51 protein-coding genes (1 of these 51 running past the window's edge) are annotated in these 57,671 nt (G+C 37.7%); 50 read left to right on the top strand and 1 reads right to left on the bottom strand.

Going from position 1 to position 57,671, the window contains the following annotated elements; translation table 11 throughout:
• Positions 1–24, bottom strand: the 5' portion of a protein-coding gene (locus ACFTQ7_RS00255; protein WP_386826776.1) for a hypothetical protein. Its footprint begins 132 nt before the window's first position; the window shows 24 of its 156 coding nt (coding positions 1–24); it begins with the start codon at positions 22–24; the stop codon falls past the left edge of the window.
• 719 nt (positions 25–743) lie between these two features.
• Here ACFTQ7_RS00255 and ACFTQ7_RS00250 point away from each other — a divergent pair.
• The 50 genes from ACFTQ7_RS00250 to ACFTQ7_RS00005 all read left to right on the top strand — a co-directional run bounded on the left by ACFTQ7_RS00250 (position 744) and on the right by ACFTQ7_RS00005 (position 57,401).
• Positions 744–1,007, top strand: a complete 264-nt coding sequence (locus tag ACFTQ7_RS00250) for a YlmC/YmxH family sporulation protein (protein ID WP_053594254.1) — start codon at positions 744–746, stop codon at positions 1,005–1,007.
• Positions 1,008–1,016: 9 nt separating this feature from the next.
• The gene (locus ACFTQ7_RS00245; RefSeq protein ID WP_349660896.1) at positions 1,017–1,796 is read left to right on the top strand and encodes a dipicolinate synthase; all 780 of its coding nucleotides are present in this window, start codon (positions 1,017–1,019) and stop codon (positions 1,794–1,796) included.
• Positions 1,790–2,380, top strand: coding sequence for a dipicolinate synthase subunit B (locus ACFTQ7_RS00240; protein ID WP_349660897.1), 591 nt, complete (start codon positions 1,790–1,792; stop codon positions 2,378–2,380). Before ACFTQ7_RS00245 ends, ACFTQ7_RS00240 begins: the two co-directional genes overlap by 7 nt.
• Positions 2,381–2,462: 82 nt before the next feature.
• Positions 2,463–3,500, top strand: a complete 1,038-nt coding sequence (locus ACFTQ7_RS00235) for an aspartate-semialdehyde dehydrogenase (protein WP_386826775.1) — start codon at positions 2,463–2,465, stop codon at positions 3,498–3,500.
• Between the two features lie 13 nt (positions 3,501–3,513).
• Positions 3,514–4,431, top strand: a complete 918-nt coding sequence (gene dapA, locus ACFTQ7_RS00230; protein WP_349660899.1) for a 4-hydroxy-tetrahydrodipicolinate synthase — start codon at positions 3,514–3,516, stop codon at positions 4,429–4,431.
• 523 nt (positions 4,432–4,954) lie between these two features.
• On the top strand, positions 4,955–6,622 hold the full coding sequence (locus ACFTQ7_RS00225; RefSeq protein ID WP_349660900.1) for a ribonuclease J: 1,668 nt from the start codon (positions 4,955–4,957) through the stop codon (positions 6,620–6,622).
• Positions 6,623–7,263: 641 nt separating this feature from the next.
• Positions 7,264–9,549, top strand: coding sequence for an FtsK/SpoIIIE family DNA translocase (locus tag ACFTQ7_RS00220; protein WP_386826774.1), 2,286 nt, complete (start codon positions 7,264–7,266; stop codon positions 9,547–9,549).
• Positions 9,550–9,735: 186 nt separating this feature from the next.
• Complete coding sequence (locus ACFTQ7_RS00215; protein ID WP_079560516.1) at positions 9,736–10,464, top strand: GntR family transcriptional regulator; 729 nt, start codon at positions 9,736–9,738, stop codon at positions 10,462–10,464.
• Between the two features lie 52 nt (positions 10,465–10,516).
• Complete coding sequence (locus ACFTQ7_RS00210; RefSeq protein ID WP_386826773.1) at positions 10,517–11,599, top strand: BMP family lipoprotein; 1,083 nt, start codon at positions 10,517–10,519, stop codon at positions 11,597–11,599.
• 614 nt (positions 11,600–12,213) lie between these two features.
• The gene (locus ACFTQ7_RS00205) at positions 12,214–13,761 is read left to right on the top strand and encodes an ABC transporter ATP-binding protein (RefSeq protein WP_386827014.1); all 1,548 of its coding nucleotides are present in this window, start codon (positions 12,214–12,216) and stop codon (positions 13,759–13,761) included.
• The gene (locus ACFTQ7_RS00200) at positions 13,761–14,807 is read left to right on the top strand and encodes an ABC transporter permease (RefSeq protein ID WP_349660904.1); all 1,047 of its coding nucleotides are present in this window, start codon (positions 13,761–13,763) and stop codon (positions 14,805–14,807) included. Before ACFTQ7_RS00205 ends, ACFTQ7_RS00200 begins: the two co-directional genes overlap by 1 nt.
• Position 14,808: 1 nt before the next feature.
• Positions 14,809–15,768, top strand: a complete 960-nt coding sequence (locus ACFTQ7_RS00195; RefSeq protein WP_349660905.1) for an ABC transporter permease — start codon at positions 14,809–14,811, stop codon at positions 15,766–15,768.
• A 254-nt stretch (positions 15,769–16,022) separates the two neighbouring features.
• Entirely contained in the window at positions 16,023–17,294 is a 1,272-nt protein-coding gene (yfmF, locus tag ACFTQ7_RS00190; RefSeq protein WP_386826772.1) for an EF-P 5-aminopentanol modification-associated protein YfmF, read from the top strand.
• The gene (gene yfmH / locus ACFTQ7_RS00185; protein ID WP_349660907.1) at positions 17,291–18,592 is read left to right on the top strand and encodes an EF-P 5-aminopentanol modification-associated protein YfmH; all 1,302 of its coding nucleotides are present in this window, start codon (positions 17,291–17,293) and stop codon (positions 18,590–18,592) included. The genes yfmF and yfmH overlap by 4 nt, the downstream gene beginning before the upstream one ends.
• On the top strand, positions 18,589–19,317 hold the full coding sequence (ymfI, locus tag ACFTQ7_RS00180; RefSeq protein WP_386826771.1) for an elongation factor P 5-aminopentanone reductase: 729 nt from the start codon (positions 18,589–18,591) through the stop codon (positions 19,315–19,317). Before yfmH ends, ymfI begins: the two co-directional genes overlap by 4 nt.
• Positions 19,318–19,362: 45 nt before the next feature.
• Entirely contained in the window at positions 19,363–19,620 is a 258-nt protein-coding gene (locus ACFTQ7_RS00175) for a DUF3243 domain-containing protein (RefSeq protein WP_079560524.1), read from the top strand.
• A 225-nt stretch (positions 19,621–19,845) separates the two neighbouring features.
• Positions 19,846–20,628 carry a DUF3388 domain-containing protein gene (locus tag ACFTQ7_RS00170; protein ID WP_197141989.1) on the top strand — a complete coding sequence of 261 codons (783 nt, stop codon included), beginning with the start codon at positions 19,846–19,848 and terminating at the stop codon, positions 20,626–20,628.
• A gap of 39 nt (positions 20,629–20,667) precedes the next feature.
• The gene (locus tag ACFTQ7_RS00165; RefSeq protein WP_386826770.1) at positions 20,668–21,567 is read left to right on the top strand and encodes a helix-turn-helix domain-containing protein; all 900 of its coding nucleotides are present in this window, start codon (positions 20,668–20,670) and stop codon (positions 21,565–21,567) included.
• A 50-nt stretch (positions 21,568–21,617) separates the two neighbouring features.
• A complete protein-coding gene (gene pgsA / locus ACFTQ7_RS00160) occupies positions 21,618–22,196 on the top strand; it encodes a CDP-diacylglycerol--glycerol-3-phosphate 3-phosphatidyltransferase (protein ID WP_386826769.1) in 579 nt (192 codons plus the stop codon).
• A gap of 17 nt (positions 22,197–22,213) precedes the next feature.
• Entirely contained in the window at positions 22,214–23,470 is a 1,257-nt protein-coding gene (locus tag ACFTQ7_RS00155; protein WP_386826768.1) for a competence/damage-inducible protein A, read from the top strand.
• Between the two features lie 317 nt (positions 23,471–23,787).
• The gene (gene recA / locus ACFTQ7_RS00150; protein ID WP_349659711.1) at positions 23,788–24,852 is read left to right on the top strand and encodes a recombinase RecA; all 1,065 of its coding nucleotides are present in this window, start codon (positions 23,788–23,790) and stop codon (positions 24,850–24,852) included.
• Between the two features lie 988 nt (positions 24,853–25,840).
• Positions 25,841–27,400, top strand: coding sequence for a ribonuclease Y (gene rny / locus ACFTQ7_RS00145; RefSeq protein ID WP_349659710.1), 1,560 nt, complete (start codon positions 25,841–25,843; stop codon positions 27,398–27,400).
• A gap of 371 nt (positions 27,401–27,771) precedes the next feature.
• Entirely contained in the window at positions 27,772–28,542 is a 771-nt protein-coding gene (locus ACFTQ7_RS00140) for a tyrosine-protein phosphatase (protein WP_386826767.1), read from the top strand.
• A 193-nt stretch (positions 28,543–28,735) separates the two neighbouring features.
• A complete protein-coding gene (locus ACFTQ7_RS00135) occupies positions 28,736–29,746 on the top strand; it encodes an O-antigen ligase family protein (protein WP_386826766.1) in 1,011 nt (336 codons plus the stop codon).
• A 61-nt stretch (positions 29,747–29,807) separates the two neighbouring features.
• Positions 29,808–30,716, top strand: coding sequence for a hypothetical protein (locus ACFTQ7_RS00130; protein ID WP_386826765.1), 909 nt, complete (start codon positions 29,808–29,810; stop codon positions 30,714–30,716).
• Between the two features lie 54 nt (positions 30,717–30,770).
• Entirely contained in the window at positions 30,771–31,523 is a 753-nt protein-coding gene (locus ACFTQ7_RS00125; protein WP_386826764.1) for a glycosyltransferase family 32 protein, read from the top strand.
• Between the two features lie 42 nt (positions 31,524–31,565).
• A complete protein-coding gene (locus ACFTQ7_RS00120; protein ID WP_386826763.1) occupies positions 31,566–33,110 on the top strand; it encodes an oligosaccharide flippase family protein in 1,545 nt (514 codons plus the stop codon).
• Complete coding sequence (locus tag ACFTQ7_RS00115; protein WP_386826762.1) at positions 33,089–34,111, top strand: glycosyltransferase family 2 protein; 1,023 nt, start codon at positions 33,089–33,091, stop codon at positions 34,109–34,111. The genes ACFTQ7_RS00120 and ACFTQ7_RS00115 overlap by 22 nt, the downstream gene beginning before the upstream one ends.
• A gap of 153 nt (positions 34,112–34,264) precedes the next feature.
• Positions 34,265–34,978, top strand: a complete 714-nt coding sequence (locus ACFTQ7_RS00110; RefSeq protein WP_386826761.1) for a YveK family protein — start codon at positions 34,265–34,267, stop codon at positions 34,976–34,978.
• Between the two features lie 11 nt (positions 34,979–34,989).
• Positions 34,990–35,703, top strand: coding sequence for a CpsD/CapB family tyrosine-protein kinase (locus ACFTQ7_RS00105; RefSeq protein WP_386826760.1), 714 nt, complete (start codon positions 34,990–34,992; stop codon positions 35,701–35,703).
• Positions 35,704–35,904: 201 nt separating this feature from the next.
• A complete protein-coding gene (locus ACFTQ7_RS00100; protein ID WP_386826759.1) occupies positions 35,905–36,702 on the top strand; it encodes a TIGR00282 family metallophosphoesterase in 798 nt (265 codons plus the stop codon).
• 943 nt (positions 36,703–37,645) lie between these two features.
• Entirely contained in the window at positions 37,646–37,912 is a 267-nt protein-coding gene (locus ACFTQ7_RS00095; RefSeq protein WP_008178903.1) for a stage V sporulation protein S, read from the top strand.
• Positions 37,913–38,220: 308 nt separating this feature from the next.
• Positions 38,221–39,960 carry a 2-oxoacid:acceptor oxidoreductase subunit alpha gene (locus ACFTQ7_RS00090; protein ID WP_386826758.1) on the top strand — a complete coding sequence of 580 codons (1,740 nt, stop codon included), beginning with the start codon at positions 38,221–38,223 and terminating at the stop codon, positions 39,958–39,960.
• Positions 39,960–40,826: a 2-oxoacid:ferredoxin oxidoreductase subunit beta gene (locus ACFTQ7_RS00085; protein WP_386826757.1), complete on the top strand. Its 867-nt coding sequence runs from the start codon at positions 39,960–39,962 to the stop codon at positions 40,824–40,826. The genes ACFTQ7_RS00090 and ACFTQ7_RS00085 overlap by 1 nt, the downstream gene beginning before the upstream one ends.
• Positions 40,827–41,592: 766 nt before the next feature.
• The gene (locus ACFTQ7_RS00080) at positions 41,593–42,300 is read left to right on the top strand and encodes a lantibiotic protection ABC transporter ATP-binding protein (RefSeq protein ID WP_386826756.1); all 708 of its coding nucleotides are present in this window, start codon (positions 41,593–41,595) and stop codon (positions 42,298–42,300) included.
• A gap of 1 nt (position 42,301) precedes the next feature.
• The gene (locus ACFTQ7_RS00075) at positions 42,302–43,030 is read left to right on the top strand and encodes a lantibiotic immunity ABC transporter MutE/EpiE family permease subunit (protein WP_386826755.1); all 729 of its coding nucleotides are present in this window, start codon (positions 42,302–42,304) and stop codon (positions 43,028–43,030) included.
• A gap of 3 nt (positions 43,031–43,033) precedes the next feature.
• Positions 43,034–43,789 carry a lantibiotic immunity ABC transporter MutG family permease subunit gene (locus ACFTQ7_RS00070; RefSeq protein WP_386826754.1) on the top strand — a complete coding sequence of 252 codons (756 nt, stop codon included), beginning with the start codon at positions 43,034–43,036 and terminating at the stop codon, positions 43,787–43,789.
• Between the two features lie 28 nt (positions 43,790–43,817).
• Positions 43,818–44,480: a response regulator transcription factor gene (locus tag ACFTQ7_RS00065; RefSeq protein ID WP_386826753.1), complete on the top strand. Its 663-nt coding sequence runs from the start codon at positions 43,818–43,820 to the stop codon at positions 44,478–44,480.
• Positions 44,468–45,847: a sensor histidine kinase gene (locus ACFTQ7_RS00060; RefSeq protein ID WP_386826752.1), complete on the top strand. Its 1,380-nt coding sequence runs from the start codon at positions 44,468–44,470 to the stop codon at positions 45,845–45,847. Before ACFTQ7_RS00065 ends, ACFTQ7_RS00060 begins: the two co-directional genes overlap by 13 nt.
• Before the next feature lie 541 nt (positions 45,848–46,388).
• Positions 46,389–46,760: a 2-oxoglutarate ferredoxin oxidoreductase subunit beta gene (locus tag ACFTQ7_RS00055; RefSeq protein WP_386826751.1), complete on the top strand. Its 372-nt coding sequence runs from the start codon at positions 46,389–46,391 to the stop codon at positions 46,758–46,760.
• A gap of 249 nt (positions 46,761–47,009) precedes the next feature.
• Positions 47,010–48,098, top strand: a complete 1,089-nt coding sequence (locus ACFTQ7_RS00050; RefSeq protein WP_386826750.1) for an ABC transporter substrate-binding protein — start codon at positions 47,010–47,012, stop codon at positions 48,096–48,098.
• Complete coding sequence (locus tag ACFTQ7_RS00045; RefSeq protein WP_386826749.1) at positions 48,088–48,924, top strand: alkaline phosphatase family protein; 837 nt, start codon at positions 48,088–48,090, stop codon at positions 48,922–48,924. Before ACFTQ7_RS00050 ends, ACFTQ7_RS00045 begins: the two co-directional genes overlap by 11 nt.
• 418 nt (positions 48,925–49,342) lie before the next feature.
• Positions 49,343–50,185 (top strand): ABC transporter permease, encoded by an 843-nt coding sequence (locus tag ACFTQ7_RS00040; RefSeq protein ID WP_386826748.1) that lies wholly within the window; start codon positions 49,343–49,345, stop codon positions 50,183–50,185.
• On the top strand, positions 50,185–50,970 hold the full coding sequence (locus ACFTQ7_RS00035; protein ID WP_386826747.1) for an ABC transporter permease: 786 nt from the start codon (positions 50,185–50,187) through the stop codon (positions 50,968–50,970). Before ACFTQ7_RS00040 ends, ACFTQ7_RS00035 begins: the two co-directional genes overlap by 1 nt.
• Complete coding sequence (locus ACFTQ7_RS00030) at positions 50,967–51,968, top strand: ABC transporter ATP-binding protein (RefSeq protein WP_386826746.1); 1,002 nt, start codon at positions 50,967–50,969, stop codon at positions 51,966–51,968. The genes ACFTQ7_RS00035 and ACFTQ7_RS00030 overlap by 4 nt, the downstream gene beginning before the upstream one ends.
• Complete coding sequence (locus ACFTQ7_RS00025; protein WP_386826745.1) at positions 51,965–52,750, top strand: DeoR/GlpR family DNA-binding transcription regulator; 786 nt, start codon at positions 51,965–51,967, stop codon at positions 52,748–52,750. Before ACFTQ7_RS00030 ends, ACFTQ7_RS00025 begins: the two co-directional genes overlap by 4 nt.
• Positions 52,747–53,754 carry a histidinol phosphate phosphatase domain-containing protein gene (locus ACFTQ7_RS00020; protein WP_386826744.1) on the top strand — a complete coding sequence of 336 codons (1,008 nt, stop codon included), beginning with the start codon at positions 52,747–52,749 and terminating at the stop codon, positions 53,752–53,754. The genes ACFTQ7_RS00025 and ACFTQ7_RS00020 overlap by 4 nt, the downstream gene beginning before the upstream one ends.
• A gap of 186 nt (positions 53,755–53,940) precedes the next feature.
• Positions 53,941–55,197, top strand: coding sequence for a carboxylate--amine ligase (locus tag ACFTQ7_RS00015; protein WP_386826743.1), 1,257 nt, complete (start codon positions 53,941–53,943; stop codon positions 55,195–55,197).
• 221 nt (positions 55,198–55,418) lie between these two features.
• Complete coding sequence (miaB, locus tag ACFTQ7_RS00010) at positions 55,419–56,963, top strand: tRNA (N6-isopentenyl adenosine(37)-C2)-methylthiotransferase MiaB (protein ID WP_386826742.1); 1,545 nt, start codon at positions 55,419–55,421, stop codon at positions 56,961–56,963.
• Positions 56,964–57,401 carry a YlbF/YmcA family competence regulator gene (locus ACFTQ7_RS00005; RefSeq protein ID WP_386826741.1) on the top strand — a complete coding sequence of 146 codons (438 nt, stop codon included), beginning with the start codon at positions 56,964–56,966 and terminating at the stop codon, positions 57,399–57,401.
• Positions 57,402–57,671: the final 270 nt, after the last annotated feature.

Raw genomic sequence — 57,671 nt, 5'->3', positions numbered from 1 at the left:
ATTACTTCCTTTAAATAGTGCCAATCACTATCCCATATTTTAAAACCTTTTTCCATAGTCTTGTCGAGTTACGTCGCATTGAGCGTTTCAAGTATATGAAAATCGTCAAAAACTACACCGATGTCGTTTTTAATCGATATTTCATGTTCGACAACATCCTTGCCGAATAGCAAAATTTCGCAGTCGACTCCTCGGTCCAGTAAAACCAATGATAACCTCGGTACTGAATTAAGAGAAAACCATTCATGCCTTAATGTAAATCATGAAGTTCAATAGTATTCATAATGTAAATAACTCCTGTACTTCCTCTTTTGCTAGCCAGCAGTTAAGACCGTTCAAACCACTTGCTGCATATACTTTTAAAAATGACGCAATAATTCCTCGCGTAGAAAATCTTGATTTCTTTCTGTAACAAAGCTTCCTTTTCCAGTTACCGTTTCGATAAATCCACCTCGCTTAAAACAACATAAGCCCACCACTTTGTCATATCGCGAAAAGCAAGTGCACTAATAGATGGTAGTGTGTCACCTGCCATTAATTTTTTAGTTAGTGCACTCCCTTAAAATGGTAAAACGCTTGTGGTTGCTCAAATGGATTTGCACAAATTCCTCACTTCACACATTTGTATATATACACTATTTACAAATGTGCTAGTAAATGCACATTTCAGACTTTGGGTAAGGGTCACGAATTGCAAAAACTCGGCATATATTGAGGTAACGGTTCAAGGAGGGAGATGAGGCATGCTACTATCAGAGATGGTGGATAAAGAGTTAATTCAAGTTGAGGGTGGCGTACACTTTGGCATATTGGCACATACGGAATGTTTATTAGATGTGCAAACAGGAAAAATTCATGGTTTTGAGATTGTGAAAGATAAATTGCCATTTCAGAAAAAGAAAGTGAAAGTAAGTGAAATGATACCTTGGCACGAAATTATACTAATAGGCGAAGATCGAATTTTATTTAACAAAACAACGACAGTACAGTCAGAATTTTTACAGTGAGGTGAGCTTTTGGAAAATGAAAAATGGCTTGTTATCGGTGAGGATCTAAGGTTAAAGGAATTAGCTACCATGCTAAGAAGCCCATCGAGAACTGTATTTTATAAAAGAACATCAGTTTGGAATGAAGAGTTGAATAAGCTTGTATTAGAATTCCAACCAAATAGAATTATTCTTCCTATTCTTCCACTAAAAATTGAAGTGGAACAGCTTTATGGGATATCTCAAGTTAAGTTTTATACAGGGCGTTTAACGATGCATTGGAAGCAATTGCTTGAGAAAAATGAAACAAATTGCTATTTACAACAAGAATCATTTATTTGGCAAAATGCAAGATTAACAGCAGAGGGATTTATCGCCACGTTTTATGGACTCGAGCAAAAATGTATTTACGGACAAAACTTTACTATCGCAGGATTTGGGCGCACTGCCAAAATGCTCGCATCTTTACTCGTCAAGATGGGCGCTAATGTCCATATAGTAGCGCGTTCAGTTGTACAAGTGAGTGAAGCAAAGGCATATGGTTATAAAGCTACGGATTTAGATGACCGCCAATGGTCAATTAATGATGGGATTTTTGTCAATACGATTCCTGCTAAGTGGATTACTGAATCATTCCAAGATCATGTCCCGGCTGTACTATATGATTTGGCTTCGGAGCCTGGCTGTTTAGATATAGACGTTGAACAATTACAAACGTATGTGCTATTGCCATCATTACCTGGGAAATACTTTGCGCATGATGCTGCGACAATATTGTGCAAGGCAATAGAGGAGGAAGAAAATTGCTAACGGGGAAACGAATTGGTTTAGGTATTACGGCCTCCCACTGTACGTATGCGGACGTAGTACCTAAAATCCAAAACTTTATAGATGCAGGAGCAACAGTTGTTCCAATCATTACACACTCCGTTTTACATGCGGCTACGCGTTTTGGCACTGGTGAGGAATGGATTGCCAAAATAGAGGAATTAACGGGAGAAAAGGTTGTTTCTTCTATTAAAGAGGCAGAACCATTTGGGCCATCCAATCCATTGGATGCGATGGTTATAGCTCCGATGACTGGAAATAGTATTAGTAAATTTGCAAATGCAGCAACAGACAGTCCTGTATTGATGGCTGCGAAGGCAACATTGCGTAACGGTTCGCCTGTTGTTCTAGGTATATCAACGAATGATGCACTTGGCTTAAATGGTATAAATATAATGAGGCTGTTAAATGCTAAAAACATTTATTTTATTCCATTTGGGCAGGACTCGCCACATTCAAAACCAAATTCCTTGATTGCTGATTTTGATCAAATGGTCGAAACTGTTTATGAAGCGATTACTGAGAAAAAGCAATTACAGCCACTGTTGGTACAATATTTAAAATAATTCTCAAATTACACACAATTTTCAGTATTTTTGTGATACAATAGCACACATTATGTAACTTGGATTCAAGGAGAGATGACAGATGACAAAGCAGTTAACAGTTGCGGTAGTAGGAGCAACAGGAGCAGTAGGCACAAAAATGATGGAACAACTGATTAAACGGAATTTTCCAATCGGAGATATAAAGTTTTTAGCTTCAGCACGTTCAGCAGGAAAACCAATCGAATTTAATGGGAAGACATATACAATTGAAGAAGCGACACCTGAAGCTTTTGATGGCGTCAATGTCGCTTTATTCTCAGCTGGTGGTTCGGTATCAGCAGTGCTAGCGCCAGAAGCGGCAAAACGCGGTGCAGTAGTGATCGATAACACGAGTCATTTCCGCATGGATCCAGACGTACCATTAGTTGTTCCAGAAGTAAATCGAGGTGATCTTGCTAAGCATAAAGGGATTATTGCAAATCCAAACTGCTCTACGATTCAAATGATGGCTGCACTTGAACCTATTCGTCAAGCATTTGGCTTAACAAAAATTATTGTATCAACATATCAAGCAGTTTCAGGTGCAGGTGTTTCTGCTATTCAGGAATTAAAGGCACAAAGTGCAAATTGGGATGCAGGTAAGGATGTAGAAGCAAATATTTTACCTTCTGGTAGCGACAAACGTCATTATCCAATCGCTCGTAATGTCATTCCACAAATTGATAAATTTACAGACAATGGCTTTACATACGAAGAAATGAAAATGATTAATGAAACGAAGAAAATTATGCATGCACCAGAGTTAAAAGTAGCCGCAACTTGCGTTCGCGTGCCAGTCGTTTCGGGACACTCTGAATCTGTTTATCTTGAAGTAGAAAAAGAAGCAACAATACAGGAAATTTTTGAAGTATTACGCAATGCGCCTGGTGTCGTATTACAAGATGATATCGCAACACAGACTTACCCAATGCCTATTTATGCAGAAGGGGAAGACGCTACTTTTGTAGGGCGTATCCGTCAAGATTTAGACAATAAAAAAGGATTCCACTTATGGATCGTTTCCGACAATCTTTTGAAAGGCGCGGCATTAAACTCTATTCAAATTGCTGAAGCAATGCTAGAGGATAACTTACTATAAGAGGGGTGTAAGGATGAATTTAGGTCGAATTGGAACGGCGATGATTACGCCGTTCAAAGAAGATGGCACGATTAATTATCCAGAACTAGAACGTATTATTAATCATTTGATTGATAATGGTACAGATTGTATTGTCGCATGTGGCACAACCTCTGAAAACCCAACTATGTCCACAGAAGAAAAAATTGAAGTTGTACGTTTTACAGTAGAGAAAGTGGCAGGTCGTGTACCGGTTATTGCAGGTACAGGAGATAACGAAACGGCTTACTCTATAGCAATGACGCACAAGGCTGAAGAAAATGGCGCAGATGGTATCATGCTTGTAGCACCATATTATAATAAGCCAAATCAACGCGGTATTTTCGCGCATTTTGAAACGATTGCAAAAGAAACAAGTTTACCTGTCATGCTTTATAACGTGCCAGGACGTACAGGCGTCAATGTTGCCTATGAAACTTCTGTTGCTTTAAGTAAAATTTCTAATATTGCCTGGATAAAAGAAGCGAGTGGCAATTTAGATCAAATGGGCGATATTATTGAGAATGTTGATTCAGATGATAATTTCTTAGTGTATAGTGGTGATGATGGTTTAACACTCCCACTACTAGCAATCGGTGGAGCAGGAATTATTTCAGTTGCTGCCCATGTTGTAGGGAATGATATGCAATTAATGATTAAAGCGTTTGAAGAAGGAAATCACGAGCTAGCAGCCAAAATTCACCGAGCATTATTACCACTTGTACGTGCGCTGTTCGCACAGCCAAACCCATCGCCTGTAAAATACGCGATGACCAAATTAGGCTTTGATACACTTAATGTTCGTTTACCAATGATGGAAATGACAGAAGAAGAAAAAGCAAACTTTGACCGAATTTGGGATACGTATCAAGAAAAAGCGAGAAGCTTTAGAGAAGTAAGTACCTTTAGTTAATTTGTAATTAAAGCTAAATAGTAAATCCTCAGACCGTAGACAAACTCGAATTTTTTTAGTTTGTTTACGGTCTTTTTTCTTTGGATATTTCGTAGACAGGTGAGACACTTTCCCGAAAAAATATAGAGTATCGTCCCAATGAGGATAACTGCTCAGGGATGACTGATATTCTCTCAGGTAGGAATCCAGAATCTATCAAGGTATTTAGATCTATTTTTATAGTCAATTGTTTTTATCTTTTAATCATCGATTTATTTATATGGAAGAAGAAAAAACATTACTGAAAATGGCTTTAACCGCACTATATCCCAATCTCCAAAAGCTCGCTTCGCTTTTTTTTATAAAATTAAACCTTTCGCGATGCTACATCCTCCGCCTACTTTCCATCTATTAGAAATAAAATTAGCAATAAATTTCTGTTTCTATCATGAAAGCTGCATTTTTAATTTGTGCAAAAGCTTTGCAAACCTTATAATAAATCTTAAGTGGTTGCTGTTCGGGATATTTTTTAGGAGGAAATAAATTGACAAAAAAGAAAAATGAATTAATTCGCATCATCCCACTTGGTGGCGTTGGCGAAATTGGAAAAGCAATGTACGTAGTAGAAATCGACGAAGAGCTATTTGTAGTGGATAGCGGATTGATGTTCCCAGAAGACGAAATGCTGGGCATTGATATCGTAATTCCAGATATTACGTATTTAGAAGAAAATAAAGAGCGTGTGAAAGGGATTTTCTTAACACATGGTCATGAAGATGCAATTGGCTCAATTGCTTATGTATTACAAAAAGTGAAAGCGCCAGTGTACGGATCAAAATTAACAATTGCACTTGCAAAGGAACATTTAAAGGAATTGCCTGCACCACATCAGGTGAAATTCTTTGAGGTTACGAACCGTAGTCGTATGAATTTTAACTCAACGTATGTGACATTCTTCCATACAACACATAGTATTCCCGATTCGTTAGGGGTAGTGTTCCATACATCTGAAGGAGCAATTGTTCATACAGGTGAGTTTAAATTCGATCAATCCGCGACAGGTAAGTTTAAGCCTGATTTAGCAAAAATGGCTCAGCTAGGAGAAGAAGGCGTATTTATGCTGCTATCTGAGTCGAGTGAAGCTGAGCGACCAGGTTATACGACATCTGAGATTGTGATTGAAGAGCAATTATCAAAAACATTCCATTCAGCACCAGGTCGTATTTTAGTTGCTGTTTATGCATCGAATTTTATTCGTATACAGCAAGTATTAACACAAGCTCAAAAGTCGTTCCGCAAAGTAGTTATTGTAGGGAAACCTTTAGAAAAAGCTGTGGATTTAGGTGCAAATCTAGGTTACTTAACAGTAGAAGAAGATACAATCATCCCTATCTCAGAAATGCAAAAGTATCAAGATGATGAGATTATTATTATCGCTACAGGTAATAAAGGGGAGCCACTTGATGCATTAGAGAAAATTGTCCGCAAACATCACCGAGACATTAAAATTAAAAAGAACGATACAGTATTAATAACATTTACACCGTCTCCTAGTATGGAAGTACAGATGGCTAATACGATGAACTCGATCGCAAAAGCAGGTGCTGAAATTCTCACATCTAGCAAAAATGTACATGTATCGGGTCACGGTAGCCAAGAAGATTTAAAGTTAATGCTAAACTTAATGCAACCAAAGTATTTTATCCCTGTGCAAGGTGAGTATCGCATGCTTATTGCTCACTCTAAGCTTGCTCAACAGCTAGGTATGCAAAAATCACAAATTTTTATCGCCGATAAAGGGGATATTGTAGAATATAAAAATGGTAAAATGCGAATGAGTGGCCGTGTACAAGCTGGTAATGTTTTAATAGACGGTATCGGTGTAGGTGATGTAGGGAACATAGTACTTCGCGATCGTAAGTTATTATCGCAGGATGGTATTTTCATTGTTGTCGTTACATTAAACCGTGCTCAAAAGAAAATTGCATCTGGTCCAGAAATTTTATCGCGTGGTTTCGTATATGTACGCGAATCAGAAGAATTAATGGTGGAAGCTTCTGATATTGCTAAAAATGTTATTGAAAAATACGTTGGTAAAGATACTTTTGAATGGACAAACATTAAACAAGAAATTCGAGATACACTGAATACGTATTTATTCCAAAAAACGAAGCGCCGCCCAATGATTATCCCAATCATTATGGAATATTAACTTCTTTCAGCAGAAGTCTCCCCCTCTATAGGTGGTGAAATGAATGCGAATGTAAGCTATTTTTCAGCGGGTGTCCAAACGCCCGCTGAAAGAAGTTAAAGCCTCCGGCGGATGTCATGGAATCGGCTTTGTGCAAGCACAAAGCCGATTCCAGACGCAATTATGCCAAGGCACAATTGATAAATGAAAGATCATCGTTGAACGAAAAAGGATTTTCTAACCGAATGTAAACGGTGGAAAATCCTTTTTTTCCTCAATCCAGAAAGTTTGAGATGATATTTGTTATAATATATGCCATTTATAATAAGTTGATCTTCGTTACGATTGGGCAACTCCTTGGGGATTAGCGGCTCATCGGACGCCCTCAGGAAGCTCTTCTCTGCGCGAAAGCGAAGCGCCAGCGGCAAATGTTTTAACTGCGCGAAAGCGAAGCGGCAGCAACAAATGTTTTAACTGTGCGAAAGCGAAGCGGCAGCAACAAATGTTTTAACTGTGCGAAAGCGAAGCGGCAGCAACAAAGCGTCCAGCTGGAACGGAAATCAACACCACGTTACGGTGATGAGTTTTTTTGGAATAATCAAGTTCTACATGTTATTATTTGCTACATATTAAAGAATGGATTGCAAAAGAAGGTGAAATAGATGGCGACTAGTAAAAAAAGAAAAGTCACGAAAGGAAAAGCGACGACAGAGAAAAAAGAAATGCATCCGCTTATGTATGAAATTTTAGGTCTTATCTTAATTGCATTTGCGGTTATTATGATTTTTGAATATGGCATGATTGGCCGAGTTTTACAAACAATTACGATGTTCCTTTTTGGGAATTTACATTTTGCTGTGCCTTTTATGCTTATTTTCGTTGCGGTGTTACTGATGATTGGGCGTAAAAAAATAAGCATTTATGATCGTGTCATATTAGGTATGCTTCTAATTGTTATGAGTTTAACAATTTTTAGTCATGGCATTTTATTTGAACAATTATCAAAATCTGGTGGATTATTATCAGACTCTGTTTTGCGAGAATCTTGGCGAATTTTAATTAATTCTGAGGGTATCATCAATCGAAGTAATGCGCTTGGTGGCGGAATGGTGGGTGCACTGTTATTTAGTGCTCTACATGTTTTATTTGAGGCGGCAGGTGCGAAAGTCGTTGCATGGGTTATTTTCTTTATCGGATTAATTTTAGTAACAGGAAAGGCGCTTGTTCCATATTTAGCGAAAAAAATGCCCGACCTTTTTGGCAAGTGGCAGAAGAAACATCGTGATAAGAAAAAGAATATGCCGAAAAAACCTTCTAATCGCCGTTCAAAAGTAGAAAGCAAGGATGAAATTGCGGCCGTTGATCAGGAGCCTGAAGTACAAGAGGAAGAGATTTCTCATGAACCAATCATCTCTGCTTTTACTCAAAATGTGTCTCATGAACGAGAGTCATTTGCAATGGCCGAAAATGAAGACATTGAACATGGTGAGATTATTGATGATGTTCATATTGAAGGTGCAGATGCTGTGGAGAATGCAGACTACCAACTTCCGTCTTATAATTTATTACAATTACCGCCACAACATGACCAAAGTGGCGAATATTCGGTCATACAGGCAAATGCGAAAAAGCTAGAGCAAACTTTGCAAAGCTTTGGGGTAAAGGCAAAAGTTACACAGGTTCATTTAGGTCCGGCTGTAACAAAGTACGAAATATTACCAGACGTAGGTGTGAAAGTAAGTAAAATTGTAAACTTACAGGATGACCTTGCTTTAGCACTTGCTGCGAAGGATATTCGTATGGAAGCACCTATTCCTGGGAAGTCAGCGATTGGCATTGAAGTACCAAATAGTGAGGTAGCTATTGTTACACTCCGGGAAGTGTTAGAGACTAAGGACGGCGCAAAGCCAGAAGCATTATTGCAAGTTGCATTTGGTCGTGATATTACTGGACAAGCAGTACTTGCTGAGCTCAATAAAATGCCACATTTACTTGTTGCGGGTTCGACGGGTAGTGGGAAAAGTGTGTGTATAAATGGTATTGTCGTATCAATCCTAATGCGTACAAAACCACATGAGGTTAAGCTGATGATGATTGACCCGAAAATGGTGGAGTTAAATGTTTATAATGGTATTCCACATCTACTGGCACCAGTTGTTACGGATGCACGTAAAGCGTCTCAGGCGTTGAAGAAAGTTGTGGCAGAAATGGAACGCCGCTACGATCTATTTTCACATACAGGTACCCGTAATATCGAAGGTTACAATAGTCATGTACAAAAAGTAAATGAGCAAACAGATGAAAAACACCCTAAATTACCTTATATTGTAGTAATTGTAGATGAGTTAGCAGACTTAATGATGGTTGCCTCAAGTGATGTAGAGGATTCTATTACACGTTTAGCACAAATGGCACGTGCAGCGGGTATTCATTTAATAATTGCAACTCAACGACCAAGTGTAGATGTATTGACAGGTGTTATTAAAGCAAATATTCCTTCGCGCATTGCCTTTGCAGTGTCGTCTGCAATCGATTCTAGAACGATTTTAGATATGGGTGGAGCCGAGCGTTTACTCGGTCGAGGAGATATGCTGTTTTTACCAGCGGGTGCATCTAAACCAAAACGTGTGCAAGGTGCTTTTTTATCAGATCAAGAAGTTGAGTCAGTTGTTAACTTTGTTATAGAACAGCAAAAGGCGCAATATCAGGAGGAAATGATTCCGACCGAAGAAGAGACAGTTTTAGAGGAAACGGATGAATTATTTGATGAGGCTGTACAGTTAGTTGTTAGTATGCAGACTGCCTCTGTTTCGATGTTGCAACGCCGCTTCCGTATCGGTTATTCGAGAGCTGCTCGCATTGTCGATCAAATGGAACAACGCGGTATTGTCGGGCCTTCAGAGGGTAGTAAACCTCGACAAGTGCTCATTCATCAATACGATAATTAGTACCAAAATAAAATTAAAAAATTGAACAATGTTGTATACATCGAGTAGGCCCAAGTTCATTTAAAAATTCGAAAGCAATTACATTAAGTGTAATTGCTTTCAGTCTATAAAAATGTTATATTTATGAACGATTAGTAGGAATGTTGTACATCAGATGTCTGATCTCTGATTTTGGTGGTGATATATGTGACTATAAAAGCAGATCATCGTCATCTCTATCTTCAAGTAATTGATCGTTTAAAGTCTGACATTGAAAAAGGCGTTTTTAAAGAAAATGAAAAACTGCCTTCAGAATTTGAATTATCGAAATCACTAGGAGTCAGTCGAGCAACGCTTAGAGAAGCGCTACGACTGTTGGAAGAGGAAAATGTGATTGTGCGTCGACATGGGGTGGGCACATTTGTAAACCCTAAGCCGTTGTTTACATCAGGCATCGAGCATTTATCGAGCATTTCTTCCATGATCGAGGCAGCGGGTATGGAACCCGGTTCCCGCTTTTTAAAGGCGACGGAAAGCATACCTGCTGAGGAAGATTTAAAACGCTTCCAGTGTGATGGCGAGGATAAAATACTCACAATTGAACGTGTCAGAACAGCGGATGGCGAGCCGGTAGTTTATTGCATAGACAGATTACCAGCAAGCTTCCTGCCAACTGACTTTGTAGAAAAAAAAGAAGTTTCACTTTTCTCTGCACTTGAACAATCCGGTAAAATTCATGTTGCCTATGCGGTTACATATATTGATCCTATCGGGTATCATGAGCAAGCTTCACCGATTTTAAATTGCGGACGTGAAACAGCTCTTTTAGTATTAAAGCAGTTACATTACGATGATCATGATCAAGTAGTGCTGTATTCAAAAAATTATTTCCGAGCTGATAAATTCAGCTTCCATGTAGTTCGTAAACGGGTGTAGAACATTTCTAATTTTTTCCTGCTAATTACAATACCTTTGGGGGGTTAATCAAATGAAAAAACGTAAATTTGGCTTAGTATTATCATCAGTTTTAGCTGCAAGTGCAATCTTAGGTGCATGTGGTACGAAAGAGGAAGAAAAAACTAAGAATGAAAATGAAAACGCTTCATCAGGCAACCAAGAAGATGCGTTCTCAGTAGCAATGGTAACTGACGTAGGTGGCGTTGATGATAAATCATTCAACCAATCTGCTTGGGAAGGTGTTCAAGCTTTCGGTAAAGAACATAACCTGAAAAAAGGTGATGGCGGCTTCGACTACTTACAATCAAAATCAGATGCAGACTATGATTCAAATTTAAACGCGTTATTACGTCGTGACTTTAACTTAATCTATGGTATTGGTTTCATGATGGAAGATTCTATTTCTGCAATCGCTGAAGAAAATCCAGATAACCATTTCGCAATCATTGACGCTGAAGTAAAAGCGGACAATGTAGTATCAGTATTGTTCAAAGAGCAAGAAGGTGCTTTCTTAGCGGGTGTAGCTGCAGCGAAAATGTCTAAATCGGGTAAAATCGGTTTCGTAGGTGGCGTAGATATTCCAGTTATCAACCGCTTCGAAGCTGGATTTTTTGAAGGTGCAAAAGCTGTAAATCCAGATATCGAAATTACATCAAAATATACTGCTGCATTCGATAAAGCTGACCTTGGTAAAGTTACTGCAAACAGCATGTACTCTTCAGGTGTAGATGTAATCTTCCACGCTGCAGGTGCTACTGGTAACGGTGTATTCTCTGAGGCAAAAGAACGTAAGAAAAAAGATCCTAATGCAAACATTTGGGTAATCGGAGTAGACGCTGACCAATATGAAGAAGGTAAAGTAGACGGTAAAACAAATGTTACTTTAACTTCTATGTTAAAAGGTGTAAACACAGCAGTTGTAGATATTTCTAATAAAGCGAAAAAAGGTGAATTCCCAGGTGGCAAAACGCTTACTTATGGTTTAGCTGAAGACGGCGTGAAGCTTGCGGATTCTCGTGGCGCAATCCCAGAAGATGTACTAAAGGTTATTGATGAATATAAAGAAAAAATTGCTAAGGGTGAAATTAAAGTTCCAGAAAAAGTGAAAAAATAATTCACCTTTGATCATCATAAGGGACTTTTTATGAAGGCCCTTATGATGATTTTTCAATCTATCGTTATATTTTGACTATTCGTAACATTCTATTTAACTATACTGGTCATTATCGTAGAGGTAGAATTTTATATGAGCTTATCGCAAGAATAGTAATGATGGTAACAAGTTAATAGAAGAAAGGTTTCTAACGATGACCTTTCCTGTATTAATTTATCTTCATTTAGAAGACTGTCTACCTCTATTAGTAGGACAAGATAGGCATGGGATTTTTTGTGCATAGGGTACATAATGCCCAATGAACGAAGAGTTAATCTCTGGCTGAATTCATTGTTGTGCGATGTGATAAACGCTGAGCAACAGGGATTATGGCAAGTATTTGCATTAGTTTTAAGCGGTGAACAATGTTTTCTGTGCAAAAGTGCAGTGCAATGTTGCGACAGCAACAAATGTTTTCTGTGCGAAAGCGCAGTGCAACGAAGCGGCAGCAACAAATGTTTTCTGTGCGAAAGCGCAGTGCAACGAAGCGACAGCAACAAAATGTTTTCTGTGGCGACAGCCACAATTACGTCAAGGCGAAATTGATAAAAGTGCCTATTAAGGGAGTGACAAAATTGGAATATGTGATTGAAATGCTAGGAATCCGAAAAGAGTTCGGTAATTTCGTGGCGAATAATAACATCACCCTCCAGCTGAAAAAAGGCGAAATCCATGCACTGCTAGGCGAAAATGGTGCAGGTAAATCGACTTTAATGAACGTCCTTTTTGGTTTGTATCAACCAGAGGGTGGCGAAATTCGAGTTCGTGGGAAAGCTGTTAAAATTACAAACCCGAATGTGGCCAATGATTTAGGGATTGGTATGGTTCATCAACATTTTATGTTAGTGGAAAATTTCACAGTAACAGAGAACATTATTTTAGGTTCTGAACCAACGAAAATGGGTATTGTTAACATTAAAGATGCGGCGAAGAAAGTACAAGCACTTTCTGAAAAATATGGCTTAGATGTTGATCCATATGCCAAAATCGAGGATATTACTGTGGGGATGCAACAGCGTGTTGAAATTTTAAAAACACTATACCGCGGTGCAGAAATTTTAATTTTTGATGAACCAACTGCATCTTTAACACCACAGGAGATTACAGAGCTTATTCAAATAATGCGTCGCTTAATTGCAGAGGGCAAATCTATTATTCTAATTACCCATAAACTAAAAGAAATTATGGAAGTCTCTGATCGTGTGACAATTATTCGCAAAGGTGAGGGGATTGGAACGGTTAGCACTGCTGAAACAAATCCTAACCAATTAGCTGAAATGATGGTTGGTCGCCAAGTCGAATTTAAAACCGAAAAAACAGAGGCAAACCCAACTGATGAAGTACTTTCAATCGATAATTTGGTTGTTACAGACTACCGTAATATCGATAAGGTTAAAAGCTTAAACTTAAAAGTACGTCAAGGTGAAATTGTTGGTATTGCAGGTATCGATGGTAACGGACAATCTGAGTTAATCGAAGCCATTACTGGTCTACGTAAAATAAAGAGTGGTACTGTTAAATTAAATGGCAAAGATATTACAAATATGAAGCCTCGGAAAATTACTGAGGAAGGCGTTGGGCATATTCCACAAGATCGCCATAAGCATGGTTTAGTCTTAGATTTCCCAATAGGTCATAATATTGCACTACAAACATATTATCAGTCTCCGATCGCTAAGGGCTTTGTTATGGACTATAAGAAAGTGTCTGAAAAAGCACGCCAAATCATTGAAGAATATGATGTGCGTACAGGGAATGGTGAAATGACACCAGCACGTGCCCTTTCAGGTGGTAACCAACAAAAAGCGATTATCGGTCGTGAAGTTGATCGTAATCCAGACTTATTGATTGCTGCACTACCAACACGTGGTCTTGACGTAGGGGCAATTGAGTTTATTCACTCTCGCCTTATTGAGCAACGTGATAAAGGAAAAGCGGTACTGTTAATTTCATTTGAATTAGATGAAGTCATGAATGTTTCAGACCGAATTGCTGTTATTTATGACGGTCAAATTGTTGATGAGTTAAATCCAACTGAAACGACAGAACAAGAGCTAGGTCTATTAATGGCAGGACAAAAAAGTGAAAATAAAAAGAATGGTGCGAAGGAGGGGAATGACTAATGTCAAATCGTGTCATTAATATTCTCGTTCCTATCATCTCTATCATTATCGGTTTAATTGTTGGGGCTATCGTGATGGTAGTTAGCGGCTATGACCCAGTACAAGGTTATATCGCACTTTGGACAGGTATTTTTGGAGATTCATATTCTATTGGGAACACAATCCGTCAAATAACACCGTATTTATTGGCGGGTCTAGCGGTAGCATTTGCTTTCCGTACAGGTTTATTTAACATTGGTGTTGAAGGTCAGTTAATTTTAGGTTGGCTAGCAGCAGCTTGGGTAGGCTATGCGTTTGATCTACCTAAAATTATTCACTTACCATTAGCATTACTTGCGGCAGCAGCTGCAGGTGCATTTTGGGCCTTTATTGCAGGTTTCTTAAAAGCGAAATTTAAAGTTCACGAAGTTATAGCGACAATTATGTTAAACTACACTGCACTTTATATTGCGAATGCAGTGATTAAAAAATTGTCTGACGGTGGCTTTAAAACAGAACGCGTTCATGAATCAGCTTCTTTACGTTCTCCGTTTTTAAGAGAGCTAACAGACAATTCAAGTCTTCACTATGGCATCATTGTTGCACTGTTAATGGTCATGGTTATGTGGTTCATTTTAGAAAAAACAACACGTGGATATGAGCTTAAAGCGGTAGGCTTTAATAAACATGCTGCAGACTATGCAGGTATGAGCGTCAACAAAAACATTATTTTAGCTATGACGATTTCAGGTATGTTTGCGGGTCTTGGAGGTGCTATGGAGGCATTAGGTACTTTCCAAAACGCTTCTATTAAACCAGGCTTTACAGGTATAGGTTTCGATGGTATCGCCGTTGCCTTACTTGGTGCCAATACGCCACTAGGGGTTGTATTCGGGGCTTCATTATTCGGCTCACTTAAATACGGGGCATTAAATATGCCAAATGCTGCGGGTATTCCCGAGGAAATCGTATCTATTATTATTGCGTTAATTATTTTCTTCGTAGCATCAGGTTATATTATTCGAGTAGCATTACAAAAGTTGAGCAAAAAAAAGGAGGGACAATAACATGAGCTTTTTAGAAATGTTATATTTCATCATCCCTTCTGCAATTTTCTTCGCAACACCTTTAATTTTTACGGCAATCGGTGGTGTATTCTCTGAACGATCTGGTGTTGTCAATATCGGACTAGAAGGTTTAATGGTTGTTGGTGCATTTGTTGGTATTTATGTCAATTTAGAATTTGCTTCAACATTTGGTGCAGCAACAATTTGGGTAGCTATGCTGGCAGCTGTCATTGCTGGGGGAATCTTCTCTCTATTCCATGCAGTTGCTTCGATTTCCTTCCGTGCCGATCAAACGGTATCAGGGGTTGCTATTAATTTATTAGGTTTAGCAGTAACTGTATTCTTAGTAAAAATGATTTATGGTAAAGGGCAAACTGATATGATTACCCACCCAATAACTCGTTTTGAAATTCCTTTGTTAGAGGATATTCCGTTCCTTGGTCCATTATTATTCCGTGATGTCTATAGTACGTCAATTTTAGCTTTTGCAGTAGCTATCGGCGCATGGTTTATTATTTATAAAACGCCATTCGGTTTACGTTTACGCGCTGTCGGTGAACATCCAATGGCTGCAGATACGATGGGTGTAAATGTTAATAGAATGCGCTATATTGCTGTTGTCATCTCAGGGGCATTAGGTGGTCTTGGTGGTGCAGTGTATGCGCAATCAATTACAAGCGATTTCTCACATGCAACAATTGCGGGTCAAGGCTTTATGGCCATTGCTGCAATGATTTTTGGGAAATGGCATCCGATCGGTGCATTAGGTGCAGCTTTATTCTTTGGAGTAGCACAAACGTTAAGTGTTGCAGGAAGCACAATTCCTTACGTTCAAGACATTCCTGCTGTATACTTGCAAATTTTACCATATGTATTAACAATCCTTGCATTAGCAGGATTTATCGGTAAAGCAAATGCACCAAAAGCTAGTGGTCAACCTTATATTAAGGGGAAACGCTAAAGAAACAATTGTTTACAACAAAGACTGGGCGAAAATGCTCAGTCTTTTTCCTTGTGCATAGCGCAAGTGTTTGGGAAAATAATGGTTGAAGGTTGATCTTTATTTGCTAGTATGAACAGGTTCATCAAGTAACCGAATGAAATTTCACACTTTCCGTATACATACTTTGGATTCTTTTTGCAATTATAGACAATAGACATGTATAGTATGTGTAGTACTTTGTTATATTAAGAAAGATAAGGAGGGTTCTATATATGTTTAAAACAATCCCTTTTGCAAAAGGTGTCAATTTGCATATCCGACAAACGACCCAATTTAAAACCGTAAATTTTTCAATTAAATGGAGAAGAGCATTAACGGCTACAAATGCGTCTGAACGCACAGTGTTAACAAATGTGTTGCAACACAGCAATGCTAAATATAAGACAACAGCTGCATTCCGAGGTTTCTTGGATGACTTGTATGGCACAGTGCTTTATTTTGATACATCTAAACGTGGTAATGAGCATACAGTACTGATGAATGTAGAATCCGTTAACGATCATTATTTGGCAAATACAAGTGTTTTAAACGAGGTACTTGGTTTATTGCACACAGCAATCTTTGAACCGAATATAGAAAACGGTGTCTTTAAAGAATCGATAGTAGAGCGTGAAAAGAAAACGGTCATACAACGTATCGAGTCTATTTTTGACGATAAATCTCGATTTGCGCAGCAACGTATTCAACAGATTTTACGTCCGAATGAACCGGCCTCTATTTCTGCTAACGGAACTGTTGAGGACATTCAAAAAATTACCCCTGCGTCATTGTTTGAAGCATATCAATCGATGCTTGCTAACGATAAAATAGATATTTATGTCGCGGGTGATATTAATGAAGACGAAATCGTGGAACAGCTGAAAAAAGCACTACCGTTTAATGATCGTACACCTGAAGAAGTTCCTGCTGTGCTTCCGCAGCAGCATCCACAAAATGATTATGTACGTGAGCAACAAGATATGAAGCAAGGAAAGCTGCATATTGGTTTTAGTACACCAGTACGATTTGGTGATCCTGATTTTGCTAAAATGCAAATCTTTAACGGCGTATTCGGTGGCTATCCTCATGCCAAATTATTTATGAATGTTCGTGAAAAGGAAAGTTTAGCTTACTATGCGTCTAGCTCCTATGCATCACATTATGGCTTAGTCTTTGTTGTATCTGGGATTGAACCAAAAAATGAAGAAAAAGCACTATCACTAATTAAAGAACAAATTGCTGTTATGCAAGCAGGCGATATTACTGATTTGGAATTAGAGCAAACAAAGGCTATGCTGACGAATCAGCTAAAAGAGTCATTGGATTCTGCCCGAGGACAAATAGAAATTTTTGACCAATATAAAGATTTACCCGAGGACTTCTCTGTTGAAGCTTGGGCAAATAAATGGAAAGCTGTAACGAGAGAAGATATCGTTGAAATGGCGAAGCAAATTCAGCTAGAAGCGGTCTATTTCTTATGTGGGAAGGAGCAAGCCGCACAATGAAGACAATTGAATTCAAACAATTAGATGAAACATTGTATTATGAAAAATTAGAGAATGGCTTAGATGTCTATATTTTACCGAAAAAAGGCTATTCCAAAACATATGTGACGTTCACAACTAAGTACGGTTCTGTTGATCGTGCATTTGTGCCGCTTGGTGAGACGGAAAGCATTACAGTCCCAGATGGCATTGCTCACTTTTTAGAGCATAAAATGTTTGAAAAAGAAGATGGAGATGTATTCCAAAAGTTTAGTGAATTCGGCGCTTCAGCAAATGCATTTACATCATTTACACGTACGGCGTATTTATTTTCTTCGACGGACAATATTTATAAAAGTACAGAAACATTATTAAATTTTGTGCAAGAGCCTTACTTTACAGAAGCAACAGTGAATAAGGAGAAGGGCATTATTGGTCAGGAAATTACGATGTACGATGATCAGCCAGATTGGCGCTTGTATTTTGGTACGATCGAAAATATGTATCATAATCACCCGGTAAAAATTGATATCGCTGGTACAATCGAGACGATTGATGGCATTACTGCGGACCACTTATATACGTGCTACAATACGTTCTATCATCCATCCAATATGTTATTGTTTGTTATTGGTGCTGTAGACCCTAATGAAATGATGACGTTTATTCGTGACAATCAAGGTAAAAAAGAGTTCACTGAACCAACACCAATACAACGCTACTTTGATAAAGAACCGACTGATGTTGCTATCAAAGAGCGTGAGTTGCATATGGATGTACAAAAGCCAAAGGTTTATATCGGCTTAAAAGCAAAAGAAACAAATCTTTCTGGTCGTGATATGTTAAAACATGAGCTATCTGTTCAAATAGCACTTGAACTTATTTTCGGACGTACATCTGAATTTTATGAGCGCATCTATGAAAATGACTTAATTGATGAAACGTATGCATTTGATTTCACGTTAGAAAACGGCTTTGGTTTTGCTATGATTGGCTCGGATTCTGCAGACCCGGCTGGATTAGAGAAAGCTATTAAAGAAGAATTGGCAAAGTATGAAGGATATGCACAATTTGAAAGTGCCGATTTAGAACGAGTGAAACGTAAAAAAATTGGTTTCTTCCTACGTGCGCTGAACTCTATTGAATTCATCGCCAACCAATTTACACGTTATTCGTTTAATGAGATGAATTTGTTCGATGTTGTACCTGTGCTAGAAGAACTAACGATTGAAGATTTGCAAAAAGCATTTTCTTCAATTCAAGGTGAATCACAACAAACTGTCTTTAAAATTTTACCTACAGAGAAGGGCGAACAGTGAAAAAGTTTGCCCTCGTGTTAGGTGCATCGGGTGAGATTGGTCGTGCTATTTGTCAGAGTCTGGCAGAAGACGGCTGGTCCATCTACATACACTTTTCAAACAATGAAAAAGCAGCACAGGCTTTATACCACTCTCTTTCAGAAAATTTCCCTGCACAGGAATTTATGCTTGTGCAGGGAGATTTTTCGAAAGCATCCGGGGCACAATTACTAGCAGCGCAAATTTTTAATGTGCAAGCAATTGTTTTTGCAAATGGTCAAGCGCATTATTCTCTACTTGAAGATACTACTGTGGAGGATATGGATGCATTATGGCGTGTCCATGTGCAAAACCCAATGCGTCTGACGGCATTGCTGTCATCAAAGCTTCGTGCTCATGATGTCAGCTATGTACTTTTTATCGGTTCGATTTGGGGAGAGGCTGGATCGGCTGGTGAAGCTCTATACGCAACTGTGAAGGGCGCCCAACATGCTTTTGTAAAGTCATATGCGAAAGAAGCGGCACTGTCACGTATTCGTGTTAATGCCATTGCACCTGGCTTTATAAATACCTCGATGAACAGTCATTTAAGTGAAGAGGAGCTTGACTATATTTTAGAGGACATTCCGCTAGGGATAGCTGGACAAACAACGGATGTTGCTAAAATGGTGCGCTTCTACCTTTCTGGAAATGCAGATTATGTAACGGGACAAGTAATTCGATTAAACGGTGGTTGGTACATATAATGTTCTTTTTTGCACATACTACATGTGTAAAGGAGGAGGAACAGTATGACTATCTTAGAGAACTGGCATAAATGGACATCGTTTTTAGGTCAAAATGTTATGCGAGCAGAATCTAGCGGTGTGCCATCGCAAATGATTCAACAAGCTGCTGTACAAATTGGAGAATATTTGGCGACAAATGTCGATCCTAAAAATGAACAAGAACGAGTGCTGTCGGATTTATGGGGCGTTGCCTCTGAAGAAGAAAAACACGCACTGGCGAATTGTGTCGTTAAACTTGTGCAAAATAAACCTGTACAGTAAAAAAGAGGAGAGTGATCTCCTCTTTTTTCTATTTAAAAAAGCAATTTCTATATAGAAAAGGGAACGTATGTAAGCCTATTTAGGATGTTCAAAAAAAAAATAGTAAGTTTTTAAAAATAACGCTATAATTCCATGTATTCTAACTTTCCATTACATAAAAAATCAGCTATGATGGAACTTATAAGGGATTTTTTACGTTAACTAATAGGAAGGGAACGAGTGTGTTTGAGCGATTGGTACTTTGAATATGAAATTCAGGTGAATCGCCCTGGATTATTAGGAGATATTGCTTCACTTTTAGGGATGCTTCGTGTCAATATTATTTCAATAAATGGTGTCGATGAGGATCGACGTGGTATGTTAGTGCATACAGACAACGATGAGACAATTGAGCGTTTTCGTACAATTGTTTCGACAATGGAACATATTAACGTAACCAAATTTCGACAACCAAAACTCCGTGATCGTTTAGCCATAAGGCACGGTCATTATATTCCTCGAGATGCAGATGAAAAAAATACCTTCCGCTTCGTCCGAGATGAACTTGGTATTTTAGTTGACTTTATGGCTGAGCTATTTAAAAAAGAAGGGCATAAGCTCATAGGAATACGTGGAATGCCTCGAGTTGGAAAAACTGAATCGATTGTAGCGGCTAGTGTATGTGCCAATAAAAAATGGATTTTTTTATCATCTACAATGATTAAGCAGACTGTTCGCAATAAACTCGCAGGTGATGAATTCAGTGACAATAATATTTTTATATTAGATGGCATTGTAACACGTCGTTCATCTGATGAGCGGCATTTACAACTAGTGCGTGAAATGATGAATATGCCTTCCATAAAGGTCGTCGAGCATCCAGACATGTTTGTTCAGCATTCAGATTATAGGATAGAGGATTTTGATTATATCATTGAATTACGTCATCACCCAGATGAAGAAATTACGTATGAAATAATGGAAAAAAACCATATGATGTCCGAATCCAATTCATTTGGAGGATTTTAGGATTTAATTTTTAAATTGATGTTAAAGTAGGTGTTTTGAGTGGCAGAATTAGGGACTCGACTGAAAGAGGCGAGACTGTCTAAAGGCTACAGTTTAGACGATTTACAAGAAATAACGAAAATACAAAAGCGTTATTTAATAGGTATTGAAGAGGGCAATTATTCGATCATGCCTGGTTCATTTTATGTACGAGCTTTTATCAAACAATATGCTGACGCCGTTGATTTGAACGCAGAGGAAATTTTAGAAACGTATAAAAGTGAGCTACCAGGTACTTCAAACAATCAAGTAAGTCAATCGATGACGAATAGTCCAAGTAGAAGAAAAATTTCAAAAGGCCCTTCTACTAAAATGATGGAGGCAATGCCGAAAATAATCGTTGGTTTATTTATCATTGTCATTATTGTAGTAATTTGGGTACTCATGCAGTCTAAAAATAGTGCAGTACCGAATGCTGGAGATGAGACGCCTCCAGAAATGCAATACGATACAAAAGCAAAACCTATAGATACAGAAAAAGATAAAGAAAAAGAAAATAAAAAAGCTCAATCAAATGACAAACAAGAGTCAACAGATTCAGCAAAGGAAACACCTGACGAAACTGAAGAGGTTAAGCAATCGATTTCAGCAGGGACTGTTGAAGCGGATGGTGCTACAACTTCATATACGTTAACAGGTGCAGATACATTTAAAATACGTATCGAAGTATCAGGTCCTACATTTATCGGTATTCGAGACCAACAGCAACAAGAAATACTAACAGATACTCGTGTATATAATGCAGGAGAAGTAGTAGAATTTGACGCAACATCTCAAAATTATGCTCGTATCCGTTTAGGTAATTCAACGCAAGCCAAGGTATACATTAATGACGAGCCTTTAACGTATGCACAGCAAGCTGTAACGCAAAACATCGTCATCAATTTCAATAAAGAATAGTAGTCATCTAGTGATGACTACTTTCTTTCATCATGAAAGGTGTTAGAAAAATGAACATTCCAAATAAAATTACCATCTCTCGAATCTTACTTATTCCGTTCTTTGTCATTGTTATGATGTTTGATTTTGGCTGGGGAACAATGTCACTATTCGGTGCGGATATGCCTGTTCATCATTTTGTAGGTGCACTTATTTTTATTTTTGCTTCAGCGACTGATTGGGTGGATGGTTATTACGCACGTAAGTATAATCTTGTGACAACATTTGGTAAATTTTTAGACCCACTTGCTGACAAATTACTAGTTTCAGCAGCTTTTATTTTAATGGTAGAGCTTACTATGGCGCCTGCATGGATAATAATTATAATTATTAGCCGTGAGTTTGCAGTAACTGGTCTTCGTTTAATATTGGCAGGTGAAGGAGAAGTTGTTGCGGCCAACCAGCTTGGTAAAATTAAAACGTGGGCCCAAATTGTGGCCATCGGAGCAGCACTTTTACACAATACAATATTTACACTTATTGGTATTCCGTTTGATACAATTATGTTATATATTGCATTGTTCTTTACACTATGGTCTGGATGGGATTATTTCTATCTAAATCGACGTGCCTTACTCGATTCTAAATAAGAGAGGTCTTGAGGATCATGAATGCTGAAATTCTTGCAGTTGGCTCAGAGTTATTGCTTGGTCAGATTTCGAACACAAATGCAAAGTTTATTTCTAGTCAGTTGTCCGAATTAGGGATAAATGTGTATTATCACACTGTAGTTGGAGATAATGCACAACGTTTAGAAGAAGCTATTTCCATTGCAGAGTCTCGTGCTGATTTAATCATTTTTTCTGGTGGGCTTGGACCTACGAAGGATGATTTAACAAAGGAAACGATTGCTCATCATCTTGGCGTTACTCTTGAATTTGACGATATCGCGCTGACATATATTGAGCAATTTTTTGCAAAGCGAGGACGTCCAATGACGGACAATAATCGTAAGCAGGCTTTAATATTAGCAGGTAGTGAGGTGCTTGCAAACCATCATGGTATGGCACCTGGTATGATACTAACGAAAGATGAGCGTACTTATATTTTGCTTCCGGGGCCACCTAAAGAGCTTGAGCCGATGTTCCAGTTTGAAGCAAAGCCAAAGCTTAGTGCGATGTTAAATGCTGGAGGGGTTATACTATCGCATGTTATGCGTTTTTATGGCATTGGAGAGGCAGAGCTTGAAGTACGTGTCCAAGCCATTTTAGATTCGCAAACAAACCCAACTGTTGCGCCACTTGCTTCTGACGGCGAAGTTACACTGCGTGTGACTGCCAAGGCAGAAACGGAGCAAGAAGCACAGCAGCTTATTGCTGCAAAGGTAGCAGAGATCCAAGCGCTTGTAGGTGACTATCAATACGGTATAGATGATGATTCTCTAGCCTCTAAAACAGTAGAAATGTTACTAGATAATCAGTTAACAATTTCTGCGGCAGAAAGTTTAACAGCGGGATTATTTCAGTCTGAGCTTGCAGAAATACCAGGTGTTGGGGATGCCCTAGTTGGTGGCGTTGTTACGTATACAGAAGAGGCTAAAATAAAGCAGCTCGGTATTTCTAAAGAATTATTAACTACACATGGGATTGTAAGCAGTGAATGTGCAGCAGCTATGGCTAGCGCTGTACGTGAAAAATTTGATACTAATATTGGTATTGGATTAACAGGTGCAGCAGGTCCTACAGCCCATGATCATCAACCAGTAGGGACGGTTTGGATTGGTATCGCAATTGGTGATGAGAAACCAATCACGTACTTACTTCATTTATCGGGCATGCGTAATACAAATCGACTGCGGGCTGCGAAATTTACTTGTCATTATTTAATGCAGCTTTTAGAAGAAAGAGGCTTTAAAAAACGTTAATTAATTTGCCCCGGCATAATATAGGTTCATCACCAAAAGTTGCGGATGACTTTTGTTAAAATGTCTACTATGTAAATAAGTTGAGTGGAGACTGGACGCCCCTAGGAAGGCGCCCAGCCGGAACGAAAATCAACCACACGTTTTGGTGATGGTCCATAATATAGTTGAAAATAGAAATTTGGGTAATGGAAAGTTACCCAAATTTTTATTTTGAAGAAAAACGAATAAACGTTCGCTTTTTTCTTGCGTCTTCTCTTAAAAACAAGTATAGTAGAGATAGAGAAAAACAGTGAACAGTTTTCGAAGGAGGAAAATGAATGAGTGATCGTAAAGCAGCCTTAGAACAGGCGTTAAAACAAATTGAAAAGAACTTTGGTAAAGGTTCTATCATGAAACTTGGCGAAAAGACGGATTTAGAAATTGCTACATCTTCAAGTGGTTCGCTAGCACTTGATGCTGCATTAGGTGTAGGTGGTTATCCACGTGGACGTATTATTGAAGTATACGGCCCTGAATCATCAGGTAAAACAACGGTTGCACTTCATGCCATTGCAGAGGTTCAGGCAAATGGTGGACAAGCAGCGTTTATCGATGCTGAGCATGCATTAGATCCAATATATGCACAAAAATTGGGTGTCAATATTGATGAGCTTTTATTATCTCAACCAGATACAGGAGAACAGGCGCTTGAAATCGCAGAAGCATTAGTACGTAGTGGTGCTATCGATATCATCGTTATTGACTCAGTAGCAGCATTAGTTCCGAAAGCGGAAATCGAAGGAGATATGGGTGATTCGCATGTTGGTTTACAAGCGCGTTTAATGTCTCAGGCCTTACGTAAACTTTCAGGTGCTATCAATAAATCAAAAACAATTGCTATTTTCATTAACCAAATACGTGAAAAAATTGGTGTTATGTTCGGAAACCCAGAAACAACACCTGGTGGACGTGCACTTAAATTCTATAGCTCCGTTCGCTTAGAAGTACGTCGTGCAGAAGCTATTAAACAAGGCAATGACATTATGGGTAACCGTACAAAAATTAAAATTGTGAAAAACAAAGTAGCACCACCATTCCGTACAGCTGAAGTTGACATTATGTACGGTGAAGGAATTTCAAAAGAGGGCGAAACAGTCGATTTAGGTGTTGAACTAGACATTGTTCAAAAAAGCGGTTCTTGGTACGCTTACGGTGATGAGCGCCTAGGTCAAGGTCGTGAAAATGCTAAACAGTATTTAAAAGAAAATCCAGCAGTGCTTGACGACATCGCAAATAAAATCCGTGCTTCTTACGGTATTGCATCTTCATCTTATACAATTGCTGCGCATGATGAAGAGGAAGATATGGATGATGAATTAAAGCTTCTTCTTGAAGATGAATAATATAAATGCATTGTTCCCACTCTTTATAGTGAGAGCAATGCATTTTTTTTATTTTTTAAGGAAACTATAGATTTTTTGCCTGTGGATAAACTAAAGCATAGTCGGCGTCTAGGCAAAAACGCTACATCCTCGAGGTCGCTTCGATTCCTCGGGCAGAAGTGATGGAGCGTTTACTTTTGCTTCGGACTCTCCAGCGCTTGTCGGATGTAAACGAGCGCTTTTGCGCATTTGTTCTTTACACATACTGGTGAATGTGGTTGTATAATATTTGTTAGGATATCCATATATTTAGTGATGAAGGCAATTGAGCAATGAGTCGGCAATAAGAAGAGGTACCGAAGGATAGAATAAAAGAAGTGATAGATTGAACGTCATAAAGGGAAGTGGGGATCATATTTTCCTCACCGTAAATTTGATATAGCATCGGGAATAAATAGCTTCCACCAAAAGAAAATAATACTTCCTAAGTACTGCTTCTACGTATGAATATGAAAAAGTAAATTTAACGTTAGTGTAAAAGTAATAGGTAATTAATTCTCCTAATGGATATGACTGACTTTTTTTCTTTTGAAAGGCGAACAGATGCCCGACTATCCTTGACAGAGCTTGAGGCTAGCTATACAATTAAATATGTATAATTTCTGAATTATGACTTTAAATAGGCAGTACATTACATTTTGACTTCATTTTGGAAAGGCTTTTAAAGATCTCGTAAATGAAGTTGAAGCCTCTGGCAAATGGCAAGATTTTGAACAGACAATGATGCATAAGAACGTTCGCCTTAAAGCTTCGCATCCTGCGAAAACGGCTAACTAATTTGCATAGGTAAAACACCACGTCCAGTGACTTTACCGAATGACCGACATCGTTTCGGTCCTCGTGCATACTTGAACACAATTCAAAATCCGGGACATAATTATGCCAAGGTGAAATGAATGTATGCGCCGACTGAAACTGTATTACCCAAATAGCAAGAGGAGGTGTTCATATGGATGCAATTACTATCATCTCCGCTTTGCTTGGACTCATCGTTGGTGCCGCTGTTAGCTATATCTACATGAAAAAAGTGAATGACTCAAAAATCACTGGTGCTAAACATGTCGCTGAAACAATCGTTGAAGAAGGAAAACGAGAAGCGGAGGCATTGAAGAAAGAAGCACTACTTGAAGCCAAAGATGAAACTCACAAATTTCGTACTGAAGCAGAAAATGACATTCGTGAACGTCGTTCTGAGCTTCAGAAACAAGAGAACCGTTTATTGCAAAGAGAAGAGAATCTTGATCGCAAAGATGATGCTCTAAATAAGAGAGAAGCAAGTTTAGAGCGTAAAGAACAAGCTCTAAGCGAAAGACAACAGCATATTGAACAGATGGAAAGCAAAGTGGACGAGCTCGTTGCCTCGCAAAAAACAGAGCTAGAAAGAGTTTCGGCTTTAACTAGAGATGAAGCAAAAGCTATTATCTTAGGAGAAGTAGAAAAAGAGCTAGCAACTGATATTGCTGTGATGACGAAGGAAGCTGAGACACGTGCGAAGGAAGAGTCAGATAAAAAAGCGCGTGAAATTTTATCACTGGCACTACAGCGTTTTGCAGCAGATCACGTTGCAGAAACAACAGTATCTGTCGTGAACTTGCCAAATGATGAAATGAAAGGTCGTATTATTGGTCGTGAAGGTCGTAATATTCGAACTTTGGAAACGTTAACAGGTATAGATTTAATTATTGATGATACTCCAGAGGCAGTTATTTTATCAGGCTTTGATCCAATTCGTCGTGAAACGGCTCGACTTGCACTTGAAAAACTTGTACAGGATGGCCGCATTCACCCTGCTCGAATTGAGGAAATGGTGGAAAAAGCTCGTCGTGAAGTGGATGAACAAATCCGCGAAACAGGTGAGCAAACAACATTTGAAATTGGCATTCATAACTTACATCCAGATTTAATGAAGATTTTAGGCCGCATGAAATACCGTACAAGCTATGGACAAAACGTCCTAAAACATTCAATTGAAGTCGCATATTTAGCAGGCTTACTTGCTGCTGAACTTGGTGAAGATGTAGCATTAGCTCGCCGTGCAGGCTTATTACATGATATTGGTAAAGCAATTGACCATGAAGTTGAAGGTAGCCACGTCGAAATCGGTGTGGAATTAGCTACAAAATACAAAGAACATCCGGTCGTTATAAACAGTATTGCTTCTCACCATGGTGATACTGAAGCAACATCTGTTATTGCCGTGTTAGTAGCTGCAGCTGATGCGTTATCAGCAGCTCGTCCAGGTGCTCGAAGTGAGACGCTTGAAAACTATATCCGTAGACTTGAAAAGTTAGAGGAAATTTCCGAAAGCTATGATGGTGTAGAAAAATCCTTTGCAATTCAAGCTGGTCGTGAAATCCGTATTATCGTACAACCTGAAAAAATTGATGACTTGGCTTCACATCGCTTAGCGAGAGATATCCGTAAGCGAATTGAAGAAGAACTTGATTACCCAGGCCATATTAAAGTAACGGTTATTCGTGAAACACGTGCCGTAGAATACGCAAAATAATTGTCATACAGAAACGTCTTTTACTCAAAATAGAGTAAAAGACGTTTTTTTATAGTTAAGGAAACTATAGATTTTTTGCCTGTACAATACCTAAAGCGACCTCGAGGATCTTGGCTAAAGCGCTACATCCTCGAGGTCGCTTCGTTTCCTCGGGCAAAAGTGGTGGAGCGTTTACTTTTGCTTCGGCCTCTCCAGCGCTTTTGCGCATTTTTCTTAGCTTGGTTGTGTGTAAGCTACTGTCATATTTACCATGAAAATAGGCATATATACAATAAGTGCCTTTATTTATCAGCAATAAAATTTCTACTAATAATAATTCAAATTGGTGAAAAACAGTTAGGTGATGAATTGGAATAGGGAGATGATAGAGCATGGTTGATACTCACAATCATTTATTATACGGAGTTGACGATGGACCACAACAACTTTCAGAGTCATTGCAATTACTAGAAAATGCTGTGATGCAAGGTATAACAGCCATTATTACGACCCCTCATGCCAAGCACCCCATGTACGATGTGCCATATGAAAATGTATTACATCAAGTACATACTTTACAGCTAGAAATAGAAAAAAGAGCATGGCCAATCAAACTATTTCCTGGACATGAAGTGCGCATCAATGAAAATATTTTAAAGTCAATCACAACTAAACAGCTTCATACGTTAGCAAACTCAAACTACCTATTACTGGAATTACCTTCGGAAACAATCCCTTTCTATTGCAAGGAAATTATTAGGTTATTAGTTGCATCGGGTATTACACCGATTATTGCGCATCCTGAGCGAAATGGAGCTATTCGACAAAACGTAGCGCTCCTTGAACAATTCATTCGTGATGGGGCATTAGCACAAATTACGGCAGGTAGCATTGCGGGGCATTTTGGCAAAAAAATTCAACAATTTGCAATGGATTTAATAGAAGCAAGACTTGTTCATACGTATGGTTCAGATGTCCATAATATATCTACAAGACCATTGCTTTTTGAAGCTGGGTTAGATTACTTGGAGAAAATGAAACAGCTGGATATGGTCGACCTTTTTCTTGAAAACAATGAACGTATTTTAGAAAATAAGCAGCTATTAATTGCGGAACCAATCGTAATAAGTGAAAGAAAATGGTGGCATCTTTTCACAAAATAACATACGAAATGAAGCTATAGTGAGGGTGATGAAAGTGCGGTTTTTTATACTAACAATATGTATGAGTGTATTACTACTCACCAGTGCATTATCTTATGAAATATCTATACTAATTTACTTTACTGTCTTTTTTTCCATCTTTCCGATCATCCTTTTTATTTATAATCGCAGCGCAAATATTCGCAGGATGTATGTGAGCGATTTATTTTTCTATTTATTTATTATTTGTGGGCTAATAAGTGCTTTAGCCAATTCTGATATGGAATCACTTATGAATATTGTATGTATGCTTACGATGTATATAGGGTTATCGATTATATACAACTCTTTTCAAACAGCTACTTTACATGTGCTAGCTATTAGTATTTGTCTCTCACATCTCATTATTTTACTCTTATCTTTTTTCATGAATCGAGTTGTTTTCAACGCATTTGCGGGGATTTATAGCAACCCGAACATGATGGGATTGGCCATGACATTATTAGCAGTCGTATTACTAGCTGGGACTATTCAATATTTTCAAGTTGTTAAGAACAAGGTTCCTATCGTAGGTCTAGTAAGCCTATTCTTTTTTGTTTTTTATATTATTTTACTAACTCAAAGTAGAACGGCTGCCATCACGGTACTAATCGCTGTCATAATGAGTATGGTCTTGTTAGCTAGTCAAAACGCTTCAAGTATTAGAAAAGTGGGCGCACTCGTAACGGTTCTATTTGTACTAAGTGTGGCATTCATTTTTAGTCTAAGTAAAATTCCGATACTAAACGAAGCGGTTCAAAAAATTGTAGGGAAATTTCAGCGGAAATCGGCTGATCTATCTGATGGACGAATGGCTATTTGGCAAAACATCATAAAAGATTCCACATTATTTGGCCATGGAGAAAATTATCATGTTGGACAATTGGACGCACATAATACCTTTATCGCCTTATTAGCTGAGTATGGTTGGTTGGCCGTTACATTTTTTCTACTATTCGTAGCAGCATTAGTATGGAACGCATTTTCTTTTGCTAAAAAACAAGTTAAGTATACGAACATGCTACAACTATTACCATTTTTAATACTTATAACCTATATTTTACTTTCAATGACGGAAATTATTATTTATACAACACCGATAATGATTGTTTTATTTGTTCTTTCCGGAAATTCATTTACCCATCATAAACTCGCACTCAATAGTTCAAATATGAATAAAGCGTGAAATTAATAGACAGACCATTATAAATGAAAATTAGCAGTTGTAAGAAGGGGGAATCATCTATTTGAAGATTGGATTTGTCAACAACGGAAAATCATTTTTACCAGAAATCTCAGCCTATGTAGCATATTTAAATCAGCAGGATAATATAGAAGCCATCACCATTTTAACAGCGGAGATAAATGAAATTCCAAAAACTAATATAGATTTAATATGGAAATTTCCTGGTTTAGATATAAAAAAACATTCAAGAGAGACAAAGATTATTCATGAATATAATTCGTTATCAACTGGTCATTTTCCGATGTTGAAAAATTTTGTAAAAAAGACTTGTAATGTTAAACCACATGGTCGCGTATTTTTGAATGAACTTGTGGAAAAGGATTTTAAGATAAAGGACAATGTTCCCAAAATTCATCGAGATATGGGAATATCAAAAGACTTTTTCATCAAAACATCAAAAAAAGAGTACGACTTTGTATACGTCGGCGCAATGGGAACTGAAAGAGGTACCGCTGATGCGCTAAAGCCCTTTACGACAACTTTAAAGGATAACACGATTTTATTAATAGGAAATCCAACAAATGAATTATATAAATCTTTCAAAGACTATAAAAATATTATCTTTTCAGGATCACTTCCTTATCATGAAGTTCCTCTTCTAGCGTCAAAGGCTGAATACGGGCTGAATTATATGCCTGATGTGTACCCTTTCAATTTACAAGCTTCAACTAAGCTCCTTGAGTACTGCGCATTAGATTTGAAAATTGTTACGACCGATTATCCTTGGGTCAACAATTTTGAACGGAAAACACAGGGACACTTTTTTAAATTACACCGAAATTTATCAAATTTTACGATGGCAAACTTAAATAACTTTGAATTTGTGACACCAGATGTTAGTTATTTAGAGTGGAGCCTATTGTTAGATAGGGTAAAACTGTTGGAGTTTATTAAGTTAGTAATGAAATAGTTTGATATGTGATATGCCGTTAATTTATTTGGATAACAGAAAGGAAATTGTATAATGATTCCTAAAAAAATTCACTTCTGTTGGTTTGGCGAAAATCCGTATCCGCAGGTAGTTGAAGCGTGTATTGCCTCCTGGCAAAAATTAATGCCTGACTATGAACTAATTGAATGGAATGAAAAATCATTTGATATTCAATCCATTCAATTTGTACAAGAAGCCTACGAATCTAAAAAATATGCTTATGTAGCTGATTATGTAAGGTTATATGCACTATATACACAAGGTGGCATTTACTTGGATTCAGATGTAGAAGTTGTGCAATCGTTAAACCCTTTTTTATCTCATCAAGCATTTACTGGCGGAGAAAATAGTGATACATGTGTAACCGGTACAATGGGGGCTGTAAAGGGGCATCCATGGATTAAGTTACTGCTAGATTATTATGAAGATAAAAGCTTCTATACGGAACAAGGTCAACAAACAAATACTGTTATCATTACAGATCTAACGAGAGAAAAATATGGATTTACAGAGTCCAACCAACATAGGCGATTGGATGACGACCTACACATATACCCATTTGAATATTTCTGTGCAAAGGACTTCGAATCAGGAACGATTAACCGAACTGTTAATACTTTTACGATCCATCACTTTAATGGTTCATGGTTGTCAGAGCAACAAAAAAAACGGCATAAAAAAGTAATGCGGTATAAATATGCTATCAACAAATTATTTGGACCGAATGCTTTTGATCAGTTAAATAAAACACGTAAAAAATTAAATGGTATCAAGATTTTCGAGTAAAAATGTAATCCATAAAAGGACAAGTGGAGGCAAGGTGGACTAATGAAGGAAATTCGGATGGGTGCTATTCTCTCTTACTTATCTATTGTTTGTACGTTTATAGTAGCAATTGTGTTTACCCCTATTATGATTCGAATACTTGGTCAAGAAGAATACGGATTATACACATTAATTACAGTTTTTGTTGGATATTTAACAATATTAGATTTTGGTTTAGGGAATGCAATTATTCGTTATATTTCTAATAATCGAGTAGTCGGGGATAAGGAGATGGAAGCTAGATTAAATGGCTTTTTTCTGCGACTTTTTTCGATTATAGGTGTGTTTACACTTGCCATCGGTTGTTTTGTTTATTTCCAAGTCGAGACAATTTTTGGACAAAGCTTATCTTCATTGCAAATCGAAAAGGCAAAAGTAATGGTAATGGTGATGACCGTAAGCTTTGCCTTACAATTTCCATTAAGTGTTTTCTCTTCAATACTTCAAGCCTATGAAAAATTCATACTAATTAAGTTAACTTCATTTATAAAAGTAATAGTACAACCGTTACTGATGCTGTTTTTCTTGTTACAAGATGCTGATGCAGTGGGGATGGTTTATATTGTAGCTAGCTTAAATGTATGTGTATTAATAATAAATTCTATTATTTGTTTGAAAACTTTAAAAGTACGATTTATCTTTTCTGGTTATAATCCAGGCCTTATAAAAGAAATATTCGTCTATTCATTTTTTTTGTTTGTGACAGTCATAGTGGATAAAATTTATTGGCAAACTGACCAAGTATTACTAGGGATTATGAAAGGAACAGAAGATGTAGCCATTTATGCAATTGCTATACAATTTATTATGATTTTTATGGCACTAGCACTTGCCATAAGTGATTTGTATTTGCCAAAGATTTCAATGTTGGTGACACAAGCAGATGGTCTAATGGAGATTAATCGCTTATTTGTCAATGTTGGCGCCATTCAGCTAATGATTCTTGGATATGTACTAAGTGGCTTTTTTTTATTTGGTAAAACTTTTATCTCATTATGGATAGGTGATGAATATTTAATTGTCTATCCGATCGTACTAATCATCATGTTGCCTTTCTCAGTCGATTTAATTCAAAATATAGGTCTGAGTGTGTTAAAGGCAAAAAACATGTTTAAGTTTCGAACGGTATTGTTAATTACACTTGCTAGCACAAATTTTATTCTATCTATTCCTGCCATCTATTTTTTCGGGGTTATTGGAACAGCAATCATAACTGCGGTATCGTTATTTATTGGAAATGCATGTATTATGAATGTTTACTATGCAAAAAAAATACAACTGAATATTAAAAGATTTTGGTTACGCATTAGTAAGCTTTTCGTATCTATTGTTATTGCGTCCCTTTTAATGCAAGTTATTATAATTGTTTTCCCACTTTCGAATACTTGGTACATTCTAGGACTGTATATTGCCTTATACAGTATGATTTTCGGTATATCTTTGTTCATATTTGGAATTTCTACTTCTGATAGAAAATACTTAATTGGAAAAATGAAAATGCTCAGCCTAGCTGGAGGGGTGAAATTTTGGGGTCAGAAATCCTCGTAACTGTTATTATACCGGTATATAACGCAGCACCGTATTTAAAGAAATGTCTAGCAAGTATTTGCCAACAAACGTTAAAGCCAATCGAAATTATTGCGATTAATGACGGCAGTACTGACGATTCTCTTTCTATTTTACATCAATTTGCCTTACAGGATCAGCGAATAATCATTCATAATAAATCAAATGGTGGGGTTAGTCATGCAAGAAATATAGGGATTAACGAGGCTAGAGGTCAATACGTTACGTTTGTCGATGCGGATGATTGGATAGAGCCATCTATGGTGGAACAATTATATAGCGCAATTCAAGAAACAGAAACAGAAACTGAAATAGCTAAATGTGACGTATTTGTAGATGGAAAAAATGATGGTAATCGTCTGAACTATCCGTCGACTGCAAATGCACTTTTTGACCCTCAGAAATGTTTGCATTTATTATTTACTGAATTTCATGAAAAACATTTCGGTTTTGCTTGCTGCAAATTGTATTCTAAAGCCTTTCTTGATCAATTTGGAATTCGATTTGAAGAGGATATGAATTTTTCTGAAGATGTTTTATTCATAACAAAAGCGATCATAAAGAGTACGACAATTTGTTATGTGCCTCAGCAACTTTATCATTACAATGTGTTGCCACAGCAATCATTAACGAGAAGCTACCGTAAGAATGAGCGAGAAAAATATGATGTAATCTATGAACGTATTCGTGAGACATTAGTAGCTGAAAATATTTTTACATCCATTGAAACTAGCTTTAATGGATATGTATTTTCAGGTTTAGTAAATTTAACACTTCATTTGCAGGGTTCCCCATATAAGGGGCTCCATTTATTAAAAGAGATTAAAGAAGAAATAGTCAGTTTTGTTGATGACTACCCTCATGTTCTCGAGTTAAATCCAATAAAATTTTCATTGAAAAAGAAGCTCTATTATCAGCTGTTGAAAAAAAATGCTGTATCTACGCTAGCCTTTATCATTTTTTTATCGATGAGGAAAAAATGAATTACTTGTTGTATTAGGAATAACATAGGACATAAATTTATATAATAAATATATAATTGAGTATTTCATTTTACTAGCTACTATAACAATTAACTATGAATATCACACTCCATTACACAAATTTAGATAGTTTAGGGGAAGGAGATATATTCGATGGAGAATTCTATTCAAGTAAAGGCGATAGTAAAAATCTTACGAAAACGTATACTTCTTATTCTTTCGATAATCGTAATCGCGATGGCATTGGCTGCTTATGTTAGCTACTATGTCATCACACCCGAATATCAGGCTGAAACTCAAATATTAATCAATCAAAAAAATACGGATCAACAACAAATGTATACGGGTGCGTATTCAATTGAGACAGATTTACAATTAATAAATACGTATAATGTCATTATAAAAAGCCCAGCTATTCTATCAAAAGTAATTGAAGAGTTGAAATTAGAATTATCTCCCGAACAATTAGCAGAAAAAATTACAGTCAATAATGAAAGCCAATCACAAGTAGTTTCTATAAAGATTCTTGATGAAAAACCAGCACGTGCGGTGGAGATTGCCAATACGATAATAGATGTCTTTAAAGAAGATATTCAAAAACTGATGAACGTAGATAATATCAATGTCCTTTCAGTAGCTAAATTAGCTGATGACCCACAACCAGTGAAACCGAAAAAAATTCTAAATATTGCGATTTCCGGTTTTCTTGGACTACTTTTAGGAACAGGTATTGCATTTAGTGTAGAATTTTTCGATTCAACAATAAAGACAGAGCAAGAAATTGAAGAACTATTAAATTTACCGGTATTAGGATTCGTAAGTTCAATAAAAGAAGGCAGAGGATCTATCTCTACTAGAAGAGGGTGACGAGTCACATAATGTTTAAAATGAAAAATAAAAAAAAGAAAGCATTAGCGATGATGCAACGGAAACTATTGACTAACGTACACACAACTTCTATCATTTCTGAGCAGTTTCGAACAATTAGAACAAATTTAAAATTTGCACTCCCTAATTTATCGTGTAAAACAATTTTAGTGACATCATCTATCCCTGGTGAAGGAAAGACAACGAATGCAGCAAATATTGCAATCGTTTTTGCTCAAGAAGGTAAAAAAGTTTTATTAGTGGATGCTGATATGCGAAGACCTGCTATCCACTATACATTTGAATTGCTTAATAATTCAGGTCTATCAAGTGTATTGATACAAAATGACACGTTGAGCGAAGCGATACAAGAAACGTTTATAGAAGGATTATTTGTCCTCACTAGTGGACCAATCCCACCTAATCCTGTAGAGCTTCTTGCTTCAGAGATGATGGATACGTTAATAGAAAAAATGATAGCTTATTATGATGTAATTATCTTCGATACGCCGCCTGTTAATTCTGTGACCGATGCACAAATTTTGGCGAATAAAACAGATGGTGCACTACTTATTGTTAATACAGGAGTAGTAGAGAAATCTAGTGTTGTCAAAGCAAAAAATTCCTTACTAGTAGCACAAGCAAAAATATTAGGCGTTGTTATGAATAACTATGCTCTGCCCAAAGAACAATATAAGAGCCAGTATTATCATACAAGAAAATAGAAAACAGCAACATCCGCCTGACAAGTACCTAATAGCTTGTCAGGTTTTTTTATAGACAATCAGAAAGAGTATCAGCGCCTACATCTTCAAGCCTATTATAAAAAGCGTCTGTTAAATACGCTAGACGGACATAATTTTGCGTTTGTCTTTGAATTGGTGGTAAAATATAAGGTGCTAATTAATGAAAGTGTGGTTATGAAAATGAAAGTTTTATTTATTGGGGATATTGTAGGTTCAATCGGCCGAGATGCAGTGGAAAAGTATTTACCACGCTTAAAGAAAAAATATAACACAGACGTTGTTATTGCCAATGGTGAAAACGCAGCGGCAGGACGTGGAATTACACGTAATATTTATAATGACCTATTGCAAATGGGTGTAGATGTTATTACGATGGGCAATCACACTTGGGATAATAAAGATATTTTTGATTTTATAGATGATGCAGATTATTTAATACGCCCTGCAAACTTTTCAAGTGATGCACCAGGTAAAGGTATGGTGCAAATTTCAAAAAACAGTGTAACACTATCTGTTATTAATTTACACGGTCGAGTGTTTTTACCTCCTCATGAGGATCCATTTGCGATGGCAGAGAAATTAATCGAAGAAGCGCATAAAACGTCACCGCTTGTATTCGTGGATTTTCATGCAGAAGCGACAAGTGAAAAAATTGCACTTGGATGGCATTTAGATGGAAAGGCTTCGGCAGTAGTTGGTACACATACACATGTGCAAACAGCTGATGCACGAATTTATCCAAATGGAACAGCCTATATTACGGACGTTGGTATGACAGGTCCATACGATGAAATTTTAGGGATGACGAAGGAAAGTGTCATTTATAGATTCCAAACAAACATGCCATCTCGTTTTGAAGTGCCTAAAAAAGGACGCGATGTGTTAAGTGGTTTCTTTGTAGACATTGATGATAAAACAGGAAAAGCTCGTCATTGTGAGCGAGTGTATATAAACGAAGATTATCCGTTCCAAGCATAAGAAGAGAAACTATTGTGTATGTAAAAAATGCACAATAGTTTTTTGTTTTGAAAATTTGTTAATTCAATGAAATTAAAGCATCATAATAAAATATGACTCTTCGGAAAAACGAGGGGGTGATTTCCGCTCCGCTTTCGCGCAGAGCTTCCTGGGGGCGTCCGATGAGCCGCTTGGGCCAACATGATGTTTTTTTGCGCGAGAGCGTAGTGCTAACGTAGCGACAGCGGCATGATGTTGATCACGAAGGCGTTATCACAAGATGTGATGCTTTTAGCCTCAGTTCCTCTATTGCTAATCCTCAAGGAGTCGCCCAGTCTCCGCTACAATCAACCTCTTCATTTAGCATGTATTTTCTGGCATGTTAATCTAATTTATAGGGATAAAATCAAGCTTCAACAAGATGCGTTATTTGTGCGAAAGCGAAGCGACAGCAACGACATATATACAATCATCTTAACTGTTTTAAGTTTCTATTCTGAAGAGAGTAACCATTAAGGTTCACTTTTAAAATACTTAAATTTTATAAAAGTTCTACACTATTGTTAATTGCAGTGGAAAGCTACTCGACTCCCGTGGGATAGCGAGACAGGCGAGACCCTGCACTGAGCGAATATTTTCCGTGCGAAAGCGAAGCGACAGCAACGTTGCGGAGGAAGCGGCTCGACGCTCGCCCACAGGAAAGCGAGTAGCCTGGAACGGAAATCATTTTACGTTTTGCTAAGGAGCCCTAACTTATTTATTATGGCGCCTTTATTTCAATGACTAAGTAATTTTCTCGCGGTAATTATCAGTCTTTTTGGATTGTTTTGATATATAAGAAATGAAAATAGTCTATTTCGTTCTCGTCGAGCATAAAATGACCTATCGACAATAACTTGAGGTCCAAAAGGGGGACATGAGTTGTTGAGCGTAAACACTATTCGCGAAACGGGGAGGAATAATTGTGGATTCATTAAAAGTATCATCACGCTCTAATCCAAATTCAGTTGCAGGTGCATTAGTCGCGGTAATCAGAGAAAAAGGGCAAGCAGAAATGCAGGCAGTTGGGGCAGGGGCACTTAACCAAGCCGTGAAAGCAGTGGCCATTGCACGCGGATTTGTAGCGCCAAGTGGCACAGATTTAATTTGCGCACCGGCGTTTGCCGATATTTTAATTGCTGGTGAGGAACGTACAGCCTTAAAGCTTCTTGTGGAAAAACGTAATCGATAAAATGTAATGAAGTAAAATGCCTTGCACATAATAAGCTGCAAGGCATTTTTTCGTTTATATAGAAATAAGGATATGAGGAAGAGAATGCCTCGTGCTCTACATACTAACATGTTAAATGTCACTTGAAATCAGTAAGTTAATTTTTTAAACTTAATTGATTTGAAAATTACAACTTTATGAACCCATTTTCAGTCAAAGGTCTGATTTTCGGTTAAATCGTGGAATAACAATAGTGCAGACCGTTTCTTCGTGTTAAACTTATGAAGGAAAAATAATAGCATACACATTGGATCTAAGGAGTTGTTGACATGTTACATCAGCTTTCATGGAAAGTCGGTGGGCAACAGGGTGAAGGGATTGAAAGTACAGGCGAAATTTTCTCAATGGCAATGAATCGTTTAGGTTACTTCCTATACGGTTATCGTCATTTCTCTTCTCGAATCAAAGGTGGCCATACGAATAATAAAATTACAGTTCGTCCAACAGAAGTACGTTCTATTGCGGATGATTTAGATATTTTAGTAGCGTTCGACCAAGAAACAATCGACGTCAATTATAAAGAACTAACAGAAACAGGCATTATTTTAGCGGATTCAAAATTTGATCCAGTGAAGCCAGAAGATTCAAAGGCGCCATTATTTGCGGTACCGTTTACAGAAATTGCAGCAGAGCTAGGTACTTCGTTAATGAAAAATATGGTGGCCATTGGGGCAACTGCATCATTGCTAAATTTAGATAATGCAGTATTCCAAAATGTTGTAGACGATATTTTTGGCAGAAAAGGTGAAGAAGTAGTTCAAAAAAATATGGAGGCCATTGCACGAGGCCGCCAAATTATGAGTGAGCTTTTAGGCAATCGTGTAGGTGATTGGGCTTTAGCACCAGCAGACGGTAAACGCCGTATGTTCATGATCGGAAACGATGCAGTAGCACTTGGTGCACTTGCGGCTGGGACACGCTTTATGGCAGCCTACCCAATTACACCAGCTTCTGAGATTATGGAATACCTTATTAAAAAATTACCGAAATTCGGTGGTGCGGTTATTCAAACAGAAGACGAAATTGCTGCAGCGACAATGGCAATTGGTGCAAACTTTGGTGGTGTTCGTTCCTTTACAGCTTCTGCTGGCCCTGGTCTTTCATTAATGATGGAAGCACTTGGTCTTTCAGGTATGACGGAGCAGCCGCTAGTTGTTGTTGATACACAACGTGGTGGTCCATCAACAGGGTTACCAACAAAACAAGAGCAATCAGATTTAATGGCGATGTTATATGGTACGCATGGTGAAATTCCAAAAGTAGTAATTGCACCTTCTACAATGGAGGAAGCATTCTTTGACACAATCCAAGCGTTTAATATTGCAGAGGAATTACAATTACCAGTTATTTTAATGACTGACTTGCAATTATCTCTAGGTAAACAATCTGTAGAGCCATTCGATTACAATAAAATTGAAATTCGTCGCGGTAAAATTGTTACAGGCGACATTGAAGAAGCGGCTGATAAAGCATACTTCAAACGTTATGAAGATACGGAAGACGGTATTTCGCCGCGTGTGCTACCTGGTACGTTAAACGGTATTCACCATGTAACAGGGGTTGAACACGATGAAACAGGTAAACCATCTGAAGCAACTGGAAACCGTCAAGTACAAATGGATAAACGTTTCCGTAAGCTAGCAGCATTGAAATTTGATAATCCAGTACATTCTAATGCGCCACACGAAGAAGCCGATATTTTATTAGTGGGCTTTAACTCAACACGTGGAGCAATTGAAGAAGTACAAGAACGATTGAATGCTCAAGGTATGAAGGTGAACCATGCACATATCCGTTTAATTCACCCATTCCCATCTGCAGAGGTGGCACCACTTGTAGCAAAAGCGAAAAAAGTAATCGTTGTAGAAAATAACTACACAGGTCAATTAGCAAATATTATGAAGATGAATGTTGGTGGTCACGATAAAATCGAGACTATTACAAAATATGATGGTACACCATTCTTGCCAGGTGAATTAGAAAATCGTGTGAAGGAGTTGACTCGCTAATGGCAACATTTAAGGATTTTCGTAATACAGTGAAACCAAACTGGTGCCCAGGCTGTGGTGACTTCTCTGTTCAAGCAGCGATTCAGCGCGCCGCGGCAAACGTTGGTATTGAACCAAACGAATTAGCTGTTATCTCTGGGATTGGCTGTTCTGGTCGTATTTCAGGCTACATTAATTCTTACGGTTTCCACGGTATTCATGGTCGTGCATTACCAATTGCACAAGGCTTGAAAATGGCTAACCGTGATTTAAACGTTATCGCTTCTGGTGGTGACGGCGATGGATTTGCAATTGGTATGGGTCATACAATTCATGCTATCCGTCGTAATATTGACATCACATACGTTGTTATGGATAACCAAATTTATGGTTTAACAAAAGGGCAAACATCTCCACGTTCTGCTGCAGGATTTATTACAAAATCTACGCCAGGTGGTGCGATTGAGCCTTCATTAAAACCATTAGAAGTAGCTTTAACAAGTGGAGCTACATTTGTCGCACAAGGTTTCTCAACAGATATTAAAGAGTTAACAGCTTTAATTGAAGCAGGTATTAATCATAAAGGCTTCTCATTCATCAACGTATTCTCACCTTGTGTTACGTATAACAAAGTGAACACGTACGATTGGTTTAAAGAGAACTTAACGAAGCTAGCTGATATCGAAGGCTATGATAATTCTGACCGTGGTACCGCAATGCGTACAGTGATGGAGCATGAAGGTTTAGTAACAGGTATTATTTATCAAGATACTGAAACAGCTTCATATCAAGAAAAAGTACCAGGCTATTCAGAGCTACCATTAACTGATATCGATATTAAAATGAGCGAAAATGATTTTAATGATTTAGTGAAAGAATTTATGTAAATTAAATATTATATAGCATGATAAAAAGCATTTGGGATGTCCTCATTCCAAATGCTTTTTGTGTTTTTGCTAGACTGTTATGTCAATGGAATTAAGATGACTTATAAATAAATATGGCTCTTCTGCAAAGCGAGGGGTAGATTTCCGTTCCGACTGAGCGCTTTGTAGCTGTCGCTTTGCTTTCGCTACATGAAAACATTTGTAGCTGTCGCTTTGCTTTCGCTACATGAAAACATTTGTTGCTGACGCTTCGCTTTCGCACAGAGCAAAGCTTCCTGGGGGCGTCCGATGAGCCGCTTCACTTGCGCTGCTCGCTCCAGGGACTCGGGCCAACACGATGTTGGTCACGAAGGCGTTATCACAGGACGTGATGGTTTTAGCCTTCGTTCCCCTTTCGCTAATCCCCAAGGAGTCGCTCAGTCTCCACTCCAATCAACCACTTCACATACCGTGTATCTTTTGGCATGCCACTTTAGTTAAAGTTAAACTTCAGCAATTATACGAAAGTGAAGCGACCGCAAATGTAAATCACTTCACTGTAACAAGCTATTTTGTTTGATTATGGTGAGTAGACATAGTGTTCATTTTTGGAATGGATAAAAAGTTCTACTATATCGTTGATTTCCGTTTATTTAAAGCGTCACAACATTCACAAGCCTTGGCCAAATTTATTTTTTAGTGATGCTCCACAAAATTTTTCGTCATCCTTATAAAATCCTTATAATCATTTTTTACACTATAGTCATCGAAAGGAAGATGATTATAGATGGAAGATATTATTTTACAAACAGAAAGTCTTAGTAAAGGGTTTAAGGGGCAAAAAATTGTAGAGGATCTGTCGTTAACGATTCCTCATAATACTGTTTACGGTTTACTCGGTCCAAATGGTGCAGGGAAATCAACAACGTTAAAAATGATTACGGGGATGTTGCGTCCGAATGCAGGAAAGATACTTTTTAATGGACGTGAATGGAATCGCAGTGATTTAAAAGACATTGGTGTATTAATTGAAACACCACCGCTTTATGAAAATTTAACGGCAAGAGAAAATCTCAAGGTTCGAACGATTGCCCTCGGATTGCCGCAGTCACGTATTGACGAAGTATTAAAAATTGTTGATTTGACTAATACAGGGAAAAAACGAGCAGGACAGTTTTCGCTTGGGATGAAACAACGTCTAGGAATAGCTATTGCGCTATTAAACTATCCAAAGCTTTTAATTCTTGATGAGCCGACAAATGGTCTCGATCCAATCGGCATTCAAGAACTTCGAAAGCTGATTCGATCTTTTCCAGAGCAAGGGATTACAGTCATTTTATCTAGCCACATCCTGTCAGAGGTAGAACAGGTCGTTGATGAAATTGGCATCATTGCAGGAGGGAAATTAGGTTATCAGGGAGTTGCCCCACAAGGTCAGGAATTAGAATCATTATTTATGCAAGTAGTGTCTGCTAATAGAAAGGTAGGCATGTAATATGATCTCAATTATGAAGGCTGAAAGATTAAAATGGAAAAAGACGTTTATCCCTAAATTAGTGTGGCTGGCACCCATTGTGGCGATATTATTAACTTCATTTTTAATGGGAGGGAGCTTCTTCCAAAAGGGTGCTTATAATTGGTGGTATACAATGCTCTTACCGGGTGCTCTGACGATATGTTGTGCATTAGTGGTGGAAAATGATGCTAAATTGAAATATCATAGTATTCTCGCAATGCCACTCGATCTGAAGAAAATTTGGTATGGCAAAATACTTGCATGTAGTGCCTGGTTGTTATTAATTACACTTATTTTCTTTGCAGGAATTACTGCTGGGGGAATACTTTTTGGCAATAGCTATTCTTTCATTAATAGTCTTACAGGTAGTTTATTAATTTTCGTAACGTTTTTATGGCAAATTCCACTTTGTTTATTCCTTGCGGCAAAATTAGGAACTTATATGGCTATTTTTATAAATTTAGTCGGCAATATTGCTGGTATGATTGCATTTGCAAATGGAGAGTTCTGGTATAGAGTTCCTTATGCCATTACAGCAAGACTAATTTGTCCAACTCTTGAGATTTTACCAAATGGTCTGCCAGTGCCTGAGGGTAGCCCTTTATTAAGCATGTCGGTTATAGTTCCAGGTATATTAATTGCTTTAGCATGGTTTGCATTACTTAGCTTCTTTACTGCACGTTGGTTCCAAAAAAGGGAGGCGAAATAGTGCATGGTAATGTTAAGATTACTGAGAGCAGAGTTTCTTAAAGTAAAAAGAACGCCATTTTTACTAATTCATCTCCTTGTACCGATTATTATTTCTGGGCTGTTTTTAGCATACTATTCATATTCACCATGGAATTTTGCTTGGAAAATATCCGGTTATTTTCAGGCTCTTTCGTGTGGGTTTCCAATTATTATTGGATTAGTTTGTGCAATGGCAGCGGAGCAAGAAGCAAATGCAGGACATTTTCAGGAGATACTAACAGCTACTAAAACAAAAGTAGTGGCCTATTTAAGCAAGTTGCTAATGTTATTGTTATTTAGTTTTGGAGCAATATTACTGTCCTTCGGTATTTTTAGTATTGGTTTTATTGAACTTTTGCATGAAGATACTTTTGGTTATCAATTTTATTTCATAGCTGGATGTATTCTATTTGTTAGCTTTGCATTTTTATATATTTTACATTTTTTCGTTAGTTTTCATTTTGGTAAAGGTGCCTCAATCGGATTAGGTATTGTCGGATCACTAATAGTAGCCCTACTCCTCACTGGACTAGGTGATGGTATTTGGTCATTTATACCTTATGGTTGGGGTGGTCACTTTGTTTCATTATGGGAAATGAAGGCGTCAGGGCTTGACCTATCAACGGTGGAAATAGGACTACAGGAAGGTATTATTGCTTCAGCTTGTGGGACATTGCTTGCATTAGTCCTATCTTGTTTATGGTTTTGTAAATGGGAAGGAAGAAAGTCTGATAATTAGGGTTTGAAGAAATGATGAGGGTAGAAATATGGCGAAAATATTAGCAGTAGATGATGAAAAAGATATTTTAGTATTGATAAAAAATGCATTACTAAAAGACGAACATTTAGTAACGGCAGTCTCTGATGCGACAGAAGTAAGTAAAATGAATCTAGGAGCCTTCGATTTAATTTTATTGGATGTGATGATGCCCGAAATTAATGGATTTACTTTATGTGGCCAAATACGCCATGCTGTAGATTGTCCCATCCTTTTTTTAACGGCTAAATCATTGGAGGAAGATCTAATGTATGGTCTAGGTCTTGGAGCTGATGATTATATTATCAAGCCGTTTGGAATTGGGGAGCTACGTGCAAGAGTGAATGCGCATTTGAGACGAGAAAAAAGAGAAAGACGCTGTATCCTTTTTGTAGATAACATTCACTTCAATCTTTCTGGTAAAGAGCTGTTTGTAAATGAGGAGAAGGTAATACTGACAAAAAGCGAATATGAAATTTGCGAATTTCTAGCTCGAAATCGAGGACAGGTATTTTCGAAGGAAAAGATTTATGAAACTATTTTTGGGTTTGATGGGAAGAGTGACAGTACTGCCATTACTGAGCATATTAAAAATATCCGTTCAAAGCTACATGACTTTAATATTGACGTCATAGATACTGTTTGGGGGATCGGATATAAATGGAGACAGTAAAGCCCGCTAAAGGAACACGTCTACATACTTTTTTTCTTCGATATCTCCTTTTTCTAAGTTTAGGCACCATTCTGTTAGTAGTACTGTTGATCGGTTTAACGATGTTTGCCCTTTCTACTAACATCGTATTACCAGCAAATTATGCAGAAACTCAAATTTCATCATCAAGAAATCGCATTGCGTCTAGTAGTACGGTTACAGCTGATATGATCCCAGACCTTGTTGATTACGCAGTATTTTCTAAAGAAGGTAAACTTCTTGCAGGGAATCTTTCAGAGAAGGATGCCTTAAAAGCTTGGGATGCAATGAAAAAAGAGCAAACTCAAGGTATCGCTCAATTTTACTCGTTTATAGAGCGAGAAAATGAGATTTGTATATTACGGTATTATATATTGCCGCAGTATCGTTCGGTTATTATGAGAAAATATTTACCCAATCCACAACTGTTAGATATTTTATTATTTATTATAGGGGTAATATCGCTAGTAACTGGACTTGCTATCCATTTTGGAAAAAATCTTAAGAAAAAAATGTTTGGCTTGCAGGAAGCGATTGAAAAAATACAAAATCAAAATTTAGATTTTACGATAAACCCCTCTGGAATCCGTGAAGTAGATGAAATATCAAATTCTCTTGAGCAGATGAGGGAGGCTTTAAACAGTTCCTTAAAACAGCAATGGGAATCAGAACAGGCACGTAGAGAACAAATATCTGCTCTTGCTCATGATCTGAAAACACCACTTACGATTATTCGAGGGAATGCAGAGCTACTACAAGATACTGATCAAGATGATATTCAAAAAGAATATAATAATTATATTTTGAAAAATACAATAGAAATAGAAAAATTCACGAAAGAGCTGATTGATTTATCGAAAATGAAAAATAATATTTCCCGTGAAAAAACGAGTGTTAAAACGGATGTATTTATGACAGAAGTAGAGCATCAAATGATAGCTCTTTCGTTGGAAAAAAAGCTTCAAGTAGTTGTCCAAAAGGAAATGCCTCCCACACTTATATGGATCGATGAAGAGCAGTTCTATCGAGCGATGATCAATGTTATTGCTAATGCGGTAGAGCACACACCTGAAAATGGTAAGGTAACATTAACTGTGCAAAGTGCTAATGATGTGATTCAATTTACCGTTACCGATAGCGGCTGTGGATTTTCTCCGAAGGATTTAAAAGAAGCTACCAAACAGTTTTATCGCGGAGACCCAAGCAGAAATGCAGGAAATCACCATGGGATGGGGCTATATATTGCCCAATCAATTGTTCAGAGTCATGGTGGAACACTGCTAATTGACAATGATTTATCAGGTGGTGGGGGTAAAGTGACCATAACAATCCCAATTAATTTAGCCTAAGCGTAATTGTTTTTGCTGTTTCATTGCTTTCGCATTGATAAACTAAATTATTCAAAATGAGGTTTATTATTTTGTATATGTCTATTTTATTAGCGAATTCTAATGAAGTTCATTAATATGACATTGGATAAAACATATATCATATATATGAGTTGATTGGAGTGAGGCTGGGTGACTCCTTGGGGATCAGCGAAAGGGGAACGAAGGCTAAAACCATCACGTCCTGTGATAACGCCTTCGTGACCAACATCGTGTTGGCCCGAGTCCCTGGAGCGAGCAACGCGAGTGAAGCGGCTCATCGGACGCCCCCAGGAAAGCGCCCAGCCGGAACGGAAATCAACCTCACGCTTTTGATGTGAGCCTATAATTAATAAAAGTGGTTAATTAAAACACTTATAAAATATCTTGAGAAAAGAATGATTTTGACAAATTTGTTAATATCATTTTTTTTGTTTTTGTTAGAAAGGAAAAGATGGGGAGCGCGTTCGGGCAATAATATTCTAAAAAGTGCTACAATAAAAGAAAAAAAGAAGAGGCGATGATGCACGTGGATAACGTCATTGATTTTATTGCAAAGAAAAGAGAGCGCGAAGAAAGGCAGCGCGCGCAGGATTTAGAAAAGTATGTTGCGACACAATGTAATTTCCAACAACCAGAAAATATTGATGCACTTGTTGAAGGAAAAATGATTGAAGTCAAAGATCATACTTTGTTTTTAGGTTTTCTCTCAATATTAAAAGATGAAAAAATTGATCCACTTGATATTTTTCAAGACGTATTTACTTTAGAACCTTCCCGCTTTGAAATGTCCTACAATATGAGATGGTGGTCAGTCGTGCAGCTTGCATTTACATTTTTAACAATTTTAAAGGAAAACGAGCCACATACATATGCAGATTTTCTTGGTTTATAAAATTAATCTAGAGTGTGTGCACGTCTTGCAAAGCTACATTAACGTGCGCATACAGAACTAGATTCCTTCTTATTCCCTCTAAAACTTTTACTTTCCCCTTAAAATAATTATTGTTCATAGATTTTCATAATTCCTTCATAATTTTTACTAAATATTTTACTGTCCTCCATACTTGCTTAATGTTTGTTTCTTAATATAACTGTTGTAAGGCAAATGAATACAAACAAAAACAAATGGAGGTTCCAACTCATGACGATTCAAAAGATGTGGAAGAAAGGGCTAATTGGAGCATTAGCAATTTCAATGTTGGCTGCTTGTTCGGACGGCTCATCTAGTTCTAATGAAGTGAACAGTGATTTGACACTTGAAGAGGTTACGAAAAAAGCAAAAGAAGAAGGCACTGTAAATTCTGTTGGTATGCCAGATACGTGGGCTAACTGGGTGGAGACTTGGGATGAGTTTGGTACTGAATATAGCCTTAAGCATAAGGATTCAGATATGTCGAGTGCTGAGGAGCTAGCAAAGTTTGAGGCAGAAAAGGATGATGCCACTGCTGATATTGGTGACGTCGGAATTGCCTTTGGACCAATTGCCAAGGACAAAGGTTTAACATTGCCGTACAAAACATCTTATTGGGATGAAATACCTGACTGGGCAAAGGATGATGAAGGCCATTGGATCGTGGGTTACACTGGAACCATTTCATTTTTAACTGATAAAAACAACGTCAAAGATGCCCCGAAATCTTGGGGGGACATTAAAAATGGAGATTACACTGTCAGCATTGGTGATGCTTTAACAGCGAATCAAGCACAGTTTGCTATTTTAGCAGCTGCAATGGCATTTGGTGGCGATGAATCGAATATTCAACCAGGAATAGACTATTTTGCAGACTTAGCAAAGCAGGGGCGTTTAAAAGGTGATCCATCTGTAGCGAATTTAGAAAAAGGAGAAATTGACGTAGCCATCTTATGGGATTTTAATGCACTCGGCTATCGACACCAAATTGATGAGAAACGTTTTGATGTCATCATACCATCAGAAGGCTCTGTAACATCAGGCTATGCGACAATCATTAATAAATACGCTAAAAATCCTCATGCAGCAATGCTTGCTCGTGAATATATTTTATCTGATGCAGGGCAAGAAAACTTAGCGAAGGGTTATGCTCGTCCAATTCGTGACAAAGTTCAATTGTCTCAAGATGTTCAAAAACTATTATTACCTGTGGATATGTACAAAAATGCACAGCCAGTAAAAGACCAAAAGAAATGGGAAGAAACAACAAAGCAAATTCCACAACTCTATCAAGAGCAGGTATTAATTCATGGGAAATAAAAAAGTTGTTTTAATTGTCATAGATGCACTTCGCTTTGATACAGCCTGTACTCATATGGGATTTATGCACCATTTAGTTGAACGTAATATTGCAGCACGCTACAAGATTTGTTCAGAGGTCCCGTCTCTATCAAGGCCTTTATATGAAACTATTTTAACGGGGACACCGCCCATTGTACATGGGGTAACGAGCAATATGACTGTACGTTTAACTACGCAAAATAGTCTATTTCATGTAGCGAAAGACAACGGTTTGTCTACAGCAGCAGCTGCCTATTATTGGGTAAGTGAACTATATAATCGTGCACCATTTGTGCATATGGAGGACAGGCTACAATTAGATACGCAATTGCCGATTGAGAATGGCTTGTTCTACTTTGAGGATCACTATCCAGACAGTCATTTATTTGCTGATGCTGCATGGCTAATGGATCAAAAGCAACCCGGTTTCTTATATATTCATCCGATGAATGTAGATGATGATGGTCATAAATTTACAGCCGATTCGGCACAATATCGAAATCGAGTTTTAGCAGTAGATGCATTATTATCTTTATTTATTCCAAAATGTCTTGAGCAGGGCTATGAAGTGATCGTGACAGCTGATCATGGGATGACGAGTGATGGTAATCATGGAGGCACAACAGCTGAGGATCGCCACGTACCGATGTTTGTTATTTCGAATCATGTTAAAGCAGGCATTAAGAATGAGGTTGTATCACAGTTACAAATCGCTCCGCTGTGCTGTCATTTATTGAATATCGAACCTTCTGATGAAATGGTTCCGCTGTTATTAGAGGGGATGCATTCTTTAAAAGGGGTTTAATTATTAATATTTAACCAGGTGTGTAATTGGAGTGGAGGGCTGGGCGACTCCTTGGGGGATCAATGTCATAGATGATACCCTTCAGCGAAGCGGAGTGGCCCAGCTGGAACTGAAATCGACCCCATGTTATTGTGAAGAACTCATTTTTATATGAATTACTTTGAAGATTTATCGGGACATAATCCAGATTTATCGGAACAAAATCACGTTTTATCGGAACAATTTTAGAATTTATCGGAACAAAATCTCATTTTATCGGAACAATTTCAGTTTTTATCAACTATGGGTGACTCCTTGGGGATTAGCGGCTCACCGGAAGCGCCCAGCCGGAACGCAAATCAACCCCACGTTATGATGATGAGCCATCCAATTATTAAAAATAATTAATCTAAATAGCCGCTATTAAATAAAGAAAGAAGTGATTGTTTTGATTTCGAAGCGGCAAACAGTTGCCTGGCTTTCTCCTTTTCTAGTACTTGTCTTGTTATTTTTCTTAGTACCGTTACTGTATATGCTAATCACAAGCTTTCAAAATAGTGATGGTTTTACACTTGCACAATATAAATCTGTACTAACGAATGATTACATTTTACAAGGCTTTAAAAATAGTATTACATTGTCCGTTATTTCGGCTGTCATTGCCTTAATCGTTACTTTATTTGCAGTTTATGCGATGATGAGATTTTCTGAGCCAGTGCGCGAGAAAATTTTAATACTAACAAACTTAACATCAAATTTTTCAGGTATTCCGTTAGCTTTTGCCTTTATCGTATTACTTGGCAATAGCGGGCTCTTTACATTGCTATTCGATAAATGGGGTATCGACCCATTATCATCATTTTCTCTATATAGCTGGGGTGGCTTGTTGCTGATTTATATTTATTTTCAGCTACCGTTAGCATTAATGCTTTTATACCCAATTTATGATGGAATTCAACAACAATGGAAGGACGCTGCAGCACTACTTGGAGCTTCTACTTGGCAGTTCTGGATGAAGATTGGGATTCCTGTTATGCTTCCGGGAATTGTTGGAACATTTAGTGTGTTGTTTGCCAATGCAATGGGTGCGTATGCCTCAGCCTATGCGTTAACAAGCAGTAACTACAATTTAGTGGCCATTCGTATTGGCTCTCTTATTAAGGGAGATATTTTTGCCCAACCAGAGCTGGCAAGTGCTATTGCCGTAATACTAGCAGTAACGATGGTGACGGCAATGCTATTAAGCGAATGGAGCATTTCAAAAACAAGGAGGAAGTTATAGTGAAAAAAAGAGGCTTTGCTGATTTGTTTTTCCTCCTGTTAGTGGTGTATTTAGTGCTGCCTGTTGTTGCAACAATGCTTTATGCCTTTGCGACAAAATGGAATAAGACCATTTTGCCAGAAGGATTAACATTTAAATGGCTTGCTACATTATTTCAGGATGCAGAATTTATCCAGGCGTTTGGACGTTCTGTTTTATTGTCGAGTGGGGCTGTAGTGGTTGCATTGCTCGTGATTGTACCAGCTATTTTTGTGATCGTGTTGTATTTTCCAAAATACGAAAAATGGATTCAGATGGCTGTTGTAATGGTGTATTCATTTCCAGGAATTATTTTAGCAGTTGGGCTCATTCGTGTTTACAGCAAATTTGGTGTGCCAATGATTCTAGTAGTTTTAGGGGCATATGTTATCGGTATCCTACCGTACATTTATCAGGGGACACGCAATAGTTTACGGAATGTAGATGCACGACAGCTTTTAGATGCAGCGCAATTACTGGGAGCATCGAAATTGCAGGCATTTACTAAAATTTTATTACCTACTGTTTACCCAGGCTTATTTGCAGGTGCATTATTATCGTTTTCCGTATTATTTGGAGAATTTGTACTGATTAATCTAGTTGTCGGTTCTCGCTTTGAAACGGTGCAAATTTATTTAATGAAGAAGCTTAGTACAAGTGGGCATATTGCTAGTGCAGTGGTCTTTATTTATATCGTTCTAATGGGCTTATTAACGTTCGTTATTGCAACATTAACGAAACGATCGAAAGGTGTTACAAATCTATGAGTTATATTGTAATTGAAGGACTTCATAAAAAATATGGATTAACGACGGTTTTATCCAATATTAATATGAAGATTGAAAAAGGTGAATTTATAACTCTTTTAGGTCCGAGTGGCTGTGGTAAGAGTACAATTCTACGTATTTTAGCAGGCTTAACAGATGCATCTGCAGGAAAAATTATCATTGAAGGTAAGGATATGATTGGTGTTCAACCAAAGGATCGTCAAGTGGGTATGGTGTTTCAATCATATGCACTATTCCCAAATATGACGGTGAAAGAAAATGTAGCCTTTGGTTTACGTATGCAAAAAGTAAATACTGCAGAAGTTGATCAACGTGTTCAAGAAATGCTTGTGATTGTGCATTTAAGTGAAAAAGCTAACGCATATCCAATAGAATTATCTGGCGGTCAACAGCAACGTGTAGCCCTTGCCCGAGCTTTAATTGTACGTCCAAAGGTATTGTTGTTAGATGAGCCGCTCAGTGCGCTAGATGCCCAAATTCGTCAGAAGCTTCAAGCAGACTTACGAGCTATTCAGCAAAAGCTTGGCATAACGATGATTTTAGTTACGCATGACCAAGAGGAAGCGATGGCTGTATCTGACAGAATATTTGTGATGAATAATGGAATGATTGCACAAAGCGGAACACCTACTGCCATTTATACAAGCCCCGAAAGTGAGTTTATCGCTAAATTTATCGGACATTACAATGTCTTTACACGTCAAGCGCTTGAGACGATGATTGGTGAGACATTGCCTAAAGAATACTCAAAATTTGCAATTCGACCGGAAGCCATACATCTCGAACTAAGACAGGGGGATGTTTGTATAAGTGGAGAGGCGAAGCAATCATTAATGAGTGGCAATGTTATTCGGACAACATTCGAGGGAGAATATCCCTTTACGATGGAGCAGCTACACCAACGAGGGCAGTCGTTTGAACTGGGGAAGAAATATGTGTGTTATGTGGCGAGAGAAGATGTGATTGCATTATCATGACATATGCAAAAATAGAACGTTTTGAATTCATTTTAAAACAGTTAGAGATTGACGGGAAAATTATTGTTGCCACTATTGCCGAAGAATTACAAGTGGCACCAGAAACGATTCGTCGCGATTTTGATGAGCTAGCTCAACAGCATTTATTAACAAGAGTACACGGAGGAGCAGTGAAGTATACGAATGTTAGAAATGAACCAGCATTTTTACGTAAGCTTCAAATGCAAAAAGAGGCAAAGCGCAATATAGCTCGATTAGCAGCTAGACGTATCTGTGACGGGGATACAATTGTAGTTGATACAGGTACAACAACGGTGCATATTGCAGATTTTTTATTAGCAGTCAATGATATAACGGTCGTAACCAATTCTATCGCTGCAGCTGTACAATTTAATGTGGCGATAGAGGAGCGGCGCATGACGGGAAAGGTCATATTACTTGGAGGAACGACCAATCCAAGGCAATCCTCAGTAACAGGAGCAATGACATTAGAATTACTAGGAAATATGAATTTTGATAAAGCATTTATATCGTGTGGTGGTATAAGTGAAGGTATCGTATACGATTATGATTTGGATGAATCGTTAATTTCTAGAAAAATGCTTAATCATAGTAAGACGAACTTTTTACTAGCGGATGCAACAAAAATAAATGGAAAGTCCTTTTATCAAATATGTCACATAGAAGAGTGCTCAGAAATTCTTTGTGATATAGCTTGTCCGTTGGAATGGCAAGCGTATGAGGAAAAGTGGACAGTATGCAATGGAGGGAAATGCGAATGATTGATTATCATGTACATTTAGAGGAAGGCCCATATTCATTTCGTTGGCTGGAGCGTACTGCTCAAGCTATTAGTTTTTTTTATGAAGATGAAGGATTAGCGAAAGGTTCTAAAGCATGGATAGAGTGGCAAATACAGCAGTTATCAGAGCGATTACAAAGAGGCTGTTATAGTGAGGAATGGTTAGATTTATACCTACAACAAGCTATTCAACTCGGTTTACATGAGGTTGGAATTGTCGACCATCTCTATCGTTTCAAGGAGACGCGAGCATATTTTGAGCGTTATATGCAGTTAGATGACAATGAAGTTGGTAGAGCTCAGCGTTACTGGCTTGATAGTGTGATGACAGAAAGCATGGATGATTTTGTGTCAGCTATTAATCGAGCAAAGGAAAAGTGGAGTCTGCACGGTATTTCCTTAAAGCTAGGCATCGAGGCGGATTATTTTGTCGGCGGCGAGGAGGAATTAGCAACATTACTGGAAGGATATCCGTGGGATTACGTTATCGGATCCGTCCATTTTGTAGATGGTTGGGGATTTGATAACCCTCAAACGCAATACATATTTGAGGACATGGATGCTACTACATTACAGCAGAGCTATGAGCGTTTCTTTGCTACAGTCGAAAAAATGATTCACTCAAGTATGTTTGATTTTGTAGCACACTTGGATAACTTTAAAGTATTTAATTATCAAGTGGAGGACGCTATTTTTCTCGATTCTTGGTATGAACGTATAGCCAAAGCGCTCGTTACAACAAATACTGCCACTGAATTGAATGCGGGCCTGTATTATCGTTATCCAGTAAAAGAGATATGCCCTGGCCCTCGCTTCCTTCAAATATTAATGGAACAGGGAGTAGCCTTTACAGTTTCCTCAGATGCGCATTTCCCAGACGATTTAGGTAAATTTACATTTGCCAATGCAGATTTGCTTAAGAGTTTAGGTGTTCAATCGATTGTCGGCTTTGAACAGCGTGTGAAAAAATTAATTGACATATAGCATTCAGTAGTTCATAAGCATAGAGGCACTGAAACAAAAATGAGTTTTCTTATTTAATAGGAGCTTCATTTTTGTTTCAGTGTTTTTCGACTACTTTAAGAAAATTACAGACTTGTAGTATTAAGTACAGGACAAGCCGCATATAAAAATGAATAAATTCATTTTTATCATGAGAGGCGAGTAAAATTGTCAAAAACAGTTGATCAACCCTTTTTACCAGTTATTATACAATCAGGTCAATATGCATATGGGGTAGCCCGTTCCTTTTATGAGGCGTATCGTATGAAAAGTCTTGTATTAGAGCCAGCTATGAAAACAATAGATATTCGAACGCTCTTACTAGGTGGGGCGCTAGGAATAGCGACTCAAAATAGTGATATTCTGGATTTTCAATATGTGGACCGTTTAGATGAACCAGATTATTTTGTACAAGCTTTAATAGAAGTGGCGATGCAGTTCAAACAAAAAAAATTAATCCTTCTTGTATGTGATTGTACTTATGCGGAGCTGATCATTAGTAATAAACAGACACTACAACATTATTTTATTTTGCCTTATATAGATGAGGATGTAATGAAGCGGGTTCAAACAAAGGAAGAATTTTATAAGCAATGTGATTTATACAATTTAAAATATCCCAAAACGATTGTATTGACAAAGGCACATCGTGTAACAAGTGAAATACCCTTCGATTATCCGATAATCATCAAGCCTTCGAATTTCGTTGAATATACGCGTTGTTCCTTCCCTGAGAAGAAAAAAGTATTTCTTGTAAAAAATGAAGAAGAGAAGCGGCATATTATTAAAAGCATTTATCGCTCTTCCTATAAAGATTCTTTAATTCTTCAAGAGTTTATTCCAGGTGATGATTCTTATATTCGGGTATTAGACGTTTACGTAGGGAAGGACAAGAAGGTTAAACTGATGTGTTTAGGGAACAAGCTCCTTGAAGATCCATCACCACAAAATATTGGAATCTCCTTGGCGATTATGACAGATTTCGATAAACAGCTTATGGACAACTTGCGCTATTTTTTGGAGGGCATTGGCTATAGTGGTTTTGTGAATTTTGATATGAAACTAGATGTTCGTGACGGGGAATTTAAAATATTTGAAATGAACTTACGATCCGGTGTCTCAAGCTATTACGTGACAGCAAGTGGTCATAACTTAATGCAGTGTGTTGCTAATGATTATGTATTCAATGTGTATCAAGAGCTAACGTATGTACAGACGAGGCATTTGTGGTCACTCGTTCCAAAAAGATTGTTATTTAAAGGCTTGAAAAATGTAAAACTGAAAATAGAAGCTAAGCAATTAATAAAACAGGACAAGCATTCGAATGCTCTATATTTTAGAGAGGATATGAATGTAAAGCGTTGGGTAAAGCTTAAACTATATAATTTTTATTTAAATCTAAAATATAAAAAGTACTACAAATAAGCTCAAGATAAGGACCGAACACGTTTAATGTGGATTCCTATTATTGTGAAGTTCTAAAAGAAGCAAAGCGGTGTCGGGAAAACTCAGCAAACTACGTGTAATTAAGTCTAAACCGCGACATTTAGTACACAAGCCTTGTAGGATGTTGCAATTATTCAGTATAATAGTAAAACGGGATTTCAAATGTATGGAATTCGTTTGAAAGGAGTTACCTGATTGCAATGAATGAAGAACAACGCTTAGCTAATCAACAAGTCAATCAACCAAAAAAAGAAGACAAGCCTGAAAAGGATTATAGTAAATATTTTGAAACGGTCTTTACGGCACCTTCATTAAAAGATGCTAAAAAACGTGGGAAAGAAGATGTTAAGTACCATAAAGACTTTAACATTGCAGAAGAGTTTGCAGGTATGGGGACAGGGCGTACTTTCTATATTCGTACGTATGGCTGCCAAATGAATGAGCATGATACGGAAGTTATGGCTGGGATTTTTATGCAGCTAGGATATACGTCTACAGATATAATTGACGAAGCTGACGTCGTATTATTGAATACGTGTGCCATCCGTGAAAATGCAGAAAATAAAGTATTTGGAGAACTTGGCTTTCTGTTAAAATATAAACGTAAAAATCCAGAAATGTTGATCGGGGTTTGTGGCTGTATGTCACAGGAAGAATCCGTCGTCAATAAAATTTTAAGAAGTTATCCGCATGTCGATATGGTGTTTGGTACACATAATATTCACCGTTTACCGAACATTTTAAAAGAAGCATATATGTCTAAGGAAATGGTCATTGAGGTTTGGTCTAAAGAAGGCGATGTAATTGAAAATCTGCCGAAAAAACGTCTTGGCTCCATCAAAGCTTGGGTAAATATTATGTACGGCTGTGATAAATTCTGTACGTATTGTATTGTACCTTATACGCGTGGTAAGGAACGTAGTCGCCGTCCAGAAGAAATCATTGCTGAAGTTCGTGAACTAGCGGCTGCAGGTTATAAAGAAATTATGCTTTTAGGACAAAATGTCAACGCTTACGGTAAGGATTTTGAGGATATTGAATATCGACTTGGTGATTTGATGGATGAATTACGAAAAATCGATATCCCGCGCATTCGATTTACAACGAGTCATCCACGTGACTTCGATGATCATTTAATCGAAGTACTTGCAAAACGTGGTAACTTAGTTGAGCATATTCACTTACCAGTACAATCTGGTTCAAATGATGTGCTAAAAATTATGGCGCGTAAATATACACGTGAGCATTTCCTTGGATTAGTAGCGAAAATTAAAGCGGCTATTCCGGAAGTAACACTAACGACTGATATTATCGTAGGTTATCCTAACGAAACTGAAGAACAATTTGAGGAGACATTATCCTTGTACCGTGAAGTAGGTTTTGAAATGGCCTTTACTTATATTTATTCTCCTCGTGAGGGTACACCTGCTGCTAAAATGGTGGATAATGTACCTGAAGAAGTGAAAAAAGAACGTCTTCACCGATTAAATGCGGTTGTAGGGGAATACTCTCGCAAAGCATTAGAGAGCTTGAAGGGTGAAATAGTAGAAGTATTAGTCGAAGGAACGAGTAAAAAACGTGATGATGTGTTAGCTGGCTACACGCGTAAAAACCGTCTTGTAAACTTTAAAGCCCCAGCAGATCTAATTGGTCAATTAGTGAAAGTAAAAATAGTTGAAGCTACTTCATATTCACTAAGTGGTGAATTTGTAGAAGTAGTAAAAAATGAAAAGGTGGAAGCGTAAATGACACAAGTATTATATACAAAAGAAGATTTAATCAAGAAGTCACATGAAATTGCGCATATGATTGCCAATACGCCAGAAGTTGAATTTTTCAAAAAGGCAGAAGCACAAATTAATGAAAACCAACAAGTACGTGAGCGTATTGCAAGTTTAAAAAGCCTACAAAAGCAAGCTGTTAATTTCCAACACTTAGGAAAAGAAAAAGCGCTTAAATTAATTGAAGATAAAATCGAAAAAATCGAAGAAGAAATCAACGCCATCCCAGTAGTTCAACAATTTAAAGAATCTCAAGGGGATGTAAATGATTTATTACAACTAGTGTCAAACACAATTGCGAACAATGTTACAAATGAGATTGTTCAATCAACGGGTGGGGATTTACTTCGTGGTGAAACTGGCTCATACGTAGCAAATACAACACCAGGCAGCTGCTCATAAAAATAATAGAAGAAATAGCTCGAATGAATGCTTTCATTCGAGCTTTACTATGTGCGCCCGGCATGCGTATGAACTATAGGGTGCAAGTCCCGAACCCCGAAGACAGAAGTAGAGGTTAGCTAAGAGCAAGGGTGTCCGTGGCGACGCGGAATCTGAAGGAAGCTGGAGGCAAAACACCGGTCCGAGGAACACGAATCTTATACAAGGCTAGGTATGATTGGATGAGTTTGCATATCAAAACAAAGTCCTTTCTGTCGAAGATCATATCAA

This window comes from Lysinibacillus sp. NPDC056959, from assembly GCF_042674095.1.
GTDB classification, from domain to species: domain Bacteria; phylum Bacillota; class Bacilli; order Bacillales_A; family Planococcaceae; genus Lysinibacillus; species Lysinibacillus zambalensis.
This window is presented reverse-complemented; position numbering and strand designations above follow the sequence as displayed.

Coding starts and splice junctions, on each gene's coding strand:
- ACFTQ7_RS00250 (WP_053594254.1), top strand. CDS start 744: ATGCTACTATCAGAGATGGTGGATAAAGAGTTAATTCAAGTTGAGGGT.
- ACFTQ7_RS00235 (WP_386826775.1), top strand. CDS start 2,463: ATGACAAAGCAGTTAACAGTTGCGGTAGTAGGAGCAACAGGAGCAGTA.
- dapA (WP_349660899.1), top strand. CDS start 3,514: ATGAATTTAGGTCGAATTGGAACGGCGATGATTACGCCGTTCAAAGAA.
- ACFTQ7_RS00220 (WP_386826774.1), top strand. CDS start 7,264: ATGGCGACTAGTAAAAAAAGAAAAGTCACGAAAGGAAAAGCGACGACA.
- ACFTQ7_RS00210 (WP_386826773.1), top strand. CDS start 10,517: ATGAAAAAACGTAAATTTGGCTTAGTATTATCATCAGTTTTAGCTGCA.
- ACFTQ7_RS00200 (WP_349660904.1), top strand. CDS start 13,761: ATGTCAAATCGTGTCATTAATATTCTCGTTCCTATCATCTCTATCATT.
- ACFTQ7_RS00195 (WP_349660905.1), top strand. CDS start 14,809: ATGAGCTTTTTAGAAATGTTATATTTCATCATCCCTTCTGCAATTTTC.
- yfmF (WP_386826772.1), top strand. CDS start 16,023: ATGTTTAAAACAATCCCTTTTGCAAAAGGTGTCAATTTGCATATCCGA.
- yfmH (WP_349660907.1), top strand. CDS start 17,291: ATGAAGACAATTGAATTCAAACAATTAGATGAAACATTGTATTATGAA.
- ACFTQ7_RS00175 (WP_079560524.1), top strand. CDS start 19,363: ATGACTATCTTAGAGAACTGGCATAAATGGACATCGTTTTTAGGTCAA.
- pgsA (WP_386826769.1), top strand. CDS start 21,618: ATGAACATTCCAAATAAAATTACCATCTCTCGAATCTTACTTATTCCG.
- ACFTQ7_RS00155 (WP_386826768.1), top strand. CDS start 22,214: ATGAATGCTGAAATTCTTGCAGTTGGCTCAGAGTTATTGCTTGGTCAG.
- recA (WP_349659711.1), top strand. CDS start 23,788: ATGAGTGATCGTAAAGCAGCCTTAGAACAGGCGTTAAAACAAATTGAA.
- rny (WP_349659710.1), top strand. CDS start 25,841: ATGGATGCAATTACTATCATCTCCGCTTTGCTTGGACTCATCGTTGGT.
- ACFTQ7_RS00140 (WP_386826767.1), top strand. CDS start 27,772: ATGGTTGATACTCACAATCATTTATTATACGGAGTTGACGATGGACCA.
- ACFTQ7_RS00125 (WP_386826764.1), top strand. CDS start 30,771: ATGATTCCTAAAAAAATTCACTTCTGTTGGTTTGGCGAAAATCCGTAT.
- ACFTQ7_RS00120 (WP_386826763.1), top strand. CDS start 31,566: ATGAAGGAAATTCGGATGGGTGCTATTCTCTCTTACTTATCTATTGTT.
- ACFTQ7_RS00110 (WP_386826761.1), top strand. CDS start 34,265: ATGGAGAATTCTATTCAAGTAAAGGCGATAGTAAAAATCTTACGAAAA.
- ACFTQ7_RS00105 (WP_386826760.1), top strand. CDS start 34,990: ATGTTTAAAATGAAAAATAAAAAAAAGAAAGCATTAGCGATGATGCAA.
- ACFTQ7_RS00100 (WP_386826759.1), top strand. CDS start 35,905: ATGAAAGTTTTATTTATTGGGGATATTGTAGGTTCAATCGGCCGAGAT.
- ACFTQ7_RS00090 (WP_386826758.1), top strand. CDS start 38,221: ATGTTACATCAGCTTTCATGGAAAGTCGGTGGGCAACAGGGTGAAGGG.
- ACFTQ7_RS00085 (WP_386826757.1), top strand. CDS start 39,960: ATGGCAACATTTAAGGATTTTCGTAATACAGTGAAACCAAACTGGTGC.
- ACFTQ7_RS00080 (WP_386826756.1), top strand. CDS start 41,593: ATGGAAGATATTATTTTACAAACAGAAAGTCTTAGTAAAGGGTTTAAG.
- ACFTQ7_RS00075 (WP_386826755.1), top strand. CDS start 42,302: ATGATCTCAATTATGAAGGCTGAAAGATTAAAATGGAAAAAGACGTTT.
- ACFTQ7_RS00070 (WP_386826754.1), top strand. CDS start 43,034: ATGGTAATGTTAAGATTACTGAGAGCAGAGTTTCTTAAAGTAAAAAGA.
- ACFTQ7_RS00065 (WP_386826753.1), top strand. CDS start 43,818: ATGGCGAAAATATTAGCAGTAGATGATGAAAAAGATATTTTAGTATTG.
- ACFTQ7_RS00060 (WP_386826752.1), top strand. CDS start 44,468: ATGGAGACAGTAAAGCCCGCTAAAGGAACACGTCTACATACTTTTTTT.
- ACFTQ7_RS00055 (WP_386826751.1), top strand. CDS start 46,389: ATGCACGTGGATAACGTCATTGATTTTATTGCAAAGAAAAGAGAGCGC.
- ACFTQ7_RS00050 (WP_386826750.1), top strand. CDS start 47,010: ATGACGATTCAAAAGATGTGGAAGAAAGGGCTAATTGGAGCATTAGCA.
- ACFTQ7_RS00045 (WP_386826749.1), top strand. CDS start 48,088: ATGGGAAATAAAAAAGTTGTTTTAATTGTCATAGATGCACTTCGCTTT.
- ACFTQ7_RS00030 (WP_386826746.1), top strand. CDS start 50,967: ATGAGTTATATTGTAATTGAAGGACTTCATAAAAAATATGGATTAACG.
- ACFTQ7_RS00025 (WP_386826745.1), top strand. CDS start 51,965: ATGACATATGCAAAAATAGAACGTTTTGAATTCATTTTAAAACAGTTA.
- ACFTQ7_RS00020 (WP_386826744.1), top strand. CDS start 52,747: ATGATTGATTATCATGTACATTTAGAGGAAGGCCCATATTCATTTCGT.
- miaB (WP_386826742.1), top strand. CDS start 55,419: ATGAATGAAGAACAACGCTTAGCTAATCAACAAGTCAATCAACCAAAA.
- ACFTQ7_RS00005 (WP_386826741.1), top strand. CDS start 56,964: ATGACACAAGTATTATATACAAAAGAAGATTTAATCAAGAAGTCACAT.